The following is a 56,275-nucleotide window of genomic DNA, read 5'->3' as shown; positions in this document are numbered from 1 at the left end:
GCAACTGGACAACACGGCCGATACCACGCTGCTGCTGGTCGACCTGGGCCGCGGCAAGAACCGCATGGCGGGTTCCATCCTTGCGCAGACGCTGAACCAGACCGGTGACACGGTGCCGGACCTGGACGATCCACAGGACCTGATCAACCTGGTCAAGGCCGTGAACGCCCTGCGTACCCAGGGCAGGATCCTGGCCTACCACGACCGCAGCGACGGTGGTCTGCTGGCCGCAGCGGCCGAGATGGCCTTTGCCGGCCACGTGGGCGTGGCGCTCAATGTGGACCTGCTGGTGACGGAGGGCGACGGCATCTCCGACAGCCGCATGGACACCGGCGACAGCAAGAACTGGGCCTCCCAGGTCGGTGCACGCCGCGAGGAGCTCACGCTCAAGGCCCTGTTCAACGAGGAACTCGGTGTGCTGCTGCAGGTCAGGAGCGAAGACCGCGATGCGGTGATGCAGGTGCTGCGCGAACATGGTCTGTCCAAACACAGCCACGTGGTCGGCAAGACGCGGCCGGCTGGTGCAACGGTTGGCGCCGGTGTGGGCGAACTGCAGGTCTGGCGCGATGCCAAGGCGGTGTTCTCTGCCAAACTTTTCGATCTGCACCAGGTCTGGGACAGCGTGAGCTGGAAGATCAACCGGCAGCGCGACAACACCGCTTGTGCCGACCAGGAGCACGCAGCTGCCGGCGCGCCCAGCGACCCCGGCCTGCACGTGCACCTCACCTTCGATCCGGCGCAAGGTCTCGCACCCGCGCTGCTCAAGAGCCGGCCGAAGGTGGCCGTGCTGCGCGAGCAGGGCGTGAACTCGCACGTGGAGATGGCCTATGCCTTCACCGAGGCCGGCTTCGAGGCCTATGACGTGCACATGACCGACCTGCAGAACGGCCGCGCGAACCTGAAAGATTTCAAGGGGGTGGTGGCCTGCGGTGGTTTCAGCTACGGCGACACGCTGGGTGCCGGTATCGGCTGGGCGCGTTCCATCACCTTCAACAAGGGGTTGTCCGAGCAGTTCCAGGCCTTCTTCGCCCGCCTCGACACCTTTGGCCTGGGCGTGTGCAATGGCTGCCAGATGTTCGCCGAGCTGGCCGACATCATCCCCGGGGCGCAGGACTGGCCGCGTTTCACGACCAACCGCAGCGAACGTTTCGAGGCACGCCTGTCTTTGGTGGAAGTGCTCGAATCGCCCAGCCTGTTCCTGCAGGGCATGGCCGGCAGCCGCCTGCCGATTGCCGTGGCGCATGGCGAGGGTTACGCCAACTTTGCCTACCGCGGCAACGCGGCCAAGGCGATCGCGGCGATGCGCTTCGTGGACAACACGGGCGCGGCCACCGAGGCCTATCCCTGCAACCCCAATGGCAGTGCCGGCGGCCTGACCGCGGTCACCACGGCCGATGGGCGGTTCACGGCCATGATGCCGCACCCCGAGCGCGTGTTCCGCAACATCCAGACGAGCTGGACTTCGCTCGACCCGAGCGCGCACAGTCCCTGGATGCAGATCTGGCGCAACGCGCGCCGCTGGATCGGCTGAAGCCACGGCGCCAGTCATGCTCATGAAACCCCGCGTCCAGATCCGCATGCTTGTGCTGGGTTTCGCGGGCCTGGTGCTGATGCTCGCCTGGCAGCAGAAGATCAGCTATGACATGACGCTGGCGCGGGCCTCGGACCATGCGGAAAACCTGGCGCAGACCATCGATGGCCAGCTGGCCTCCGCCTTGCGGCGCATGGATGCCACGCTGCACCAGATCGCCAACCGGCTGTCGGCCAGCACCATGCGCGCCGCGACCGCGGCGCAGCACGAGCGCGAGGTGGCGGACATCCTCCTGCCCTACAAGGTGCAGTTCCCCGAGCTGCGCGACATCTTCATCTACGATGCCGTGGGCAATATTTTGTACGACACCAGGCGTCCTGCGACGCTTCCGCGCTCGGGGAACATCTCGCAAAGACCGGCCTTCCAGTACCTCCAAAGTCATCCGCAGGCCCAGATCGCCTTTTCCGAACTGGTGCGCGGCAATGTGTCCGGTCAACTGACGGTGGCGACCTACGTCCCGGTGCGTGACAAATCCGGACGGATGCTCGGGGCGGTTGCCGCATCCCTGAACCTGAGCCATTTCGACCAGATCTTTGGTTCCTTGCGATTGAGCCCGAGCAGTGTGGTGTTTGTGCGCAGCAGCACGGAGCACAAGCTGGTGATCCGTTATCCCTGGCTAGAGAGCGAGTTCAACAAGCCGGTGCGCAACCCCATCCAGGCCCGTATGGATGCCGGGGAGATCGCCGGACGGGCGGCGTTCAAGGCCGTGACCGATGGCGAGGAGCGCCGCTACAGCTTTCGCAAGATTGATCAGTACCCCTTTTACGTCGTGATTGGCATTTCTGTCCGAGATGCCTTGCAGAACTGGTACCGAGGTGCAGCCTATGTCGCGGGCATCATCCTGCTGCTGGGGCTGCTGCTCGGCCTGACCTTGCGGCGCATGGCCCGCATCGAGACCCTGCGCGAGTCGGCGCGCAGCGACGCCGACCAGGCCCTGCAACTGTTGAGCGAGGGCATCAACAGCCTGTCCGCCGGCATCACCATCTACGATCCCCAGGACCGTCTCGTGATGAGCAACGAGGCGCATCTGCAGATCTTCGGGCGCCTGCGCGATGTCCTGCGGCAGGGCCGGACCTTCGAGCAGATTGCGCGTGATGCCGTGGCCCAAGGGCTCTTTCCCGAGGCGATCGGGCAGGACGAGGCGTGGCTTACCCGGCGTCTGCGCCAGCACCAGGCTGCTGACGGTGTGCCCTATGAGGTGGAACTCGACGACGGGCGCTGGCTGCAGTTCAGCGAACACCGCACGCCCCAGGGGTATATCGTGGGCAGCCGCATCGACATCACCGAGCGCAAGAAGCTGGAGGTCGAGCTGCGTGAGCAGGCGAGCACCGATGCGCTGACCGGCCTGCCCAACCGCCGCCATTTCCTGCGCCGGCTGGAGGAAGAGCTGGAGCGCGTGCGCCGGCGCACCACAGGCGAGGCCTGTGTGCTGATGCTCGACCTGGACCATTTCAAGCGCATCAACGACCAGTACGGCCACGCCGCCGGCGACAGCCTGCTGCGGCATTTTTCCAACCTGCTGCGCCACGAACTGCGTACCACCGACACGGCCGGGCGCATGGGGGGCGAGGAGTTCGCCGTCATCCTTCCCGGCAGCGGCCTGCAGGCCGCCCTGGGCTTTGCCCAGCGCATCTGCGACAAGCTGGTCCAGCATCCCATGAGTTTCGGGCGCGACGAGGTCAGCGTGACGGCCAGCATCGGCATAGCGTCCATCCGCGATGACGACCTGTCGGCCGACGCCGTGCTGTCCCGCGCCGACGGGGCCCTTTACCAGGCCAAGGACCAGGGCCGCAACCGGGTCCAGCTGGCCGACAAGACGGCCTGATACGGCGGGCTGCCGGCCACGAGTGCCGGGCTTGCGAGCTTGACAGCCCCGGGGGGACACCCAATACTCCGGACGAGCATCGCCGAGCTACATGAGCGGGTCCGTCGGACCCGTGGAAAGGGTGTCCGATGGATTCATTCAATCCCTTGACGCAGAACAGTGCGGTCAACGGTCTCATCACCGCCATTTCGCGCAATACCGAGGACGGCGTGTTGTCCCGCCATCTCGGCGTGCAGTCCTGGTACATCGTGGCGGACTACCTGCGTCCGCACACCTACGAGCGGGGTCATCTGCTGATCTCGCAGGGCGCCCAGGACCGCAACCTCTATTTCCTGGAGACCGGCAACCTCAAGGTCGACGTCAAGACCGACAGCGGCCTGATGCAGCTGGCCATCCTCGGTCCGGGAACCGTCGTGGGCGAGGGCAGTTTCTTCTCGCACCTGCCGCGCAATGCCTCGGTGGTGGCCTACAGCAACTGCAAGGTCTGGACCATGAGCCCCGAGGATTTTGAGACCCTGGGCAGGAAGCACCCCACCGTGGCGCTCTCCCTGTCCATGGCCCTGAGCGCCATCATGGCCACGCGCATGCTCGATGTGAGCAAGCGTATCGCCAGCACCTGAGAACTTGCGAATAAATCTACTGCGCTTGCCCGTCGCGGCGTTGGGCGCTGCGCGCCATCCTCACGTACCGCAAGTACGTCCCGGTGGCTGTGCTCCGTCCGCCTGGCGCTCGAGTCGCTCGCTACGAATTCTTCACAAGTTCAGTGGCTTCAAGCTTCCCAGGCGGCCATGAGCTTCGCAGCTGCCTGCTCGGGGTCGGCTGCGGCCGTGATGGCCCGCACCACCGCCAGCGAACCCACGCCCGTGGCCTTGATCTCGGGCAGCTCGGTCGCAGAGATGCCGCCGATGCCCACTCCCGGATAGTTCCGCATCAGACGTGCATAGGCCGCCAGCCGGCCGGGACCCTGCGGCGCAGTGGCCATGCGCTTGAGCGTGGTCGGGTAGACCGCGCCCATGGCGAGGTAGCTCGGGCTCATGCGGTCGGCGCGCACCATCTCGGCGTAACCGTGGCTCGACAAGCCCAGGCGCAGGCCGGCGGCGCGGATGGCCGCGAAGTCGGCGATCTCCATGTCCTCCTGGCCCAGGTGCACGCCGTAGGCACCGGCCGCAATGGCTTCACGCCAGTGGTCGTTGATGAACAGCAATGCATTCGTGCCACGCACCGCCTCGACCGAGGCCTGGACCTCGCGTCGCACGGCTGCAGCATCGTCGGACTTGAAACGCAGTTGCACCGTGGGCACGCCAGCGCGCGCCACACGGCCCACCCACTGGGCATCGGGCAGCACGGCATAGAGGCCCAGCGCCTTGGGGCAGGCCGGGAAGGTATCGTCGCGCGGCCAGGGCCGCAGGCCGAAATCGGCCGGCTCGTCGGGCCAGGCCTGTGGGTCGAAATGGCCTGTGCGCTGTGTCCGGGCCAGCCAGGCCAGCGCCACGCATTCGGCGTCGATCTCGATGAAACCCAGGGCCAGGCAGGCCTGCTTGGCATGGCGGTAGACCGCGTCTTCGCGTCTGAAGTTCAGGGCCGGCTCGCCGATGACGGGCAGGGCCAGCTTCGGGTGCGCGGCTACGATGGCCTGCGCTTCGGGCGTCAGAGTTTGCATGTCGGTTGCTCAGTTGCGTGGGGCATGGCCCGTGACGCATGAATGAAAGGATCGAAACGGGGAAGGCCGTGGAACCGGCTCTGCCGGGCCACTGGCGTAGGTGCCTGGCATGCAGCGAACGTAGGGAGCGGAGCCTGGGGGTGTCTCACTTGGCATGCCAGAAAGGGGTGCCCAGCACGGGCGTGGAGGGTTGGGCGGCGTCCTGCTCGCTCATGGCGCCGGAGCGCCAGGCGTCGCGCCCGGCCTGGGTGGCGGCGGCGAAGGCGCCGGCCATGGCCACGGGGTCCTGGGCTAGGGCGACGGCGGTGTTGAGCAGCACGCCATCAAAACCCCACTCCATGACGGTGCAGGCGTGCGATGGACGGCCCAGGCCCGCGTCCACGATCATGGGCACGGCCAGGCGCTCGCGCAGCACGCGCATCGCGTAGGGGTTGATGGGGCCCTTGCCGGTGCCGATGGGCGCGGCCCAGGGCATGACGGCCTGGCAGCCCACGTCCACCAGGCGCTGGCACAGCACCAGGTCTTCGGTGGTGTAGGGCAGCACCTTGAAACCTTCCTTGATCAGGTGCTCGGCCGCCTGCACCAGATTGAGCGTGTCGGGCTGCAGGGTGTAGTCGTCACCGATCACCTCCAGCTTGATCCACGGCGTCTCGAACACCTCACGCGCCATCTGCGCGGTGGTGATGGCTTCCTGCACGCTGTGGCAGCCGGCGGTGTTGGGCAGCACCGGCACGTCCAGTTTCTTCAGCAGCTCCCAGAAGCCATTGCCGCTTTCATGGGGCACGGCACCCTGGCGGCGCAGCGAGGCGGTCAGCATGGCGGGCCTGGCGAGCTTCACGGCGGCTTCGAGCACGGCCGGTGACGGGTAGCGCGAGGTGCCCAGCAGCAGGCGGCTGTGGAAGGTTTCGCCGTAGAGAACGAGGGGATCAGAGGTGTTGGACATGGCTTATCCGCCGGTGACGGGAGAGATGATTTCGACACGGTCGCCTTCGTGCAGGCCTTGCTGGGCGTACTGCGTTTTCGGGACGAACTGGGTGTTGACGGCCGCCGCAAAGGGCGGCTTGGCCTCGATGGCCATGATGGCGTCGAGCAGCGTGGCGCCTGTGGCCAGTTCGTGTTCTTGCTTGTTGATGATGACGTTCATGGGCTTCAATCCACGGTTTCCATGCGCAGGTCCAGCGAAGCCGCGAGTGTCGTGGTCCGTTCCTGCACGAACTCCAGCACCACGTCCAGCAGGGCTGGCGAGATCATGAAACCGTGGCGGTACAGACCATTGATCTGCAGGCAACGCGGGCCGAGGTGGCGGACGGCCGGCAGGTTGTCGGGCAGGGTGGGGCGGCACTGGGTGGCGATCTCCAGGATGCGCGCCTCGGCAAAACCCGGGTGCACGGCGTAGGCCGCGCTCAGCAGTTCCAGCGTGGAGCGCACGCTGGGTGGTGAGAGGTCGTTGCTCTCGATCTCGGTGGCGCCGATCACGAAGAGACCGTCCTGCTTGGGCGCGATGTAGATCGGGTAACGCGGGTGGATCAAACGCGTCGGGCGGCTCAAGGCCACCTCGGGGGCATGGATGCGCGCCACTTCTCCGCGCACACCGCGCAGCTGACCCCATTGCGCGTTGGCACCCAGGCCACGGCAGTCGAACAGCCAGTCAGGCTGTCCGGGGGTGCCGGGCTGGAAGTCCTCCGGGGTGCGCGGGCTGTTCCAGTGCAAATCAAGCTTCAGGGCCTGCAATTCGTGCAGCAGCGCGGCCAGCAACTCGCGGTTATCGAGCTGGCCTTCGCCGGGCAGGTACAGGCCCTGGGCAAAACGGTTCTCCAGGCTGGGTTCGAGTTGTTGGACACCCGCGGCGTCCAGCGCCTGGACCTTGGGCAGGGCGGGATTCCTTTCGTTGGTGGCCTGCAGCTGGCCCGCAAAGCGACGCGCCTCAGCCGCGTCCTGGCGGTGCCAGAGGATCAGCGTGCCTTCCTGCTGGAAGTACACTGGTAAGGAGAGCTGCGCCAGCAATTGCGGCCAGCGCGTGAGCGCGTGGCGCCCCATCTCGACCACGCTGGCTTCGGTGATGGCCGATTCGGCCAGCGGCGCCAGCATGGCGGCGGCAATGCGCGCGGGCGAGCTCTGCGCGTCGGCGCCCCCGGCTTCGTAGACCGTGACACGGTGGCCGGCGCACGCCAGCTGCCAGGCCAGCAGCCGGCCCATGAGGCCGGCGCCGAGCACCACGGAGGATGGACCTTGGTTCGAGGTGGTCATGTCAATTGAACTGATAATGCGCGCCATGACCACGATCACGACGAACGAAAAACACTACCCGCGCGTGCTGTCCATCGCAGGTTCCGACAGCGGCGGCGGCGCCGGCATCCAGGCCGACCTCAAGACCTTCAGCGCCCTGGGCTGCTACGGCATGACGGCCATCACCGCCTTGACGGCGCAGAACACGCAGGGCGTGCGCGGCATCTTTGCTGTGCCGCCCGAGTTCCTGGCCGCACAGATCGACGCGGTGATCGAGGACATCGGCGCCGATGCCGTGAAGATCGGCATGCTGCATGCGCCGGGCATCGTGCGCGTGGTGGCGCAGGCCATCCGCAGGCACGGACTGAAGCATGTCGTGCTGGACCCGGTGATGGTGGCCACCAGCGGCGACCGCCTGATCGCCGAAGAGACCGTGGCCGTGCTGGTGCAGGAGCTGTTCCCCCTGGCCACCGTGATCACGCCCAACCTCGACGAGGCCGAGCTGCTGCTGGGCCACGAGATCGCCGGCATCGCGGGCCTCGAACCCGCCGCCAGGGAACTGCTGGCCCTGGGCGCGCCCAATGTGCTGCTCAAGGGTGGGCATCTGCAGGGCGACGAGGTGGTGGATCTGCTGCTGCAGCCCGGTCGCGTGCCGGTGCGCCTGGCGTCGGCGCGCATCGCGAGCAACAACGTGCACGGCACGGGGTGCACCCTGTCCTCGGCCATCGCCGCGCACCTGGCCCTGGGGCATGCACTGGAGCAAGCCGTGCGCCTGGCGCGCGTCTACATCCTGGGCGCCATTGCCGCCGGGGTGGACGTGCGCACCGGGCAGGGCCACGGCCCGCTCAACCACGGCCATGCGCCGCGGGCGATGCAGGTCCTGGCGGGGACACGCTGAGACTTTCACGCGTTTCATATCAAAGCAGCAGGGGGAGGGGCCGGTGCCGGTGAACCCGGTGGGGGCCTGCTTCCCTGCGTGAGCATTACCTCAATCAGGTTCAAAGGGACTTTCTCAGTCGACGCGGTTGGCACCGCGGCAACACCCCTAGCGGATGCGCTCAATGAGAGCACGGAACGTATTTTAGTCCCCGGGCGGGCAAAGAAAAAGCCCGCCGGGTGGCGGGCCTGATCTGATTCAGCAATTCTTGATCGCGGTCAGTCGAATACCGGCGATTCCACGCCCAGCACCTTGTGCAGCTTGGGGCTGGTGGTGGTGTACTGCAGGTGCACCTTCTTCTCGGGGAAGATGATGGGCATGGCGCCGAAGGCGGCCAGCGCGCACTCATGGAAGCCCGAGAGGATGAGCTTCTTCTTGCCGGGGTAGGTGTTGATGTCGCCCACGGCAAAGATGCCGGGCACGCTGGTGGAGAACTTCTCGGTGTCCACCACGAGCTGCTTGCGCTCGATCTGCAGGCCCCATTCCGCAATCGGTCCCAGTTTCGGGCTCAGACCGAAGAAGACCAGCAGCACGTCCAGCGGCACCACGCGGGTCACGCCGTCGCCGCCCGTGACCTTGATGGCGCTGAGCTTGCCGTCCTTCTCGTCGAAACCCGTGACCTGGCCGACGATGAACTGCATCTCGTAGGCGTCGCACAGCTCGCGCATCTTGGCCACGCTGGCCGGGGCGGCCTTGAAGCCGTCGCGGCGGTGCAGCAGGATCACGCTCTCGGCCTTGTTCGGGCCTTCATTGGTGAAGTTCAGCGTCCAGTCCAGGGCGGAGTCGCCGCCGCCCACGATGACCAGGTTCTTGCCGGCAAAGTCGGCCGGGTTCTTCACGCGGTAGTGCAGCTGCGTGCCTTCGAACTTCTCCAGGCCGTCGACCTTGAGCGTGCGCGGCTGGAAGGCGCCCACGCCGGCGGCGATGAAGATGGTCTTGGTCAGGAACTGCGTGCCCTTGCTGGTCTCGACGAAGAAACGGCCGTCGTCCTGCTTGCGCACCACGGTCACTTCCTGGCCCAGGTGGAAGGTCGCGCCAAAGGGCTCGATCTGCTTGAGCAGGGAATCCGTCAGTTCCTTGCCGGTGCACACCGGCACGGCCGGGATGTCGTAGATCGGCTTGTCGGGGTAGAGCTCCATGGGCTGGCCGCCGGGGTAGGCGAGCGAGTCGATCACATGGGCCTTGATTTCGAGCAGACCGAGCTCGAAGACCTGGAACAGGCCGACAGGGCCGGCGCCGACAATCACGGCATCGGTTTCGATCGGGCCTTCGTGGGCCTGGGCGGTCTGGATCACGGCGGGACTGAGTTTGGGTTCCATCGGTAAGGGGAGGGTTAGCGCACAAGCTCTTTGAGCTTGCCGGTCTTGTCTTTCCACTCGTCTGCGTCGGGCAGGGCGGGCTTGCGTTTGGTGATGCTCTTCCAGGTCGGCAGCTTGGCCAGATCGGCGTTGAGCTTGGTCATGTGCTGCTGGTCGGCCGGCACGTCCTCTTCGGCGTAGATGGCATTGACCGGGCACTCGGGGATGCAGACCGCACAGTCGATGCACTCGTCCGGATCGATGGTCAGGAAGTTCGGACCTTCGCGGAAGCAGTCGACGGGGCAGACATCAACACAGTCGGTGTATTTGCAGCGGATGCAGGATTCGGTGACGACGTGGGTCATGTTGTAGTTCTGGCTAAGACTAAAAGTCCTTGATTTTATTGGCTTTTGAAGATCCCGGGGATTCTCGCCCTTGTCAGGTACAGGGTTGTTGAGATGGATCAAGCCCGGGGGGTGTCAATTGACCAGCACCGCCCCCGAGGTCTTGTGGCTGGCGGTGTCCACCAGGATCAACGAACCCAGGCCGTGCGAGCGGGCAAAAGACAGGGCCGGAATCGCTTCCTGCAGGGCCAGTTCCACATGGCCGATGGCATTGGGCTCCAGCTGGGTGGCGTCTTCCTCGGCCAGGGTGTTGATGTCCAGGCGGTGCACGATGCGCTTGACCTTGGCCTTGACCCAGCGGTGCCCGTGCAGTGCCCAGTAGACCCGGCCGGCCACCAGGGGCTCGTCGTCCATCCAGGCCACGGTGACCAGCAGTTCGCGCGAGGTCTGGTCCTGGCCCACGGCCAGCAGCCAGTCGCCGCGCGAGACGTCGACCTCGCGGTCCAGCACGATGCCGGCACTGTGCCCGGCCTTCACCCTGCCGGGCTGGCGCACATGGTTGAGCACCTGGGCCACGGTGGCCGTCTGGCCGCTGGGGAAGATCTTCACGGTGTCGCCGGCCTGCACGGCGCCAGCGGCCACACGGCCCCAGAACACACGGCGGCCTTGCGAGGTGTCGCTGGACGAGGAGAACTTTTCCACCCACTGCACCGGGAAGGCCAGGGGCAGGGCCGTGTCGGCGGCCGTGACCGGCAGCTGTTCCAGGATGTCCAGCAGGGTCGGGCCCTGGTAACCGCACCAGCCGACTTGTTCCGGGGCATCGACCACGTTCCAGCCCTGCAGGGCCGAGACCGGCACGGTGGCGCGCACATCCAGGCCGGCGCTGCTGGCGAAGGCCTGCAGGGCGGCGCTGATGTGCTTGAAGGCCAGCCTGGCTTCGTCCACCGCGTCCAGTTTGTTGATGGCAAAGACGATGGAGGGCACGCGCAGCAGCTGCAGCAGCAGGCTGTGACGGCGGGTCTGCGGCAGCAGGGCCAGGGCCGGGTTGCGCCAGTCGAGCTTGGTGGCGTCCACCAGCACCACGGCGGCGTCGGCACTTGATGCCGCCGTGACCATGTTGCGGGTGTACTGCTCATGGCCCGGCGCGTCGCCGATGATGAACTTGCGCGTCTCGGTGCTGAAGTAACGGTAGGCCACGTCGATGGTGATGCCTTGCTCGCGCTCGGCCGAGAGGCCGTCGGTCAGCAGGGCCAGGTCGGTCTGGCCTTGGCGCTGCACGCCGGCCAGGTGGTCCTGCAGCACGGCACGGGTGTCGACCAGCAGGCGGCCGATCAGGGTGCTCTTGCCGTCGTCGACACTACCGCAGGTGATGAATTTGAGGGCGTCCATCAGAAATAACCATCCTTTTTACGTTTCTCCATGGACGCATCAGAGGTCTGGTCGTCCATGCGCGTGGCGCCGCGCTCGCTGACCTCGGCGGCCAGGGTTTCGATCACGATGTCGGCCGCGCTGGCGGCCGTGCTGGCCACCGGGCAGGTGCAGGTGATGTCGCCCACGGTGCGGAAGCGCACGTCGCGCACGATGACCTGTTCGCCCTCGCGCGGCGGGGTGAGTTCGGTGACCGGGGCCAGCATGCCGCGGCGGTCCACCACTTCACGCTTGTGGGTGTAGTAGATCGAGGGCAGGGCGATGTTTTCGCGGTCGATGTATTGCCAGACGTCCAGTTCGGTCCAGTTGGAGATGGGGAACACGCGGAAGTGTTCGCCCGGGGCCAGACGCGTGTTGAACAGAGTCCAGAGCTCGGGGCGCTGGGCCTTGGGCTGCCACTGGCCGAAGCTGTCGCGGTGGGAGAAGATGCGCTCCTTGGCACGGGCCTTCTCCTCGTCGCGGCGGGCGCCGCCGATCAGCGCGTCGAAGCGGAACTCCTCGATGGCTTCGAGCAGGGTCACCGACTGGTGCACGTTGCGGCTCTCGCCGGGGTGGGCCAGGCGCACGGTGCCGCGTTTCATGGAGTCTTCCACGCTGCGCACGATGAGTTCGGCACCGAGTTCGGCGGCACGCTGGTCGCGGAAATCGGTCACTTCGGGGAAGTTGTGGCCGGTGTCAATCATCAGCAGCGGGTAGGGCAGGCGGCCGGCGCCAAAGGCCTTTTCGGCGCACTTGAGCATGACCAGCGAATCCTTGCCGCCCGAGAACAGCAGGGTCGGGCGCTCGAATGTGGCGGCCACCTCGCGCAGGATGAAGATGGTTTCTTCCTCGAGCGCGTCGAGGTGGGCATTGCTCAGATGGTGCACGGTCTGGTTCACGAGTTCTAGTTCGGCGCGGGCGTTCATGTCGGCGCTCCTTGTTTCAAGGGTTCCTGGACATGCAGGCCGCACTCCTTGGCTGCTTCGTCTTCCCACCACCAGCGGCCGGCGCGGAAGTCCTCGCCCAGGGAAATGGCGCGGGTGCAGGGTTCGCAACCGATGCTGGGATAGAACTGGTCGTGCAGCTGGTTGTAGGCCACGTTGTTGGTCTTGATGTAGTGCCAGACGTCGCCCCAGGTCCACTCGGCCAGGGGGTTGAACTTCAGGCGGTGGGCGTTGCTGTCGTCGATGAAGGGCACCTCGGCGCGGGCGCCGGACTGCTCTCGGCGCAGGCCGGTGACCCAGGCACGCTTGTCGGCCAGGGCGCGCTCCAGCGGCTCCATCTTGCGGATGTGGCAGCAGGCCTTGCGCAGCTCGATGCTCCTGTACATCGCGTCCTTGCCTTCGCGCTGCACGAAAGTCACCACGGCATCGGTCTGCGGCTGGAAGATTTCCACCGGCGCGCGTGACGTGGCCTTGAGCTGGTGCATCAGTTCCAGGGTCTGGGTGTGCAGGCGGCCGGTATCGAGCACGAAGATGCCGATATTGAGTTGCCGGGCATTGATCAGGTGGGCCAGCACCATGTCTTCGGCGCCCAGGCTGCAGGCCAGGCTGACCAGGGAGGGGCCGCCGGGCAGCACGGGCGCGAAGTCGCGCGCAGCCTGCTGCAGCAGCTCCTGCGTGTGGGCCAGCTTGCTTGCGTAGTCGCCGCTGGCGCGGGCGTTGAGTTCGGTGGCTTTCATCCCGGGACTTTCTCAGGCGGCCTGCACGAAACGCGGGCGCGGCAACACGGCATCGCCCTGGTAGTGGCTCTTGAACCGGGCCAGCTGGCGCTCGGCCACGGCCAGGTCCTGGTCGGCGCGCAGCACGGCGGCGTCGAAGCCGTTGCGCGACAGCAGGGGCAGCTGGTCGACCAGTACGTCGCCGGTGGCGCGGATCTCACCCCGGTAGCCCAGGCGGCGGCGCAGCAGGAAGGCCTGGCTGTGTGCGCGCCCGTCGGTGAAGCTGGGGAAATGCAGGTCGATGCGGGCCACGCCGTCGAGCGTCATCGTGCGCGGGTCGGCGTCATTGGCCAGTACCAGCGTTTGCAGGTCTTGCGGCTGGGTGGTGGTGGTGTCAGCGTGCAGCAGTTTCATGGCGGGTCTTTCTTCAGGCCGTGGCGGTTTCGTGGCCGGTGTCATGGCGGGCCTGCTGGCCGGCCTGCTTGAACGGGTCGCTGCCGACACGGCGCAGCGTGTCGATGAAGTGCTCGCCGTCCTGGCGCTGGGCGCGGTAGGTGTCGAGCAGGGCTTCGATCACGTCGGGCACTTCATGGGCCGAGAAGGAGGGGCCGATGACCTTGCCCGGCACCGGGTCGCCCGACAGCAGCTTGCCGTCGGAGCCGCCCACGGTGACCTGGTACCACTCCTTGCCGTCCTTGTCCACGCCCAGGATGCCGATGTGGCCGCTGTGGTGGTGACCGCAGGAGTTGATGCAACCGCTGATATGCAGGTCGATCACGCCCAGGTCGTGCAGCTCGTCCAGGTCCTGGTAGCGCGCGGTGATGGCCTCGGCCAGGGGCAGGGAGCGGGCGTTGGCCAGGTCGCAGAAATCGCCGCCGGGGCAGGCGATCATGTCGGTCAGCAGGCCGATGTTCGGCTTGGCCAGGCCCAGGTGGCGGGCTTCGCGCCAGAGTTCGGCGAGCTGGTCGCAACGCACCCAGGGCAACACCAGGTTCTGCTGGTGCGTCACACGCACTTCGCCGCCGCTGTAGCGCTCGGCCAGCTCGGCCACGGCGTCCAGCTGGGCAGCGGTGGCGTCACCCGGGGCCTGCCCCAGGCGCTTGAAGGACAAGGTCACGGCGCGCAGGTCGGGGTTCTTGTGCGCGCTGACGTTGCGCTGCAGCCAGCGGCCGAATTCGACGTCGTCCTCGGCCGCGGCCTTGAGGATGTGGGCGATCTTGGCGTCGGCGCTCTTGCGGTCACAGGTGAGGGTGGGCGGCACGAAATGGGCGCTGACACGCTCGAACTCCGCGGCTGTGATGGTGTGCGGGGCACCGTCGCGCTCGATGATCTGGCGGTATTCCTCTTCCACCTCGTCGATGTAGCGCTGGCCCTCGGCCTTCACCAGGATCTTGATGCGGGCCTTGTACTTGTTGTCGCGGCGGCCCCAGCGGTTGTAGACGCGCACCACGGCTTCCGTGTAGTTGAGGATCTGGTCGCAGGGCAGGAAGTCGCGGAGGGTGGTGGCGATGACCGGGGTGCGGCCCATGCCGCCGCCCACCAGCACCTTGAAGCCCAGGGTGCCCTCGTCGTTGCGCAGCAGCTGCAGGCCCACGTCGTGCCAGGCGATGGCCGCGCGGTCTTCGCGCGCGCCGGTGATGGCGATCTTGAACTTGCGCGGCAGGAAGGCGAACTCGGGGTGCAGCGTGCTCCACTGGCGCAGGATCTCGGCGAAGGGACGCGGGTCGGCCACCTCGTCCACGGCGATGCCGGCCAGCGCGTCGCTGGTGATGTTGCGGATGCAGTTGCCGCTGGTCTGGATGCCGTGCATGCCCACCGTGGCCAGCAGGTCCATGACGTCGGCGCTCTTGTCCAGCGGGATCCAGTTGAACTGCACGTTCTGGCGCGTGGTGAAGTGGGCGTAGCCTGTCACCAGCCTGCTGCCGATGGCCTTGCCATCGCGCAGCTGGATGTCGCCCAGCTTGTTCTGCGCCGCGATGGCGCCCTGGAATATCTCGTTCGAGGGCTGGTCGTAGTCGCGGGCGATCTTTGCCAGCACACGCACCTGGGCGCTGGAGAGTTCGCCATAGGGCACGGCCACGCGCAGCATGGGGGCGTGGCGCTGCACGTACCAGCCGTTCTGCAGGCGCAGCGGGCGGAATTCCTCGTTGCCCAGCTGGCCGGTCAGATGGCGCTCCAGCTGGTCGCGGTACTGCTCGGCGCGCAGGCGCACGAACTGGCGGTCGAAGTCGGTGTATTGGTACATGTCAGATGGCGATCAATTTCAAGCCGGCCCAGGCCAGCAACACGGAAAGAAGGGAGCGCACCACGCGCTCGTTGATGCGATGGATCAGGTGCGAACCCAGCCAGATGCCGGGCAGGGAGCCGGCCAGCAGCAGGGCCAGCAGCGACCAGTCCACCGAGCCCAGCGAGGCGTGGCCCAGGCCGGCGACCAGGGTCAGCGGCACGGCATAGGCAATGTCGGCGGCCACGATGCGCGGCAGCGGCAGCAGGGGGTAGACGAAGAGCAGCACGCTGACACCGATGGCGCCGGCGCCCACCGAGGTCAGCGTCACCAGCGTGCCCACCAGGGCGCCCAGCAGCAGGGGCAGGCTCCAGTGGCGCGGGCGGGCGGCGGCGGCTTCCTGGCCGGCGGCTAGGGCGGCCGGCAGAGCCTTACCGCGCACGGCCTTGTAGAGGGTGGCGGCGGCCGTCAGCAGCAGGGCCGCGCCCAAGGTGTTGGTCATCAGGCCCTGGACCGCCGGGTTGGCCGGGCCCACGCGGTGCAGGAAATACAGGGTGACCAGGGCCGCGGGGATGCTGCCGGCCGAAAGGTGGAAGACGATGCGCCAGTTCACCACGCGCTGGCGGGCCAGGCGCACGGTGCCGCTGAGCTTGGTGAAGGCCGCGAACAGCAGGTCGGTACCGACGGCCAGGTGCGGCTTGACGCCGAAAAAGAAGATCAGGATGGGCGTCATGAGCGAGCCGCCGCCCACGCCGGTCAGGCCGACGACCAGACCGACAAAGAACCCCGCAAAAATGAACGCCACGTCATGCATGGACGCGACTGTAAAAGCGGGGTCTCAGATCCCAAACTACATTTTTCTTGGATTCCTATAAGTATTGGTAATAAGGAATCCGCGGGCCGGTGGGTCCCCCCTAGGAGGCCGGCAGCCAGTCGGCCAGCAAGGTGTGCTCCGCCAGGGCCAGGCAGGACGGGCTGTCCACTTGCAGGGCGGCCTGGATCCGGGGTACCTGCGCCTCCCAGCCCCCTTGAGGATAAGGAATGTGCTCGCGCCGGTCCATGATGCTCTGGCCTTCGGCCAGACCGTCCGGCACCACACGCACGCGGCCGGATTCGGTCTTGAACAGGTCCGCTTGCAGCAGCCAGGCCAGGCCCAGCAGGCCCGGGGCGGGGCAGGCTGGTGGGTCGCCGGGCTCCCGCCGGGCCCGGTGGTCCGCGTGCTGGCGGGTGGCATGCAGCAGGGCTGCGGTGGCGGGGTGGGGCCGCCGGGCGGCCAGTTTTTCGATCAGCGCCAATGGCAGGGGCGCGGCCTGGCTCACGTCCAGGCCCAGCATCGTCAGCCTGAAACCGGCCGTCAGCACGAGGTCGGCGGCGTGCGGGTCACACCAGAAGTTGGCTTCGGCCACGGGCGACACGTCACCCGGCGCCGCCACGCTGCCGCCGGCCACCACCACCTGGGCCAGCAGCTCGGGCAGGTGCGGCTCCAGCCGCAGGGCCTGGGCCAGATTGCCCAGCGGCCCGGCGCAGACCAGGCTCAGCTGACCCGGATGGGCCTGCGCCAGCGCCACGATGCAGCGCGCGGCCGAACGCTCGTCGGGACCATGCGCTTCGGTCGGGCGTTGCGGCAGATCGCCCAGGCCGTCGGCACCGTAGGCTTCGGGGTCGTGCCACCAGCTTGCCTTGCGCGTGGGCGTGGCCACGCCGCTGCAGACCGGCAGATCCGGGCGCCCGGCCAGGGCGCAGAGCAGCAGGGCGTTGCGTGTGGCCTGGGCCACGGTGAGGGCGCCGAAGGTGGTCGTGACGGCCAGCAGCTCGAGTTCGGGATGGGCGAACGCGAAGTACAGCGCCAGCGCATCGTCGGCGCCGGGGTCGCAGTCGAGGAGGATCTTGTGGCCCATGGTGGGCGAATTGTCGTGCAAAGCTCAGTCGGCACGCCGCGCATGCAGCGCACGCGCCAGGCTGGCTTCCACGGGCCAGGGCTCCGCGCCCAGGCGGGCAGCCAGCAGTTCGGCGCAGAGCATGGCGAAGCTCAGGCCGCGTGAACCCATGGCGGCGCTGATCCACAGCGTGGGCTGAAGGCCTTCTTCGAGCGGGCCGACCAGGGGCAGGCGGTCGGCGCTGACGCAGCGGGTGCCGCCCCAGCCGCGCGCGGTGCCCGGCGCGAAGGAGGGTGCCAGGGCTAGGGCCGCGGCGGGCAGCAGGGCGCGCAGCTTGTCGAGATTCTGTTGATGGTGTTCGCTGGCCGTGGCCGGTGGCTCGGTCGCGTCCTCGTACGTGGCGCCGGCATACCAGGCCAGCCCGTCTTCGGTGGGCACGGCCGGGATCAGGCTGCCCAGGCCGTTGACGGGCAAGGGGGGCAGGGCGCTTTCATCACCGGGCTGGCGCAGGCCGCTGCTCATCACGCCACGCATCTCCTGCAGTGGTGGTGGCTCAACATCAAGGCCCAGCGGGGCCATCAGGCGCGGCGCATCGGCTGCATTGGCCAGCACCACATGGCTGGCGCTGGCCAGCAGCTTGCCTTCGCGGTCCAGCAGCTGCCACAAGGTGCCGACGCGTTGCAGCCGCTCCACCTTGGTGTTGCCGCGGAAGGTCACGCCGCGCTGATTCAGCCAGGCCTGCACCAGGCGCGCGGGTTTGATCCAGGCGGCCTGCGCGTGCCACAGCGCGGGCACGTCCGCCATGCCAGTGCGCCAGGGCTCAGTGCCCGTAGGGGCCAGGTGCGTGATCTCCTGGCCTTCGACGGGCCAGGGCGCCGGCAGGCCGGGGTTGCCGTCCAGGCGCTGTTCCAGCACGCCGCTGGCTGCCCAGTCCTGTCCGGCCTGCAGCAGGCGCTGGGCTTCGGCGCGCATGAGGCGCAGGCCAAAACGTGTGAGGCGCGAACGCGGGCTGTCGTCGCTGGAGACATGGGGCACCAGCAGGCCGGCCGGCAGGCCCGAGGCGCCGGCGGCCGGTTCGGACGCGGCGTCCAGCACCTCCACCCCCCAGCCGCGCCGCGCCAGGGCGGCGGCCACGCTGGCACCGGCCAGGCCGGCGCCGATCACGATGCAAGTGCCGGGTGTGGCGGCCTTGGTGCGCAGGGCTTCGCGGCTGGTCTTGAGTTCCCAGGGCGGGTCGCAGCGTGCGTGGTTGGCTTCCAGCACGAAGCCGCTTTCGGGCAGCAGCTTGTGCAGCTCCGGCGTCAGCGTGTCGAAGGCCAGCTGCGTGCCCCGCCGGCAGCAGCGCGCCAGGGCCTTGAGGCTCCAGCGGTTCCAGGGCTGGGTGCTGTCCAGGAAAACGGCGTCGGCCTCGAACTGCTGTTCGCGCAGCAGCGTCTGCACTTCACCGATGCAAAGTGTCAGCTGCAGCCGGCCCTCGGCGAGGGACAGGCGGTGCATGCCGGGCAGCAGACCGGTCCACTGCGCCAGCAGTTCATCGGCCAGGGCGACTTGTTGGGGCTTGGCCGCAGCGCTTAGCGCCTCGGCCGAGGGCGGTGAGGCGGTCAGGGCGACGAGGTGCAGCACGCGGGGGCGCTGCGGTTCATCCCGCCAGGCTTGCCATAGCGCGAACAGGCGTGCGGGATCGAAGCGCGTGTCGAGCACGCGCCAGGCCGGCTGGCCGGCCGCTGGCGGCGGCAGCAAAGCGCGCGCCGCTTCGTTCACGGTGCGGGTGTGGATCGCTCAGGCACTCGGCGGGACGTATCCCGCCGCAGCGTCGGCGCCGCTGCCGAAGAAATGGTTCTCCATCTGGCGGGCCAGGTACTGGCGGGCGCGGGCATCGGCCAGGTTCAGGCGGTTCTCGTTGACCAGCATGGTCTGGTGCTTGAGCCAGGCGGCCCAGGCTTCCTTGCTGACGCTTTCCCAGATGCGCTTGCCCAGCTCACCCGGGTAGGGGGGGAAGTCCAGACCTTCGGCTTCCTTGCCGAGCTTGATGCAGTTGACCATGCGTGCCATGACGAGCTTCTTTCTGACTACAGATGTTTAGGTAATTAGCAACTGAAATCTTATTGGTTCCAGTTTCCGGCATGTCTCTCCAGAATTCTTTTCACCACAAGTGGATGGTTTTCAATAAGGAAGAAACATGACGCAACGCCGCGACTTTATCAAGCTTTCCCTGGCCCTCACCGTGGCAGGGGCAGCATTTGTCACTTTGGCCCAGCCGGCCCAGACCCTGCTCAACGTGTCCTACGACCCGACGCGCGAACTCTACGTCGAGGTCAACGCCGCCTTCGGCAAGCACTGGAAGGCCAAGACCGGCCAGGACGTGACCATCAAGCAATCGCATGGTGGCTCGGGCAAGCAGGCGCGCTCGGTCATCGACGGGCTGGACGCCGATGTGGTGACGCTGGCCCTGGCCGGTGACGTGGACGCCCTGTACAAGAACGGCGGCTGGATCCCCAAGGACTGGCAGAAGCGCCTGCCGCTGAACTCCTCGCCCTACACCTCCACCATCGTGCTGGTGGTGCGCCAGGGCAACCCGAAGGGCATCAGGGACTGGGACGACCTGGTCCAGCCCGGCGTCAGCGTGATCACGCCCAACCCCAAGACCTCGGGCGGCGCGCGCTGGAACTACCTGGCCGCCTATGAGTACGCCAAACGCAAGTACGGCGGCGAGACTCAGGCCAGGGCGTTCATCGCCAGGCTCTACAGCAACGTGCCCGTGCTCGACACCGGCGCGCGCGGTTCCTCGGTGACCTTCGCGCAGCGCAACCAGGGTGACGTCTTCATCTCCTGGGAGAACGAGGCCTATCTGCTGGAGAAGGAGTTCGGCAGCAAGGTGGACTTCGTCTACCCGAGCCTGAGCATCCTGGCCGAGCCGCCGGTGACCGTGGTCGACAGGAACGTGGACCGCAAGGGCACGCGCAAGCTGGCCGAGGCCTACCTGCAATACCTCTACACCGAGGAGGCGCAGGACATCATCGGCAAGCACTTCTACCGCCCGACCTCGGCCAAAGCCCAGGCCAAGTACGCCCGGCAGTTGCCCAAGCTGAACCTGTTCACCATCGACCAGGCCTTCGGCGGCTGGGACCAGGCCAGCAAGGAGCACTTTGCCGACGGCGGGGTGTTCGACCAGATCTACAGCAAGAAGTAGGTCCGACGATGCACACATCAGGTTCAGGGAGAAAAATATGTCGGTACTTCTGATGGCGGGCAGCTCGTACGGAGCGGTCCCGCCCGGCGGCCCTGCTGCAGCGGGTCGGGCAGCAGTCAAGGCCACCGAGGTCTCGCTGGCCAAGATCGGAGTTCGCCGCAAGAGCACGGTACACCGCGATGCCCCCGCGCCGGCGTGGCGGCCCTCGCGTCGGTATCATTCCCCACGCCAGCGCCCTATGCGCTGTGCGCGTGAAATGGAGTACCGCCCCGCATGACCACCGGCCCCACCGGATCCCCCTCGAGTCCGTCCCAGGACGCCGCAGCGTCCGAATTCCAGGGCCTGCGCATCGTGCCGGCCCGCCACCCGGGGCGTACCTTGAGCACGGTGTTCGCCGTGGTCGTCATCGCGCTGGTCCTGCATTCGGTCTTCACCAACCCGCGCTGGGGTTGGCCCGTGTTTGCCGAATGGTTCTTCGCCGGGCCGGTGCTCGAAGGCCTGGGTCTCACGCTGCTGCTGACCGGGGTGAGCGCCGTGCTGGGTTTCAGCCTGGGCACGCTGCTGGCGCTGGCGCGGGTGTCGTCTTCGCCGCTGCTCGCGCGCCTGTCCTTTGTCTACATCTGGCTGTTCCGTTCGATTCCCGTGATCGTGCTGCTGCTGCTGGTCAACAACCTGGGTTACCTCTACGAGACTGTGGCGCTGGGTGTGCCCGGCACGGACTGGACCTGGTTCTCCTACCCGACGGTTCAGCTCATCAGCCCCTTCGCAGCGGCCATCATCGGCCTCACGCTCAACCAGTCGGCCTATTCGGCCGAGATCATCCGCGGCGGCATCCTTTCGGTGGACCAGGGTCAGCACGAGTCGGCCTCGGCCCTGGGCCTGCCGCGCTGGCGCCAGGCGGTGCGCATCGTGCTGCCGCAGGCCATGCGTTCCATCCTGCCTGCGGGCTTCAACGACCTGATCGGCCTGGCCAAGGGCACGTCCATGGTCTACATCCTGGCGCTGCCCGAGCTGTTCTACACGATCCAGATCATCTACCGCCGTAACCTGGAGGTGATTCCGCTGCTGATGGTGGCCACCGTCTGGTACCTGGTCATCCTGACGGTGCTCACGCTGATCCAGCGGCAGATCGAACTGCATTACGCACGCGGCGCGCTGCGCAACCCCACGCCTTCGGTGTTCACGCGGGTGGCGCGGGCCTGGCGCGCGCGCAGCGCAGCGCCGGTCGATCTGGCGCCGGCCGTCGCCCAGGCCGCCGGGTCGGTCGAGCCCGGCACGGGCGCCGAGGTGCGCGTCAACGGCCTCGTGAAGAGCTACGGCAGCCAGCGTGTGCTGGACGACGTCTCGCTCACCGTGCCTGCCGGCAGCGTGACGGTGATCATCGGGCCCTCGGGTTCGGGCAAATCCACGCTGCTGCGTTGCATCAACCACCTGGAGCGTGCCGACGCCGGTTTCATCTCGCTGGACGGTCAACTCATCGGCTACCGCCGCCTGGGCGATACGCTGCACGAGCTGTCCGAGCGCGAGCTGCTGCTGCGCCGTGCCGACGTGGGCATGGTGTTCCAGAACTTCAACCTCTTCCCGCACCTCAGCGTGCTGGAAAACCTGACCGAAGCGCCGCGTTTTGTGCGCGGCCTGCCGCGCGAGCAGGCGAGGGCGCGCGCGCTGGCGCTGCTGGCACGCGTGGGCCTGAGCGACAAAGCCCAGGCCTATCCGCGGCAGCTGTCGGGCGGGCAGCAGCAGCGCGTGGCGATTGCGCGCGCGCTGGCGCTCAAGCCCAAGGTGCTGCTGTTTGATGAGCCGACCTCGGCGCTGGACCCGGAGCTCGTGGGCGAGGTGCTCGACGTCATCAAGGAACTGGCGCGCTCGGGCACCACGCTGCTGATCGTCACGCACGAGATCGGCTTCGCACGCGAAGTGGCCGATACCGTGGTGTTCATGGAGCAGGGGCGTATCCTGGAGTCGGGACCACCCGAACGCCTCTTCACCGCCCCGTCGCACCCGCGCACCGCAGAATTCCTGGCCAAGGTGCTCTGAACCCGCCTTCCGGCTTTTCACGTGACCTCAATGGAATCCCGACCATGAACATCGCACGCAAGAACTTTCTCTCCACACTGCTGCTGGTGTGGCTGGGGGCCCTGGCTCTGCCGGTCAGCGCCCAGGGCAAGCTCATCCCCGACCTGAGCCCCGAGCAGCGCGGTCGCCCGCGTTCGGAGCCGGTGGCCGAGGCGCTCAAGCTGGTGCCCAGGAACTACAAGTTCGCCAAGGAGGGGGTGCTCGTTGTCGGTACGACCACGGGGCGCCTGCCGATCGGCGCTTACGCGCTGGACAACCGCACGCCCGTGGGCAATGCGCCTGACATGGCGCAGCTCATGGCCGACAGCCTGGGCCGCAAGCTCGAACTGGTGTCGGTGGCCTGGTCGGACTGGCCGCTGGGCCTGCAGTCGGGCAAGTTTGATGTGGTGATCTCCAATGTCACGGTGACCGAGGAGCGCAAGGAGAAGTTCGACTTCTCCACCTACCGCAGCGATCTGCTGGGCTTTTACGTGGACAGCGCCTCGAAGATCCAGTCCATCAGGGAGCCCAAGGATGTTGCGGGCCTCAAGGTGGTGGTGGGCGCGAGCACGAGCCAGGAGCAGATCCTGCTGCGCTGGAACCAGCAGAACATCGCCGCCGGCCTCAAGCCGGTGGAGGTGCAGTACCACGAGGACGATGTGGTCCTCTATCTCGCACTGGCTTCGGGCCGGGCCGACGTGTACTTCGCGCCCAACGGCATTGCGGCCTACCACGCGCGCAATGGCAAATCGCGCCTGGTCGGCACACTGCCCGGTGGCTGGCCGCAGTCGGCTGAGATCGGTGCGGCCACACGCAAGGGCTCGGGCCTGGCCGACGCGATCACCGCGGCGATCAACGCGCAGATCCGCAACGGCAACTACCAGAAGACCCTGGAACGCTGGAACCTGCAGTCCGAGGCCGTGACGCAGGCGCGCACCAATCCGCCGGGGCTGACCAAGCGCTGAAACCACCGATGGCTCGCAAGGCAGGCCGTTTTTCTTGCCGCCCTTGCTGGCTCTGCACTTCGACGGGTTTGTAGTGCTCATGCCTTTTTTGGTATTAGCTAAGTACCATCTATTCGTTTGAGTTTTGAAGACGGCCTCTGACAATGAAGTTCATTGCATCAGCAGGAGGTTTTCATGAGCACATTGCGCCTGGGCGACACCGCCCCCGATTTCACGCAGGATTCCACCGCCGGCCCCATCCGCTTCCATGCGTGGGCGGGCCATGCCTGGGTGGTCCTGTTCTCCCACCCGGCCGACTTCACCCCGGTCTGCACCACTGAACTCGGCAAGACCGCAGCCCTGTCGGGTGAATTCGCCAAGCGGGGTGTCAAGCCCATCGCGGTGAGCGTCGACCCGCTCGACTCGCATGGCAAGTGGGTGCTGGACATCAACGAGACGCAGAACACCACGGTCAACTTCCCCATCCTGGCCGATGCGGACAGGAAGGTGGCCACGCTCTACGACATGATCCACCCCAGGGCCTCGACCACGGCCACGGTGCGCAGAGTCTTCATCATCGACCCGAAGAAGGTGATCCGCACCACCTTCACCTATCCGGCCAGCACCGGGCGCAACTTCGACGAGATCCTGCGCGTGATCGATTCTCTGCAGCTCACCGACAGCCACAAGGTCGCCACACCCGCCAACTGGAAGGACGGCGACGACGTGGTCATCGTCCCCAGCCTGCAGGACCCGGCCGAACTCGCCCAGCGTTTCCCCAAGGGTTTCCGCGCGGTGCGCCCCTACCTGCGCCTGACACCGCAGCCCAACAAGTAAGCCACCGAAGGCAGAGGGAGAACCGCGATGGCAGACGACGTGCGCATCCTCATCGTGCCGGGCTGGCGTGATTCCGGCCCCGGTCACTGGCAGACCCTGTGGGCCGAGCGTTATGCGAACACGGTGCGTGTGCAGCAGGACAACTGGCTCACGCCGGCGCGAGCGGCCTGGGTGAACGTCATCACCCGCACGATCCTGGAACAGCCCGGGCCGGTGGTCGTTGCGGCCCACAGCCTGGGTTGCATCGCCATCACGCACCTGCCGCCCGAGGCCGAGGCCCGCATCACCGGCGCGCTGCTGGTGGCGCCGGCCGATCCCGAGCGGCGCTCGGTGCTGGCCGATTTCGCGCCCGTGCCCAGCCGCAAGCTGCCTTACCGCAGCATCGTCGTGGCCAGCAGCAACGATCCCTTCTGTCCGATCCGCCTCTGCGGCGCGTACGCGCGCAACTGGGGCAGCGAGTTTGTGCGCGTGCCCGATGCCGGGCACATCAACGTGGACTCGGGTCACGGCCCCTGGCCGCTGGGTGTGGCCCTGCTGCAGTCGCTGGTGGGCGAGGGCGGCTTGACCGACAAGGCGCTCGCCGCCGGCCTCAGCACAGCGCAAGCCCAACCCCTGTCGACGGCCTGAGCGCGGCAGATGGCACTCCTTCAAACCAGCGGTTATGAATTAACTACAAAACTGTCGTTTGAGTTTGAAGCGAGCGTCTCCACAATTCATTTCACACCGATCAAAGCACTTTTTCCCAGCGAAATCACCATGAAGATCAAGCATTACGCCACCCTGACCCTGGTCGCCCTGGCCCTGAGCACCAGCACCCTGGCCAGCGCCCAGACCCTGCTCAACGCCTCCTATGACGTGGCGCGCGAGTTCTACAAGGACTACAACGTCGCCTTCGCGGCCCACTACAAGAAGACCACGGGCAAGGATGTCAAGATCGACCAGGCCCACGGCGGCTCCAGCGCCCAGGCGCGCGCCGTCAACGACGGCCTGGAGGCCGACGTGGTCACGATGAACACCACCACCGACATCGAGTTTCTGGCCTCCAAAGGCCTGGTCGCTGCCGACTGGACCAAGCGTTTCCCCAACAGCGCCTCTCCGACCACCTCCACCATGCTCTTCCTGGTGCGCAACGGCAACCCCAAGGGCATCAAGGACTGGGACGACCTGATCAAGCCCGGCGTGCAGGTCGTGGTGGTCAACCCTAAGACGGGCGGCAACGGCCGCATGGCCTACCTGGCCGCCTGGGGTTCGGTGCGCAAGAAGGGCGGTACCGATGCCCAGGCCGCCGAGTTCGTGGCCAAGCTCTACAAGAACGTGCCCATCCTGGCCAAGGGCGGGCGTGATGCCACCACCGTCTTCCTGCAGCGCAATATCGGCGACGTGCTGATCACCTTCGAATCCGAAGTGGTCTCGGTAGACCGCGAGTTCGGCGCCGGCAAGGTCGATGCCATCCACCCCTCCAGCAGCATCGTGGCCGAGAACCCGGTGGCCGTGGTGGAGCGCACCGTGGCCAGGAAGGGCACGGGCGAGCTGGCCAAGGCCTACCTGGACTACCTGTACTCGGAAGAGGCGCAGGAGATCGCCGCCAAACACGCCCTGCGTCCGCGCAACGCCAATGTGCTGAAGAAACACGCGGCCACCTTCAAGCCCGTCCAGTTCTTTACCGTGCAGGACTACTTCGTGAGCCTGGGTGAAGCGCAGAAGGTGCACTTCAACGACGGCGGCAAGTTCGACCAGCTCTACACGGTCAAGTAAATGACAGCCGCCACCCTGAGCACGCCGCTGCCCGCGGCCGCCGTGCCCCGGCGGACCCCGCGGCGCGTGCTGCCCGGCTTCAACCTCACGCTGGGCTACGCCATCCTGTACCTGAGCCTGATCGTGCTGATCCCGCTCTCGGCCCTGGTCTTCAAGACCTTCACGCTGAGCTGGGAGCAGTTCTGGGCCGCGGTCACCTCGCCGCGCGTGCTGGCCTCCTACCGGCTGACCTTCGGCGCTTCGCTGATCGCGGCCGGGGTCAATGTGGTCTTCGGCCTGCTCGTGGCCTGGGTGCTGGTGCGCTACCGCTTCCCGGGCAAGAAGATCGTCGATGCGCTGGTGGACCTGCCCTTTGCATTGCCCACGGCCGTGGCCGGCATCGCGCTCACGGCCCTGCTGGCGGGCAATGGCTGGGTCGGTCAGGTCTTCGAACCCTGGGGCATCCAGCTGGCGTTCAACCCGAACGGCGTGGTGATCGCGCTGATCTTCATCGGCCTGCCTTTCGTGGTGCGCACGGTACAACCGGTGCTCGAAGACGTGGAGAAGGAGCTGGAAGAGGCCGCCACCAGCCTGGGCGCCACGCGCTGGCAGACCTTCCGCTACGTGATCTTCCCGTCCATCGCACCGGCCCTGCTCACGGGTTTTGCCATGGCCTTCGCCCGCGCCATCGGCGAATACGGCTCGGTCATCTTCATCGCGGGCAACATGCCCATGGTGTCCGAGATCACGCCGCTCATCATCATCGGCAAGCTGGAGCAATACGACTACGCCGGTGCTACCGCCGTGGCCCTGGTGCTGCTGGTGATCTCCTTCCTGCTGCTGCTGGTGATCAACAGTCTGCAGAGCTGGCAACGCAAGCGTTCGGGAGCGTCGGCATGAGCAACCCTGTGAAACGCACGGCCCGCGCCGGTACCACCGAGCCGGCCTGGGTACGCTACACGCTCATCGGTGTGGCGCTGGCCTTCATGTTCCTGTTCCTGGTACTGCCGCTGGCCGCTGTCTTCACCGAGGCCCTGCGCAAGGGCTGGGCGGCTTATTGGGAAGCGCTCAAGGAACCCGACGCCTGGGCCGCCATCCGCCTCACGCTGATCACCGCGGCCATCGCCGTGCCGCTCAACCTGGTCTTCGGCGTGGCCGCGGCCTGGGCCATTGCCAAGTACGAGTTCCGCGGCAAGGCCTTCCTGACCACGCTGGTGGACCTCCCGTTTTCGGTCTCGCCCGTGGTGGCCGGCCTGATCTACGTGCTGGTCTTCGGCGCCCAGGGCTGGCTGGGCCCCTGGCTGCAGGCGCATGACATCCGGATCGTGTTTGCCGTGCCCGGCATCGTGCTGGCCACCGTCTTCGTGACCTTTCCCTTCATCGCGCGTGAACTCATTCCGCTGATGCAGGCGCAAGGCAACGAGGAAGAGCAGGCTGCCATCGTGCTGGGCGCGACCGGCTGGCAGACCTTCTGGTATGTGACCCTGCCCAACATCAAGTGGGGCCTCATCTACGGCGTCATTCTCTGCAATGCGCGCGCCATGGGCGAGTTCGGCGCCGTGTCCGTGGTCTCGGGCCACATCCGCGGCCAGACCAACACCATGCCGCTGCACGTGGAGGTGCTCTACAACGAGTACCAGTCCGTCGCCGCCTTCGCCGTGGCCTCGCTGCTGGCCCTGCTGGCGCTGGTCACCCTGGTCATCAAGTCCGTGGTCGAGTGGCGCCACGAGCGCGAGCTCAAGGCCGCGGCCGAATTGCCGCCCGAGCGGCCGTCCTCTCTCGCTGTGCCCGTGCCGGCCCGTTGAAAGTACATCATGAGCATTGAAATCCGCGACATCAGCAAGCAGTTCGGCGACTTCCACGCCCTGCGCAAGGTCAACCTCGACATCCAGTCCGGTGAACTGGTGGCCCTGCTCGGCCCCTCGGGCTGCGGCAAGACCACGCTGCTGCGCATCATCGCCGGCCTGGAAACACCGGACCAGGGCACCATCCTGTTCAGCGGCGAAGACACCACCGAGGTGCACGTGCGCGAGCGCAATGTGGGCTTCGTGTTCCAGCACTACGCGCTGTTCCGCCACATGACCGTGTTCGACAACGTGGCCTTCGGCCTGCGCATGAAGCCGCGCGCCCAGCGCCCCAGCGAAACCCAGATCAAGGCCAAGGTGCATGAGCTGCTGAGCCTGGTGCAGCTGGACTGGCTGGCCGACCGCTACCCCTCGCAGCTCTCGGGCGGGCAGCGCCAGCGCATCGCCCTGGCGCGCGCCCTGGCCGTGGAGCCCAAGGTGCTGCTGCTGGACGAACCTTTCGGCGCGCTGGACGCCAAGGTGCGCAAGGAACTGCGCCGCTGGCTGCGCCGCCTGCACGACGAGCTGCACGTGACCAGCATCTTCGTGACCCACGACCAGGAGGAAGCGCTGGAGGTGGCCGACCGTGTGGTGCTCATGAACCACGGCCATATCGAGCAGATCGGCACGCCCCAGCAGGTCTGGGACCAGCCGGCCAGCCCCTTTGTCTACGGCTTCCTGGGCGACGTGAACCTCTTCCACGGCCGGGTGGAGCAGGGCGAGGTGGTGATCGGCACGGGCCAGCAGGGCCTGCGCCTGGACACGCCTGAACACCGTGGTTCCGCCGATGCCAAGGCCTATGCCTATGTGCGTCCGCACGACTTCGAGGTACAGCGCCACGCCACCGGCGCCACCGGCATCGCGGCGCGCCTGAGCCGGGCCATCGTGGTCGGCCCGATTGCAAGACTGGAACTTATACGCGAGGACGCGACTCCATCCGGGGACAATGCGGTGATCGAGGTGCAGCTTCCTGCGTCACAATACCGCGAACTCGGTTTCACGGAGGGTGAATTGCTGGTGCTGACACCGCGCAAGGCCCGCGTTTTTGTGGAAGAAAGTCCTGATCTTGTCCCATCTGTCTGAACTCATCACCCGCCTGGGCCCACGTCGCGTTTATGCGCTGATCTGCCTGGCCTGCCTGTCCCTGCTGGGTTTCGGCCTGTACCTGCAGCACGTGGTGGGCCTCGAACCCTGCCCGATGTGCATCGTGCAGCGCTACACCATGGTGCTGGTGGCCGTGGTGGCCGCCATCGGCGCGGCCCTGGCGGGCCCGCGCAGCCACCGCTGGCTGGGCGGCCTGCTGCTGCTGCTGGCGGGTTTCGGCGCCTTCGTCGCGGCGCGCCAGAGCTGGCTGCAGTGGTACCCGCCCGAGATCGCCACCTGCGGGCGCGACTTCTACGGCATGATCGAAAACTTCCCCCTGCAGCGCGCCATTCCGATGATTTTCAAGGGCTCGGGGGACTGCACGGCGATCGACTGGACCTTCCTGGGCGGCTCCATCGCCAACTGGTCCTTCCTGTGGTTTGCCGCCTTTGCGCTCCTTGGTCTGGCGCTGCTTTGGCGCCGTCCGGTGCGCTGAATCCGGGTTTTCTCCGCTTTTCCGGCTTTTCCTGGTGTGCTTGCGCGCCATAATGGAGTGGCAATGGATGCCTGCGCCCGCTTGGGCCTGGTTCGTGCTGAGGACATACGCCAATGAACAAGCTGAAAATTTCCACCCGCCTGTTGGTGCTTTTGGTGGTGCTGTCGTCTTTGCTGATTCTCATTGGCGCCGGTGGCCTCTTGGGCAACAACCGATCAAATGCCTCACTCAAATCGGTCTATGAGAACAATACCGTTCCGCTGACGCAACTGGCCCTGATCGATCACAACCTGCAGAACAATCGTCTCTTGGTCGTTGCCACGCTCATGTCACCGGGTGCTGAAACCGTCAAGGTGAACACGGCTTCCATCCAGAAGAACTTTGCCGAGAGCGAGGAGGCTTGGCAGGCCTATATGCAGACATCGCTGACCAGCGAGGAAGCGAAGCTCGCCGAGGCCTTTGCCAGTGCCCGAGCGCGGTATCTGGATCAGGGTATCAAGCCGGCCATACAGGCCATGCAGAATGACGATATCCCGACCCTTGCGTCCTTGGTTGGCGATGCTATTCCTGCGCTTTACATGAGTGCCTTCGAGAAGCTCAAGGTCTTGCAAGACTATCAGGCCCATCTCGCTAAAGAGCAGTATGAAGCGGCGGTTGCGCGCTATAACTTCATCCTCCTGGCTTCCGTCATCGCCATCGTTGTCGGAATTGCGTTTGCCTGGGGGCTCGGCCTGACCTTGATTCGTGGCATCTCGCGTTCCCTGGGGGATGCCGTCAACCTGTCCGAGGCCGTGGCCCAGGGGGATCTGAGCCGGCATGTGAATGCCTCGGGCAAGGACGAGGTGGCCCGTGTGCTGCAGTCGCTGACGGCCATGCAGAGCAACCTGGCGCAGATCGTGAGCCGGGTGCGCTCGGGCTCGGAGTCTGTTTCGACCGCCAGCGCCGAGATTGCGCAAGGCAACCAGGATCTTTCAGCCCGCACCGAAAGCCAGGCCAGCGCGCTGGAAGAGACCGCGGCGTCCATGGAAGAACTGTCGTCCACCGTGAAGCAGAACGCCGAAAATGCCCGCCAGGCTAATCAGCTGGCGCAAAGCGCGAGCACGGTTGCGGTGCAGGGCGGCGAAGTGGTGGCCCAGGTGGTGGACACCATGAAGGGCATCAATGACAGTTCCAAGAAGATCGCCGATATCATCAGCGTGATCGACGGTATCGCTTTCCAGACCAACATCCTGGCGCTCAATGCGGCGGTGGAAGCCGCGCGTGCCGGCGAGCAGGGGCGCGGCTTTGCCGTGGTGGCCGCCGAAGTACGCAGCCTGGCCGGGCGCAGCGCGGAAGCCGCCAAGGAGATCAAGACCCTGATCAGCGACAGTGTGGGCCGGGTCGAGCAGGGCACAGCCCTGGTGGACCAGGCCGGCGCCACCATGAGCGAGGTGGTGGCCAGCATCCGGCGGGTGACCGACATCATGGGCGAGATCAGCGCGGCCAGCACCGAACAAAGCCAGGGCGTGGCCCAGGTGGGCGAGGCGGTCACGCAGATGGACCAGGCCACGCAGCAGAACGCCGCGCTGGTGGAGGAGATGGCGGCAGCGGCTTCCAGCCTCAGGAGCCAGGCGCAGGAGCTGGTGCAGACCGTCGCCGTCTTCAAGCTCGATGCAACATCGGGTGGCAGTCTGGCATCTGCAGGGTCGAGCCTGCAGGTGCGTTCGACCCCGGCCCCGGCTTATGGCGGCACGGACCGCCGCACGCTGGGCCAGGGCGCGAGCAGTGCCGGCATCGATCTTGACAGCGCCATCAAGGCCCATGCCGACTGGCGCAGCAAGCTGCGTGCGGCTGCCATGCACGGCGAGCGGGTCAACGCCGACACCATCTGCCGCGACGACCATTGCCCGCTGGGCAAGTGGCTGCATGGCAGCGGCCAGGGCAAGTTCGGCGGCAAGCCCAGCTTCGTCGAATTGCTCGGGGCGCATCGCGAATTCCACGACGAGGCCGGCAAGGTGGCCCGCAGCATCAACAGCGGCGCCGGGGTCCAAGCCGAGAAGATGCTGGAGAGCGACACGGCATTCTCCCGCGCCTCGCAGAAGGTCACGCGCCTGATCGTGCAGTTCAAGAACGAGATCCAGGGCGGGGGCGCCAAGCCGGCCCGGCCGGCGAAGGCACCGGGCAGCGAACTCCGCCGCCCCGCGGGGTCGACCCCGGCGACAGCCGCGGCGGACGGCGACTGGGAAACCTTCTGAGTCGGGCGAGCAGATGAACCGGACGGCACCTGTGGGTGCCGTTTTTCATGGTGTGGAGACGTCAGGCGCTATGCTCGCCAACTGGCTACCTACGAGGAAACCCACGTGAAATCCCAACTCGACCGCAACGCCCGGGGCGTCTACCTGATCGCCGTCACTCCTTTCACCGACAGTGGTGCGCTGGACCTGAGCAGCACCGATCGCATGGTGGACTTCTGCCTGGAACAAGGCGTCACCGGCCTGACCGTGCTGGGCATCATGGGTGAAGCGCCCAAGCTCACCATGGAAGAGTCGCGCACCTTCGTCAAACAGGTGCTGACCCGCGTGGCCGGCCGGGTGCCGGTGGTGGTGGGGGCTTCGTCGCCAGGCTTCGCGCCCATGAAGGAGCTGACCCAGAGCGTGATGGACCTGGGCGCGGCGGGTGTCATGGTGGCGCCGCCTTCCACGGTGCGCACCGACGACCAGATCACCGCCTATTTCGACATGGTCAACGAGACCCTGGGCGCCGACGTGCCCTGGGTGCTGCAGGACCACCCGGTCGCCACCGGCGTGCTGATGTCCACCGGCGTCATCCTCAAGATCCTCAAGAACTCGCCTCACTGCGTGATGCTCAAGCACGAAGACAGCCCGGGCCTGGCCAAGCTGTCGGCCCTCCGCGCGGCCAGCGACAAGGGTGAGTTCCAGCGCGTCTCCATCCTCACCGGCAACGGCGGCGGCCTCTTCCTGCCCGAAGAACTCACGCGCGGTGCCGACGGCGCCATGACCGGCTTTGCCTACCCCGAGATGATGGTGGACGTCTGCGCGGCGCATGCGGCCGGCAAGGTGGAGCGCGCACACGACCTGTTCGACGCCTACCTGCCGCTGGCACGCTACGAGCAGCAGGCCAACATCGGCCTGGCCGTGCGCAAGCACATCCTGATGAAACGCGGTGTCATCGCCAGTGAGGCCGTGCGCAAGCCGGGCCCCAGGCTGTCGGCGCAGGACACGGCCGACATCGCCCGCCTGACGGCGCGGCAGGACAAGCGCCTGTCCGAACTGGGCTGAGCGAGGGCCGCCCGTGGATCTTCCCATCCATCAGGGTTATCTGCCGGGCTGTATCGGCCGCATCACCGCGCTGCATGCGGACTACTACGCCTTGCAGTCGGGTTTCGGTCTGTACTTTGAAAGCCGGGTCGCGCGCGAGTTGGCGGCCTTCTGCGAACGGTATGAGGAGAACCGCGACGGTCTGTGGCTGGCGCTGGTGGAGGACCAGATCGAGGGCGCCATCGCCATTGACGGCCTGCACGCCCAGACCGAAGGGGCCCATCTGCGCTGGTTCATCACCTCGGACCGGCTGCGCGGCTCGGGCATAGGCTCGCGCCTGCTATCCAGCGCGCTGGCCTTTTGCGACGAGCGCCGTTACCCCAGGACCAGTCTCTGGACCTTCGAGGGACTGCAGGCCGCGCGTCATCTCTACGAGAAACAGGGTTTCCGCCTGGTGCATGAGCAGCCGGGCTGGCAGTGGGGCAATGAAGTGATGGAGCAGCGCTTCGAGCGCGCCCTGACTCCCTGGTCTAGAACCCCGGCGTCGTGACGTGCGTCGCACGCAGGCCAGCAACATGGGAAGTGGTGGGTTCTGCGCAGTCTCGGTTTTTTTGATATATTTGATAAAAATATTTATAGCAGTGATAACCCCACCCGCAGGGAGGCGGTTCTTTCCGGCCATGCGCAGGCGTGGCCCTGTCAAGGGTATCGATCATGCAGATCAGAGTCAGGCTTCCACTCACGATTGCGTTGCTCATCGGGCTGTTGCTGGCGGCGAGCTTTTTCGGCATCTACCGGCTGCAGCAGTCGCTGCTGGTCTTCGAGGTGCAGGTCGCAGCGGCCAACCAGCACGAACGGCTGTCAGCCACCATGCTCAGTACCTTCAAGACCCAGGTGCAGGAATGGAAGAACGTGCTGCTGCGCGGCGGCGACGAGAAGCAGCTCGAGCGTTACTGGACCAGTTTCAGCAAGACCGAGCAGGACGTGGCCAGGCTGGGGCGCGAGCTGCTGGACGATCTGCCGCCGGGCAAGGCGCGTGGCCTGGTCGAACAGTTCCTGCAGGAGCACCAGAAGATGGGCAGCGGGTATCGTCAGGGCCTGCAGGCCTACAAGAACGCGGGCTTTAACCATGCGGCGGGCGACCAGGCTGTCAGTGGCATGGACCGCGGGCCGGCACGCCTGATCGACGAGGCCAGCAAACAGATTGCCGAGGACGCCAAGGCCATGTCAGGCGAAGCACACGCCCAGGCCAACCAGGCGGTGGCCGTGAGCGTCGTGCTGCTGCTGATGGTCTGCGTCATCAGCGCCGGAATGTCAGTCTGGCTGACCCGCTCCCTGGTGCGCCCCATTGCGCAGGCTGTAGCCCACACCGAGGAGATCGCGCGCGGCAATCTGGCGGTCGAGATCCAGGCCCGCGGTCATGACGAGCTGGCCGACCTGCTGCGTTCGCTCGACACCATGCGCGTTGCCCTGGTTGATGTGGTGACCCGTGTGCGCCAGAGCTCCGAGTCGGTTTCCACAGCCAGCGCCGAGATCGCCCAGGGCAACCACGATCTGAGTGCGCGCACCGAGAGCCAGGCCAGTGCGCTGGAGCAGACGGCCGCCTCGATGGAAGAACTCTCATCCACCGTGCGCCTGAACGCCGACAACGCGCGCCAGGCCAACACGCTGGCCCAGAGCGCCTCCGCCGTGGCGGAGCAGGGCGGCAGCGTGGTGTCCGAGGTGGTCAGCACCATGCACGGTATCAGCGACAGCTCCCGCAGGATCGCCGACATCATCAGCGTGATCGACGGTATCGCCTTCCAGACCAACATCCTGGCGCTGAACGCGGCGGTGGAAGCGGCACGCGCGGGGGACCAGGGCCGCGGGTTTGCCGTGGTGGCCAGCGAGGTCCGTACCCTGGCCAGCCGCAGTGCGGCAGCGGCCAAGGAGATCAAGCAGCTGATCGACGACAGTGCCGGCCGGGTGGAGCGCGGCAATGCCCAGGTGGGCCGCGCCGGCGGCACCATGGGTGAGGTGGTGGTGAGCATCCGCCGCGTGACCGACATCATGGGCGAGATCAGTGTGGCCAGCAGCGAGCAGAGTCAGGGCGTGGCGCAGATCGGCGAGGCCGTGACGCAGATGGACCAGGTGACGCAGCAGAACGCGGCGCTCGTGGAGCAGATGGCCGCGGCGGCCAGCAGCCTGAAGATGCAGGCGCAGGAACTGGTGCAGTCGGTGGCGGTGTTCAGACTGGCCGCCGACCGGGGTCAGCAGACCCTGGAACTGACGCAGGGTTGATCCGCCCGGCTCAGAGTTTCTTGACCAGCACCTGAGACTTGCGGTCCCAGTTGTACTTGCGCTTGCGCGCTTCAGGCAGCCAGTCTGGGTCCACGTTCTGGAAACCGCGCTTGATGAACCAGTGCATGGTGCGTGTGGTCAGCACGAAGATGCTGTCCAGGCCCATGGCCTTGGCGCGCTGCTCGATGCGCTTGAGCACCTTCTCGCCGTCGCCCTGGCCCTGGGATTCGGGCGAAACGGTCAGCGCCGCCATTTCGGCGGTCTTGGCCTCGGGGTAGGGGTAGAGCGCGGCACAGGCGAAGATCACCCCGTCGTGTTCGACGATGGTGTAGTTGCCGATGTCGCGTTCGATCTCGGTGCGGTCGCGCTTGACCAGGGTGCCGTCCTTCTCGAAGGGTTCGATCAGCTGCAGGATGCCGCCCACGTCGTCGGCGGTGGCTTCGCGCAGCTCTTCCAGCTTCTCGTCCACCACCATGGTGCCGATGCCGTCGTGTACATAGACCTCCAGCAGCAGCGCGCCGTCCACCGCGAACGGGATGATGTGGCTGCGCTCCACGCCACCCTTGCAGGCTTTCACGCAGTGCTGCAGGTAGAAAGCGGTGTCGGTGGGCAGGGTGGCACCGGGCAGGGCGGTGAGCAGTTTCTCGGCGGCGGCCAGGGGCAGCTCGGTGTCGATGGGGTTGTCGTCGGATTCGGGCAGGCTCGGGTCCATGCGGATGCCCGGCACCTCGGCCACGAAGATCAGTTTGTCGGCATGCAGAGCCATGGCCACGCTGGTGGCCACCTCTTCCATGGTCAGGTTGAAGGCCTCACCCGTGGGGGAGAAACCAAAGGGCGAGATCAGCACCATCGCCCCCATATCGAGGGTGCGGTTGATGCCGGCCACGTCCACCTTGCGCACCAGGCCCGAATGCTGGAAGTCCACCCCGTCGACGATGCCCACCGGGCGCGCCGTGATGAAGTTGCCCGAGAGCACGCGCACCGTGGCACCGGCCATGGGCGTGTTGGGCAGGCCCTGGCTGAAGGCGGCCTCGATCTCGTAGCGCAGCTGGCCGGCGGCCTCCTGCGCGCAGTCCAGCGCCACCTCGTCGGTGATGCGCATGCCGTGGGAGTATTTGGCCGTGTGGCCCTTGGCTTTGAGCTGCTCGTTCACCTGCGGGCGGAAACCGTGCACCAGCACGATCCGCACCCCCATGCTCTGGATCAGCGCCAGGTCCTGCGCCAGGTGCTGCAGCTTGCCGGCGGCGATGGCCTCACCACAGACACCCACCACAAAGGTCTTGCCGCGGTGCATGTGGATGTAGGGCGCCACCGAGCGGAACCAGGGCACGAAGGTGAAATTGAAGACGGCAGACATGCGTGTGGGTGAAAAACGGCTCTGTGGCAGGGATAATCGCCCATTCTCCATGAAGTTGGTGCCTTGAGTTCCTCCCCCCTGAAAATCGAGTTCCCCGAGTCGCTGCCGGTGTCGGCCAAACGCGACGAAATCGCGGCCGCCCTGCAGGCCCACCAGGTCATCATCGTCTGCGGCGAGACCGGCTCGGGCAAGACCACCCAGCTGCCCAAGATCGCCCTGGCCATGGGGCGCGGCAAGCTCAATTACCCGGCTGGCCAGCGCGGGCGGCTCATCGGCCATACCCAGCCGCGCCGTATCGCCGCCAGTTCGGTGGCCAAGCGCATCGCCGAAGAACTCAAGACGCCGCTGGGCGAGGTGGTGGGCTACAAGGTGCGTTTCCAGGACCGCCTGTCCAAGGACGCGTCCGTCAAGCTCATGACCGACGGTATCCTGCTGGCCGAAACGCAGACCGACCCGTTGCTGCAGGCCTACGACACCATCATCATCGACGAGGCGCACGAACGCAGCCTCAACATCGACTTCCTGCTGGGCTATCTGCGCCAGATCCTGCCGCGCCGCCCGGACCTCAAGATCGTGGTCACCTCGGCCACCATCGACGCCGACCGTTTCGCCCAGCACTTCGCCAGTTCAAAGGGCCCGGCGCCGGTCATCATGGTCTCGGGCCGCACCTATCCGGTAGAGCAGCGTTATCGCCCCTACGAGGAAAGCCGCGAGTACGACCTCAACGACGCCATCGCCGACGGGGTGGACGAACTCTGGCAGGGCAACGCCGCGGGCGACATCCTGGTCTTCCTGCCCGGCGAGCGCGAGATCCGCGAGGCCGCCGACCACCTGCGCAAGCACCTCAGCCACAACCCCATCACGCGCAATGCCGAGGTGCTGCCGCTCTTCGCCCGCCTGAGCCAGGCCGAGCAGGACCGCGTCTTCGACAGCCACAGCGGGCGGCGCATCGTGCTGGCCACCAACGTGGCCGAAACCTCGCTCACCGTGCCCGGCATCCGCTACGTGATCGACGTTGGCACGGCCCGCGTCAAGCGCTACAGTTTCCGTAGCAAGGTCGAGCAGCTCATGGTCGAGCCGGTCAGCCAGGCCGCTGCCAACCAGCGCGCGGGCCGCTGCGGCCGCGTGGCCAACGGCATCTGCATCCGCCTCTACGACGAAAAAGACTTTGCCGGGCGCGAGCGTTTCACCACGCCCGAAATCCTGCGCTCCTCGCTCGCCGGCGTCATCCTGCGCATGAAGTCCCTGCACCTCGGTGTGGTGGAAGACTTCCCCTTCCTGGAAATGCCCTCGGGCCGGGCCATTGCCGATGGTTACCAATTGCTGGCCGAACTCGGCGCTGTGGACGAGGCCAACGAACTCACGCCCATGGGGCGCGAACTCGCCAAGCTGCCGCTGGACCCGCGCGTGGGCCGCATGATCCTGGAGGCCAAGGCGCGCGGTGCGCTGGAGGAGGTGCTGATCATCGCTTCGGCACTGTCCGTGCAGGACGTGCGCGACCGTCCCATGGAGATGCAGACCCAGGCCGACCAGGCCCACGCCAAGTTCGACGACGAGAAGAGCGAGTTCACGGGTTACCTCAAGCTCTGGAAGTGGATCAACTACGCGCGCGGCGGCCATGGGGAGCACAAGCTGAGCAACCGCCAGTACGAACAGCTGCTGCGCCAGAACTTTGTCAACATCCGCCGGGTGCGCGAGTGGCGCGACATCCACAGCCAGTTGTTGACCGTGGTGACCGAACACAAGTGGCAGATCAACAGCACGCCGGCCGGCTACGAACAGCTGCACCTGTCCATGCTGGCCGGCCTGCTGGGCAACGTGGGCTGCAAGCTCGAGGAAGAGGCTAGCGCCGGTGAATACCTGGGCGCGCGCGGCATCAAGTTCCACCGCCACCCGGGCGCGCACCTGAGCAAACGGCCGGGCCGCTGGATCGTGGTGGCCGAACTCGTGGAGACCACGCGTCTCTTCGGCCGCGGCATCGCCAACATCGAACCCGGCTGGATCGAGCAGGTGGCCGGCCATCTGCTCAAGAAGCAGCTGCTGGATCCGCACTGGGAAAAGAAGGCCGCGGAGGTGGTGGCGCTGGAGCGTGCCACGCTCTACGGCATCGTGGTCTACAGCGGGCGCCGCGTGAACTACGGCAAGGTGGACCCCGTGGCGGCGCGCGAGATCTTCATCCGCGAAGGCATCGTGGGTGGCGAGTGGGAGAGCAAGCTGCCTTTCCTTGCGGCCAACGAGAAGCTGATCCGCCAGGTGGAGGAGCTGGAGCACAAATCACGCCGGCAGGACGTGCTGGTGGACGACGAGCTCATCTACGCCTATTACGACCAGCAGCTGCCGGCCCACATCTGCAGCGGGTTTGAATGCGAGCGCTGGTACCGCGAAGAAAGCAAAAAGAACCCGGACTTGCTGCGCCTGACCCGCGAAGAGCTGATGCGCCACGAGGCCGCGGGCATCACCACCAACGCCTTCCCCAAGACCCTGCGCCTTGGCGGCGTAGATTGCGCGGTGACTTATCTGCACGAACCGGGTGACCCGCGCGACGGCCTCACCGTCACCGTGCCGCTGTTCGTGCTGAACCAGGTCAACGAAGACCGTTGCGAGTGGCTGGTGCCCGGCATGTTGAAAGACAAGATCCAGGCCCTGCTCAAGAGCCTGCCGCAGCGCCCGCGCAGCCGCTTCGTACCCCTGCCTGAATCGGCTGCAAAACTCACTGAGACCCTGGGCACTTCCGAGGCTTTTGGCCGCGGTGGCCTGACCGACGCGCTGCTCAAGCAGGTGCGCGACATCACCAGTCTGGATGTGAAGCGCGCCGACTTCAAGCTCGACATGCTCAGCCCCCATCTCTTCATGAACTTCCGGGTGGTGGACGAACACGGTCGCCAGCTGGGCACGGGCCGCAACCTCGGCGCGCTCAAGGCCGAACTCGGCGCGCAGGCCCGTGGCGCCTTCCAGACCCTGGCGGGGCTCAAGCTCGCCCCGCAGGCCGGGCCTGCTGACGTGACGGTGGCGTCCGGCATGTCCCGTGCGCCTGCGCCCGAGAAAAGCGGCAAGCCTGCCGCATCCACGCCCACCGTGCCCGCGGATCAACGCTACACGGCCTGGACCTTCGGCGAGCTGCCCGAGCTCATGGAGATCCGCAAGAGCGGGCAGACGCTGATCGGCTTTCCAGCGCTGGTCGATCTGGGCGAGGCTGTGGGCATCGAGGTCTTTGACGAGCCCGAAGTCGCCGCCGCCAGACACCGCAGCGGCCTGCGCCGACTGTTTGCCCTGCAGATCAAGGACGCGCTCAAGTACCTGGAAAAGAACATCCCCGAGTTGCAGAAGATGGCCGTGGCCTATATGCCGCTGGGCACCATGGAAGAGCTGCGCGCCCAGATCATCGACGTGGCGCTGGAGCGCGCGTTTCTGCTGGACCCGCTGCCGGCCGATGAGTTCGATTTCAAGAAGCGGCTGGAGGAGGGCCGGGGCCGCCTGACCCTGATCGCCAACGAGGTGGCGCGCCTGGTCGGTGTCATCCTCATCGAATACGCCGCCGCCGCGCGCAAGATCAAGGACACCAAGAATGCACCGGACGCCACGGCCGACTGCGCGCAGCAACTGCAGCGCCTGTGCCCCAAGCGTTTCATCGCCCAGACCCCCTGGCCGCAGCTGCAGCACTTTGCGCGTTACCTCAAGGCCATCACGGCGCGCCTGGACAAGTACCGCGCCGACCCGGCCCGTGACGCCGCCCGCCTGGCCGAGCTGCGCCCGCAGGAACAGCGTTACTGGCGTCTGGTCGCTGAACGCAAGGGTGTGATGGACGACCGCCTGCAGGAATTCCGCTGGTTGCTCGAAGAGCTGCGCGTGAGCTTCTTTGCGCAGGAACTGCGTACACCTCAGCCGGTGAGCATCAAACGCTTGGACAAAGCCTGGCAGCAGCTGAACAGCTGATGCCAGGCTTTGCAGTGCAGGCTGATATGGCCGCAGGCCATGTGATGCCGGAACTACAAAAGCTGGGTCGGTCGTCAGGCCGAGGCCGGGCGACAGCCTGGCAGCAGATCAACAGTTGAGCCTCGTCCCTTGCGCGACCGCAATTGCTAAGCATTCCTACTAAACTCAGGTGATGCACGTCAAGGGACAACACAAACTCAAACCACATCGCAGCCCCTGGCGGCGGCGCATGGACCTGACGCGGCATCGTGCCGGCCGGCTCGACCCGACGGTGCAGGGCCTGCTCTGGTCCGTGGCGGCCGGGCTGTGCTTCGTGTTGCTCAACACCATGACGCGTTACCTCACCACGCAGATCCCGCCGCTGCAGTCGCAGTTCCTGCGTTACCTCTGCGGGGTCATCGTGCTGCTGCCCCTGGTGCTGCGCAGCGGCATGGCGGCCTGGATGCCCCAGAACATCCGCGGGCAGTTCCTGCGCGGTCTGGTCCACGCCACCGGCCTGGGCATCTGGTTCTCGGCCATCCCGCACATCTCCCTGTCCGACACCACGGCCATGGGCTTCACCACGCCCATCTTCATCATGCTCGGTGCCTGGCTCTTCCTGCGCGAGCCCATGCACTGGGAGCGCTGGCTGGCGGCCGGCATCGGTTTTGCGGGGGTGCTCATCGTCGTGGGGCCCAACCTGAGCGGCCAGGGCGGCTGGTGGAACCTGGTCATGCTGTCGTCGGCGCCCATGTTCGCGGCCTCCTTCCTGATCAGCAAGGCGCTCACGCGCTACGAGTCGGCGGGCGTCATCGTGCTCTGGCAGTCCATCACCGTGACCCTGCTGAGCCTGCCCCTGGCCCTGCTCAACTGGCAGCCCGTCACGGCGGTGCAGTGGGCGGGCTACATGCTCTGCGGCCTGCTGGGCAGCGGCGCGCACTACCTGCTCATGCGCTCCTACGCCGTGGCCGACATCTCGGCCACCCAGTCCGTCAAGTTCCTCGACCTGCTCTGGGCTGCGCTGATGGGCTGGCTGGTGTTTGCCGACGTGCCCACCAGCCACTCGCTGATCGGCGGCGTCATCATCGCCGGCGCCACGCTGTGGATCGCGCGGCGCGAAGCCCGCCGGGGTACCTGAGCGCTTGACAGGGGAAGGCGGCCCCAGATAAATTGGGCCGCAGCCGGCCATACCGCCGGTCGCTGCCCGAGGAGAGCGCATGGACCGCCGCCAGTTCGTCGAGACCTGTTCCACCAGCGTAGCCTGCCTCACGGCGGCCGTGGCCCTGCCCAGTTTTGCGGCCGACGCCAAGCCCAAGGCCTACGCCCGCGTGCTGCTCACCGATGAGTACGGCGACCCGCTCAGGGCCAGCCAGCTCAGGCCCCAGACCAACTACGTCTTCCACTACCCCTTCGAGGCCACGCCGGTTTTCCTGCTCAAGCTGGACCAGCCCGCACAGCCGCAGCCGCTGAGTACCAAGACCAAGGAGAGTTATGTCTGGCCGGGCGGCGTGGGGCCGCAACGCAAGCTCGTGGCCTTCAGCGCCATCTGCGCCCACCAGCTGGTCTACCCCACGCAGCAGGTGAGTTTCATCAGCTTTCGCAAGAGCAAGGCCAAAAAGGGTGTGGCCGACAACCTGATCCACTGCTGCGCCGAACACAGCCAGTACGACCCGGCCCAGGGCGCGCGCGTGCTCAACGGCCCGGCCGAACAGCCGCTGTGCGCGGTGCTGCTGGAGCATGACGCGAAGGCCGATACGCTGACGGCCTACGCCACGCTGGGCGGTGAACTGTTCGACGAGTTTTTCCGCAAGTACGAATTCAAGCTGAGCCTGGACGTAGGGCCCAGGGCGAAGAACACGGTGGCCGGCAAGGCGGCGGTGCGGGAGCTGGAGAAGTTTTGCAGGAATCCGATTCAGTGTTGAGCGGGTTTTCTCAGAGCTGCCTGATCTTAGCCAACGCGTCAGCCAGTCGTTCGGCGCCGTCGATGGGGTTGTTTTATCAGGCCCCCGGCCACAGCCGGGCAAAGTCAAACGAAAGCTGGCGGTGGTGCCGGATGGAGAGCAAATATACAGCCGCACCGGCCTCTATCACCGCGTAGAGCATCAGGTAGTCGCCGTGCAGGTACACACGCAGCGCATCCGGTGCGCCCACTGGCAGTGCGGCCAGCAGGGTGAGGGCTTCGGCAGACTGGGGTGGTGTGTCCAGGTAGCGCTTGCCGATGCGCGGGAAGCGGCGCAGATTGGGGATGACCGTGGTGCGCAGTTCTTCCAGCAGAGCGTCAAAGGCAAAGGCGGCGTCGGCTTCGGCCAGAAAGGCCTCAATGCTGTCCAGGCGTTCCAGGAAGCTGGCGCTCAGCTCGACCCGGTAGAGAGGTTGTTGCTCAGCCACGCTTCTTGGCGGCGGTCTGGGTGGGTTTGGCCTTGGCGGCGCGGCGCTCTTGCCGCTGGGCGATGGCCGCGTCAGCTTCCACAGTGCGGCCAGCGGCGATGTCGGCCAGGCCGCGCCTGGCGTCTTCGAGCAGCAGCAGGTGGATGCGCTCGCGCTCCAGGCGGTGGTAATAGTCCAGCCGGTCGGCGTCGATCAGGGCGACGTAGCTTTCGCCGTTCTTGGTGATGATCTTCTCCGCCCCGGCCTTGGCCTGGTCGGCGAGGAGCGAGAGGTTGGAGCGCGCCTGGGTGAAAGGCACGACATCGTTGGCAGCAATTCCCATGGCGGCTCCAGAGGTGAGATTACAGAATTCTGTGCATTCTACGGCGAGCCAGGGGCGAGCGCCTAGGGAATGCAGGCGCAGAAATGTCCTGGAGAGTGGGCCGCCGAGTCAGGCGTGGGTTCGCGCTTGTCTTTTGGGGCTCCCCGACCTGGACTCGAATCAGGGGCCTGCGGGTGAACAGTCCGGCGCTCTTGCGGATCAATAAATCCAGGGAATAAACCGCTTGGTCTGCTCCCGGTAATGCGCATACCCCGGATGCTGCGCCAGCATCCAGCGCTCCTCCAGCGTGGACTTGAACCACAGCACCAGCGAAACTGCCCACCAGGCCAGCCAGGCTTCGTCGTTTGCGGCCGTGTACGCCAGGGCCCAGGCGCCCAGCAGGAAAGCGGTGTACATGGGGTGGCGGATCCAGCCGTAGGGGCCGCTGGTGACCAGCGTGCCGCCCACGCGTGGGCGCGGGTGGATGTTGAAGTTGCCCAGGCGGTTGGCGCGCAGGGTCCAGCCGAAGAGCAGCAGGGCGCCCGCGGCGGCGGCCCAGGCGGCCAGGGGGATGGCGCCGTGCTCCACGGCAGGCCAGGCCATCAGCGCCAGCACGGCGAGCAGGCCGAATTGCAGGAGCACCAGGCCCGAGCCGAGCCACACGCGTTGACGTTCGTTCATATCAGCCTCTCAGTCTTAAAGCCGGGCCAGCCGCTCCAGCGCGGTGTTCAGGGTCTCGTCCTTCTTCGCAAAGCAGAAGCGCACCACCTTCTGGTCGAAGCCGTTGCCGTAGAAGGCCGAGAGCGGGATGGCGGCCACGCCGATCTCGGTGGTGAGCCACTTGCAGAAGTCGGCTTCGTTCAGGTCGCTCACGGCCGAGATGTCCACGCACTGGAAATAGGTGCCCTGGCCGGGCAGCATCTTGAAGCGCGTTTTCTTCAGGCCCTCACGGAAGAGGTCGCGCTTGCGCTGGTAGAAGGCGGGCAGGTCCAGGTAGGGCTTGGGGTCGGCCATGTAGGCGGCCAGGCCGTGCTGTACCGGGGTGTTGACGGTGAAGACGTTGAACTGGTGCACCTTGCGGAACTCGGCCGTCAGCGGCGCGGGCGCGGCCACGTAGCCCACCTTCCAGCCGGTGACGTGGTAGGTCTTGCCGAAGCTGCTGACGATGAAGCTGCGCGCGGCCAGCGCGGGGAAACGCGCGGCGCTTTCGTGCTGCCGGCCGTCGAACACCATGTGTTCGTAGACCTCGTCGCTGATGACCAGGATGTCGGTCGGGTCCAGCAGCGCCTGCAGCTGCAGCATTTCCTCTTTCGTCCACACCATGCCGCTGGGGTTGTGCGGGCTGTTGATGAGGATGGCGCGGGTCTTGGGGGTGATGGCGGCCGCGATCTTGCCGAAGTCGGGGCGGAAGCTGCCGGGTGTGAGCGGCACGCGCACCACCACGCCGCCGGCCAGCTCGATATTGGGCACGTAGCTGTCGTAGCAGGGCTCCAGCACGATGACTTCGTCACCCGGGTGCACGATGGCCAGGATGATGGTGAGGATGGCCTGGGTGGCGCCGGCGGTGATGGTGATCTCGGTGTTGGCGTCGTAGCTGTGGCCGTAGATCGCCTGGTTCTTTTGGGCGATGGCTGCGCGCAGCGCGGGCACGCCGGTCATGGGCGGGTACTGGTTGAGGCCGCGTTTCATGGCGTCGGTCACGGCGTCCACCAGGCGCGGGTCCCCTTCGAAATCCGGGAAACCCTGGCCCAGGTTGACGGCGCCTTTTTCCGTGGCCAGCGCGGACATGACGGTGAAGATGGTGGTGCCCACGTTGGGCAGGCGGCTCTTGAGGGCGGGTGTTCGGATGGTCATGATGAAAGGATACTCAAAGCTCGTAGTCGGTGTGTTCGCCGCGCATCACGCGGGCCACCAGATCGCGCTGCAGGCGGTCGCTGAGCAGCTGGGCGAATTCGTAGACGAAGTTGCGCAGGTAGGCGCCTTTCTTGAAGGCCACGCGCGTGACGTTCTTGCCGAAGAGCGTGCCCAGCGGGCGCACCACCAGTTCGTCACCCGTGCCCTGGGCGGGCAGGTTGCGCACCGCCATCTCGGCCACCAGGCCCAGGCCCATGCCGAGCCTGACGTAGGTGGTGATGACGTCCGAGTCGATGGCTTCGAGCACGATGCGCGGCGCCAGTTTGCGCTGCGCAAAGGCCTGGTCGATGCGCGTGCGGCCGGTGAAGGTAGGGTGGTAGGTGATGAGCGGTTCGGTGGCCAGGTCTTCCAGGCTGAGGCGCTCCTTGCCGGCGAGCGGGTGGTTGGCCGGCAGCACCAGCACGTGTTCCCATTCGTAGCAGGGCAGGGTGACGAGCTCGTCGTAATTGGCCAGCGACTCGGTGGCGATGCCGATTTCGGCGGTCTCGTCGATCAGCATGCGCGCCACCTGGTCCGGGTTGCCCTGGTGCAGCGAGAGGTTGACCTTGGGCCAGGCCGCGCGCAGCCTAGCCACGGGTTCTGGCAGCACGTAGCGCGCCTGGGTGTGGGTGGTGGCAATCGAGAGGGTGCCGCTGTCCTGCGCGCTGTACTGTTCGCCGATGCGCTTGAGGTTGCCCACCTCGCGCATGATGAGTTCGATGCTCTTGAGCACCTGCTGCCCCGGCTCGGTGATGCGCTTGAGGCGCTTGCCGTGGCGGGCAAAGATGTCGATACCCAGCTCTTCTTCCAGCTCGATGATGGCCTTGGACACGCCCGGCTGCGAGGTGTGCAGGGCCTTGGCCGCCTCGGTCAGGTTCAGGTTGTGGCGCGCCGCCTCCTGGACGAAGCGGAATTGGTGCAGGTTCATGGTGAAATCCAGCTAAGACTGGCGTTTATTATGCCTCGGGCATCTATAGCGGTGAGGGGCTGTTTTTGCCGGCATGTCCTGTTCTGGCCAGGCTGCCCGATGATCGAGGAAAGGCCAAGGCAGCGTTTCCCGCCCTCTGGCGGGTGGCGGGAAACGCCGAGCCTGGCGCGCAGGGCCTACTCGTCGAAGTCCCAGATCCGGTGCAGGTCCAGCTCGATCAAGGCCAGGCCTTCCAGCACCTCCAGTTGCGCCAGCCGCGCGCTGGTGAGCTGCTCGGCCGCGAGGCGGCGGTTCTGGATGAGTTCGGTCATGGTGTGTTCACCCAGGGTGTAGGCCTTGCGTGATTTTTCCGCTGCCAGCTGCTGGGTCATGGCGGCCGTGTCGACGCTGATGGCTGCGCGTGCCAGATGCTGCAGGCTGTTGTAGCGCGCCTCGATGTCGGCCCCCAGGCTTTGTTCCAGCTGTCGCACCCGGTCTTCTGCATTCTGGGCGTCGGCCGCGGCGGCCAGGGCGTGGTTCTGGCGCACCTTGCCCGAGATGGGCACGCTGATGGATACGCCGATGATGCGTTCGGCCCCGGCGCGTTCGTTGGCGGTGTAGACGCCCAGGGTCGGGTCCGGCCACTGGTCGCGGTCGGCGCGCTGTGCCAGCAGGCGCAGGCGCGCCGCTTCGCTGCGCCACAGGTTGAGCTGGTGGTTGCGCTCCAGGTACTGTTGCCGCAGTTCCGGCAGGGCGGGCAGCGCGTCCAGCCGGGTCTGCAGCCAGGCCGGCTCGGGCAGCGGTGCCTGCGCCGGCGTGATGCCGGGGTAGGTGCGCGTGAGCCGCGCCACCGCGCCAGACTGGGCCCCGCGGGCCTGGTCGAGCGCCGCCTGGGCGCGCTGCAGTTCGGCCTGCGCCAGGCTGGCGTCGAGCTGCGAGATCTCGCCCAGGCGCAGGCGAGTCGCGGCCAGGCGGTCCAGCTCCTGGGCGAGGGTGAGGTTGGTCTGGGCGTTGTCCAGGCGCATGCCGGCGCGCAGGGCTTCGACCCACAGTTGCAGCAGTTCACGGCTGGTTTCGTGGATGGCGTCGGCATAGGCCAGCCGCGCCGAGCTGCGGCTGGCGCCGGCCTGGTCGGCATCCAGGCCGGCCTTGCCCCACCAGCGCACGGGGCGCTCCAGGCTCAGCAGGGTTTCCGAGTAACGTTCCGCCGGATCGGACACGTGGCGGTTTTGCTGGCTCAGGCGCGCGGTGAATTCGGCGGGGCCGCTTTCGGTGATGTCGGCGCGGCGCAGCTGGCCGTCGCGCTGGGCCAGGGCGGCGCGCGTGGCCGGGCTGCGCAGCACCACGTCCTGCACCTGGTGGGCAGGGGGCAGCAGCGCCTGCAGCGGATCGGCCGGCGGCTGGGACTGTGCCGTGGCGAGCAGGCACAGGCCCTGCAGCGCGAGGAAGAGAGAGAGCTTGTTCATCTGGGTTCCTCCTTCAGGCGCGACGCCCGGGCAGCTGGCGCCGCAGCCAGGCTGTGACGGTGGCGAGGCTGTCCGGTGCGCCCAGGTGTTCGTAGATCTTGGGCAGCAGCAGCAGGGTGAGCAGGGTGGCGCTGACCAGCCCGCCGGTGACCACGATGGCCAGCGGTTTCTGGATTTCCGAACCGGGGCCGGTGGCAAAGAGCAGCGGGATCATGCCCAGCGCGGTGATGATGGCGGTCATCAGCACGGGCCGCAGCCGCCGCTCCGCGCCCAGGCGCACGACGTCATGCATCGTTTCGCCACCGTGGAGTCGTTCGTTGAAGTGCGTGACCATGACCACGCCGTTGAGCACGGCGATGCCCAGCAGCGCGATGAACCCGACCGAGGCGGGCACCGAGAGGTATTCGCCGGCGACGGCCAGCGCCACCACGCCACCCACCAGCGCAAACGGGATGTTCAGGAAGATGATGGTCGCCTGCATCGCCGAGCCGAAGGTGAGGGTGAGGATCAGGAAGATGATGCCCATGGCGGCGGGGATGACCAGGCCCAGGCGTGCCGCGGCGCGCTGCTGGTTCTCGAACTGGCCGCCCCAGACGATCTGGATGTCGCGCGGCAGGTCCAGCTGGCCCACGGCCTGCTGTGCGTCCAGCACGAAGCCGGCCAGGTCGCGCCCCTCGACCGAGACCTGGATGGTGGCCAGGCGCCGGCCCAGCTCGTGGTCGACCCGGATGGGGCCGTCGACCTGCCGGATGTCGGCCAGTGCGCCCAGCCGCCAGCTGCGGCCGTCGGCGCCGAGCAGGGGCAGGTAACGCAGGGCTTCAGGGCTGTTGCGCACGGTGTCGCCGCCGCGCAGCACCAGCGGCACGCGCACGCCGTTTTCGTTGACCAGGCCGGTGGTCTCGCCCTCGACCTGTTGCTTGAGCGCCTGCTGCACGCTCTCCACGCTCAGGCCGGCCTGGCCGATGGCGTGCCGGTTGAGCGCCACGGTGAGGTACTGCATGCCTTCGCCGCGCGGCGCGATGACCTCGGCCGCACCCTGCACCTGGCGCACGGCGCGCGCGACTTTCTGCGCGTTCGCCACCAGTTCGTCCAGGTTGTTGCCGAAGAGCTTGATGGCCACGTCGCCGCGGGTGCCGGTGAGCATCTCGGAGACGCGCATCTCGATGGGCTGGGTGAAGCCGTAGACCAGGCCCGGAAAGCCCTCGAGCACCTCGCGCAGCGCATGGATGATGTCCTCCTTGCTGCCGCGCCATTCGCTCTTGGGCCGCAGCACGAGGAAGGTGTCGGTCTCGTTCAGGCCCATGGGGTCCAGGCCCAGTTCGTCCGAGCCGGTGCGGGCCACGATGGATTTCACCTCGGGCACCTGCGCCAGGATGGCCTGCTGCACGCGGATGTCCATTTCCAGCGAGGCTTCCAGCGAGATGGTCGGCGCCTTCTGCAGCTGGACCAGCACATCGCCTTCGTCCAGTGTGGGCATGAAGGTCTTGCCGACCAGGCCGTAGAGCACCGCGGCCAGCACCAGCGAGCCCAGCGCCACGCCGGCCAGCCAGCGCGGGTGCCGCCAGGCGGCATCGCGCAGGCGCACATAGCCTGCAGACAGGCGCCGCATCAGGGCGGACTCGTGGGCTGCTTCGGGGCGCAGCACCAGGGAGGCCAGCGCCGGGATGACGGTCAGGGCCATGAGCAGCGAGGCGGCCAGCGCCATCACGATGGTGAGGGCCACGGGGCTGAAGAGCTTGCCTTCCAGCCCTTCGAGCGTGAGCAGGGGCAGGAAGACCACGCCGATGATGAGCACGCCGGCCACCACCGGCTTGACGACCTGCTGCACGGCGTGCAAGACGCGCTCGCTGCTGGCCTCGCCGGGCGCGCCGGGTGAGCTCTCGATGTTCTCGACCACCACCACGGAGGCGTCGACCAGCATGCCCAGGGCGATGGCCAGGCCGCCCAGGCTCATGAGGTTGGCCGTGAGCCCGGCGAATTGCATGAGCTGGAAGGTGGTCAGCAGCGTCAGCGGCAGGGACAGGGCCACGACCAGCGCGGCACGCAAGCCGCCCAGGAAGAGGTAGAGCACCACACAGACCAGTACGGCCGCTTCGGCCAGGGCCTTGATCACGGTGTCGGCCGCCCGCGTGACCAGTTCACCGCGGTTGTAGAAGGTCCGGATGCTCATGCCTTCGGGCAGGCGCGTTTTCAGCTCCTCCAGTTTCAGGGCGATGGCGTCGACGAGTTTGCGGGCATCGGCACCGCGCAGGCCCAGCACTAGGCCTTCGACGGCTTCGCCGCGCCCGTCCTGCGTGACGGCGCCGTAGCGCGTGAGCGCGCCCAGGCGCACGGTGGCCACGTCTTCGAGCAGCACCGTTTGCTGACGTTGGGTCAGCGGCAGCCGGATGGCCCGCAGGTCGTCCAGCGAGCGGACCGCGCCCTCGACGCGCACCACCAGGGACTCTTCGCCTGTTTTCAGGCGGCCTGCACCGTCGTTGCTGTTGTTGCTGCCCAGGGCCGACCGGAGATCGGCCATCGAGAGGCCCAGCGCCGCCATGCGGGCTGTGTCGGGCACCACCTCATAGGTCTGGACTTCGCCGCCCAGCGAGTTGACTTCGGCCACGCCGGCGATGGTGCGCAGCTCGGGGCGCAGCACCCAGTCCAGCACCCGGCGGCGCTCGGCCAGGCTGTAGCCCTCGCCTTCCACGGTGAACATGTAGAGCTCGCTCAGCGGGGTGGTGATGGGCGCCAGGCCGCCGCTGACGCCGGCGGGCAGTTCGGCCATCACGCCGGTGAGCCGCTCGTTCACCTGCTGGCGGGCCCAGTAGATGTCGACACCCTCGTCGAAGTCGAGCGTGATGTCGGCAATGCCGTATTTCGAGATGGAGCGCACCATGCGCTTGCGCGGGATGCTCAGCAGTTCCTGCTCGACGGGCTTGACGACCCGCAGCTCCACTTCCTCGGGTGTCATGCCGGGGATCTTGAGGATGATCTTGGCCTGCGTGGGGGAGATGTCGGGAAAGGCGTCGATGGGCAGCTGCATCCAGGCGCGCAGTCCCACGGCCATGAGGACCACGGCCAGCAGCAGCACCAGCACGCGGTGCCGCAGGCTCAGGCGTATGAGGGCATTGAACATGTCACTCGCCTTTTTCCATCAGGGCGCGCAGCGAGGCGATGCCGGTGTGGGCGACCTGCCGGTCCGGACCGAGTTCGCCTTCCACGACGGCCAGCTCGTCGTTGCCCGACAGCAGCTGGACGCGGGTGGGCATGAACCCCTGGGGCGAGGCCAGCAGCACCCAGGACTGTCCGCGATACAGCACGATGGCGCGTGCGGGCAGCAGCCAGGCGGGAGCGGCGCCCTTGTCACGCGTGGGCTGGATCTGCACGGACAGGACTTCGCCGACCTGCAGGCGACCGGGGGTGCTCACGCGGGCGCGGGCGCGGGCCTGGTTCGAGGCGTCCAGGGCGCGGCTGACACCGATGAGGGTGGCACGGGCTTCACGCGCCGGCACGGTGACGCTGTCGCCCACGTGCAGCAGGCCCGCCTTGTCGCCGGAGAGCACGATGTCGAGCTGCAGCTGCCGCAGGTCGGCGACCCTGAACAGCACGGTACCGGCTTCCACGCGCTGGCCCACGCCGGGCAGCGCCTCGATCACGCTGCCCTGGCGTGGCGCGCGCACCGTACCGCTGGCGTAGTCGCCGTCACCGGCGTCGCCTGTCTGGCCGGTGGAGCGCAGCATGGCCTCCTGGGCCTGGCGCGCCGCATCGGCGGCGCGGTAGCGGTTCTGGCTGAGCTGCAGGCGCGCGGCGGGGATCAGGCCTTCGTCGTACATGGCCTGGTCGCGCTGCCAGGCGGCTTGTGCATTCAGGGCTTCGAGCTGGGCCTCGCGTGCCTGGCGCCGGGCGTCGGCGAGCATGGGGCTGCTGATGGTCAGCAACGGTGCGCCCTTGCGCACCGTATCCCCCAGGCCGACATCGATGCGCGTGATCACGCCGGCAAAGGGGGCGGTCACCGTGACGTCCTGGCCGGGTGGCACGGTGACGGTGGCCGAGGCCAGCAAGAGCCCGGTGGTGGCGGGCTTGACCGCGACGGTGCGGATGCCGAGCGCGGCCTGCTGGCGGGCGTCGACCTGCAGTTCCTTGAAAGCGGGCTGGACCTGGGCGGCCGCAAGGCCCGCGCCGGTCGTGAGAAGCAAAGCGATGAGCAGTCGGGACATGACCGCCTCCTGGATCGAAAAAATGGAAGAGCACCGCAGCACGGCGGTGGGCCGGGCAGGGCGCAGCCTGCCTGGGATCAGGCGGTCAGGAGGGGAGGCGCGAGGGCCGGAGGCGGCCAGCCGTCATGGTAGGCATGGACGGTGCGCGGTTCGGCGGCCGAAGGCCGCATGCGCAGGAGGATCAGGCGCGGCAGCAGGCCCAGTACGGCGGCCAGCAGCAAGGCGGTCTGCAGGAGCAGGTTGCCGTCGTCGTCGGGTTTGGGCAGGGAGGTCGCCACGCCCAGTGCGGGGGATTCATCGTCCACGGCACGCAAGCTCTGCGCGGTGCCCGCTTCACCGGTGTGGGCGACGGCGTGGATTCCATCCACGTGAAAGCCGGAGACATGGGATGCTCCGAGATGGCCGTGCAGGAACGGCGCCAGGGCCAGCAGTCCGATCAGGACCGCCATCACACCCCGGTTCAGCAGCTGGAATTTCATCAAGGCTCGCACCGCTTGATTATAGGTAGCGTGGCTGAAGCGGGCTTGATGTGGATCAGGCCCGCCAGGGCTTTTCCCGATACCAGGCCTTGCTGGCCAGCCGCAGCATGGGCCGGTCGCCCGCGGTGTCGCCATAGGCGTGCAGCACGGGCTGCGTGGCACCGAACTCGGTCGCCAGCCAGACTTGCAGCCGGTGTACCTTTTCCTCGCCATGGCAGTTGGCCGTGGCCATGCGGCCGGTGTAGCGGCCGTCCGCCACTTCCATTTCGGTACAGAGCACGGCGTCCACGCCCAGGCTCTGGCCCACGAGATGCATGTAGAGGCCGGTGGAGGCACTGACGACGATGCAGCGGTGGCCTTGTTGCTGGTGTTGCAGCAGTTGGCGCAGGGCCCAGGGTCGCCACTGCAGGGGTAGATACTCGCGCACGAAAGCTTGGGCGCAGCGCTGCACCTCGGCTTGCGTGCGGCCGGCCAGGGCCGCTTGCAGCAGCACCGCCTTGGCGCGGTGGTTGCTGGTGAGGCGCAGCGCGTAGGCGCCCAGCCAGGGACTGCAGATGAAGAGCACCCACAGCAGGGTGGGCGTGCCCAGCAGGCGGTGCAGGAAGGGCAGCAGGGTGTCGCGCCAGGTGAGCGTGCCGTCGAAGTCGAAGGCCGCGACGACGGTTTCTTGCCTTGCTTCGCTCACGGTTTCGGACATGACACCTGGCCGCAGTAGCGCACGCAGTAGGGGCAGCCGGTCATGGGCAGCCAGGCGGGAATGTTGTAGTAGCGCCGGAAGACCTCGGCCAGCACGCCCTGGCGGTAAGCCTCGAAATTGAAGTTGCGGCCTTCGACGTAGTGGAAGGTGATGCCGCTTTGCACCGCGGTGTAGGCCTGCACGCTGTCGAAATACGGGGTGAAGTCGCCCATCACCGGCGGGTCCGACAGCAGCACGCGGATGGTCTTGCCCTGGTAGACGGAATAGTCGACCAGCAGGTCGTCCTGGCGCGCGTGGAACTTGCCGGGGCCGAAGACGGGTACGTACTGGCCGCTCACGTAGCCGTAGACCGCGGCAGGCGAATAACCGTCGGCCATGAGCACGGCGTCGGGTGTACGCACCTGGGCCAGCAGCTCGGGGGTCTTGAAGGCGCGCACGATGGCGAAATAACGCGGCTTGCCTTCCCATTGCTCCACATGGGTGAGCGCAATGCCGCCCAGGGGCAGCACATGCAGGGCGGTGAAGGCGGCCAGGCCCAGGGCGCAGCGGCGTAGCGCGGCCTGCGGCAGCGCAAAGGCCAGCAGCACGAAGACGAAGGGGTAGAAGGACATCACCCAGTGCAGGCCCACCACTTTCTTTAGCGAGAGCAGCGCGAAGAACAGCAGCGGCACCACGATGAGTACGCCGACCAGGGGCAGCTGGCGTGCCGTGGCCGCGAGCAGGCCGCGGTACTTGAGACCCAGCCACAGCAGCGCGGGCGTGAGCAGGTAGGCCAGCATGCCCAGGTAGGTCAGCGGCTTGCGCAGCTCGAAGACGGCGTCTTCGTTGCGGTTGATGGCGTTGAACATGATGTTGGACCAGCCATGGCTCATGTTCCACAGGAGATTGATGAGCGGGCCCGGCAGCGCGCACAGCACCAGCAGCAGCAGGGCGGGCCAGCGTTCGCGGCGGAAGGCCGCGAAATAGACCAGGTAGGCCAGGCCCAGCACCACCGAGAAATACTTGGAGAGGAAGGCGCAGCCGATGAAGAGGCCCGAGAGGGCGTACAGGCCCCAGGCGCGGCCGTCCATCTGTGGGCGCCGTTCGGCGCGCAGCAGCGTGGCCACCGACAGTACCGACCAGAAGAGCAGCGGGGTGTCGGTGGTGATCAGCGCGTTGAGCCAGTTGATCGGCGCCAGCCAGAACAGCAGCACGCCCCAGGCGGCGCGCTCGCGGTTCAGCGGCTTGAAGGCCCACCAGAGCATGGCCCCCAGCGCCAGGGGCAGGAGCACCACCGGCAGGCGGATGGCCCAGGTGGCTTCGCCGAACAGGGTGCGCATGAGCCAGATCAGCCAGCCCACCATGGGCGGGTGGTCGTAGTAGCCCCAGGCGGGGTAGACGCCCCACCAGTAGAAGAAGGCTTCGTCGCCCGTGATGGGCATGGCGGCGGCAATCCACAGGCGCACGGCCAGCGCGGCCAGGGCGGTGACAAGCAGCCAGCGCGGCAGGTTGAAGGAGGCGTCGGTGGAAGAGGAGGACATCAGTGCAGGGAAATATCGCGGGAGACGGCCGCACTATATAGGAGGGCCAGCGCGCCGATGGCCACCGCCAGCCAGAGCGTGAGCAGGCGCACCAGCACGGTGATGGCGACGGCCGTAGCCAAGGCGCTGCCCTGCAGCACCAGCAGGCCGGTGAGCAGGGCTTCGGTGCCGCCCAGGCCGGCCGGCAGCAGCGAGAGCGCGCCGCCCACCATGGCCAGGGCATAGAAGCCGGTGGCCAGCAGCGGGTCGATGGCCAGCCCGAGTTCGCGGCAGACCAGCCAGGTGGCCAGGCCTTGCGCGCCCCAGGCCAGGAGCGTGAGGCCCAGCCAGGCCCAGGGGCGCGTGGCCAGGCAGGACCAGGCGGCGTGCAACCAGGGCAGCCGGTTGAACAGGACCTGCCTGAACGTGAAGAGCAGGATCAGCACGAGCAGGCCAGCCGTGGCCACGGCGGCCACGAGCTGCAGCTGCCAGGCCGCTGCGCCGGGCAGTTGCGAGAGCCACCACAGGCCCGGCAGCGTGAGCAGCAGCAGGGCCAGCAGGTCGGCCAGGCGCTCGGCGCCGAACACGGCCAGGCTGTCGGCCGCGCCCAGCGGCTGGCGCAGCAGCAGGCCGCGCGCGGCTTCGCCCACATTGCCGGGGGTGGGTGTGAAGGTGTAGCCGGCGAGATAAAGGCGCAGGCCCTGGAGTGGCGGCAGCGGGCGGCCGTAGTGCGCCATCCACAGGCGCCAGCGCTGGCCGCGCAGCAGGTAGTTGAGCATGCACAGGGCCGCCGCCAGCGCGCCGGCCGGCGACCACAGCGCGGAGAGCCGGGCGCTGCCGCTGGCGTCACCGCTGAGCAGCACGACCAGCGCGTAGACGGTGGCGGCGCCACCGATGATCAGCAGCAGGGACTTGAACGGCAGCTTCAATCGGATCGCCTGTCGGACCCTAACGCCAGAACCGCGTGGCGAGGAAGAGACCCAGCCAGGCGATGCCGGCAGCCAGGATCCAGGGGTCACGCAGCAGGTCGCGCGAGACGTCCTCGCCGCGGCCGCGGTGCACCTGGTAGGCGTAACGCAGCAGGCCGAAGACCACCACGGGCACGGTGTAGACCAGGCGCTCGCCGTGCTGCTGCATGGCCTCGATGCTGGTGGCGTAGAGGCCGTAGGTGATGACGGTGGCGGTCATCGTGGCGGCGATGTAGGTGTCGAGCAGCGCAGGCGGGTAGTGTTCCAGCACGGCGCGCTGCTGCTCGGGCTCGTGGAAGGTCTCGGCCTTGCGCTTGGAGAAACCCAGGAAGAGCGCGATGAACAGGCCGGTGAGCAGCAGCCAGCGTGAAGGCGGGATGCCCACGGCCACGGTGCCGGCCAGCAGGCGCAGCATGAAGCCGCTGGCGATGATGGACACATCCACCACCGGTACGTGCTTGAGGCGCCAGCTGTAGGCCAGGTTGAGCGCCACGTAGAGCGTCAGGATGAGCAGCAGCGCGCGGCTGCCCCAGGCCAGGCCCAGGCCGGTGAGCAGCAGCAAGACGGCGAGGATCAGCGCCTGGCGCGGGCTGACGACACCGCTGGCCAGCGGTCGCAGGCGCTTGGAGGGGTGCTGGGCATCGGCGGCGCGGTCGCGCCAGTCGTTGAGGATGTAGACCAGGCTGGAGAAGCAGCAGAAGGCCAGGAAGGCGTAGATCACGCGCGAGACCAGCGGGCCGTTGCTCCAGGCCTGGCTGAACATCAGGCCGGCGAAGACGAAGACGTTCTTGAGCCACTGATGCGGGCGCATCAGGCGGATCAGGGGAGGCAGGGCAGCCATGGCGTCACACCTTTCCGGGCGGCTGCCCGTATTTGTAGAAATAGCCCAGTACCACCCAGACCAGCCCGCTGGCCAGCAGCGTGATGGGCAGGGCCCAGAGCGCGTCACTGAGCCAGTGCGCCCCGACCGACATGCGCGCCACGCTCACCAGCGCGCCGGCGACCAGGCCGCCGGCGATCCAGCGCCAGCGGCGGCGCGGGTCGAGCAGCATGAGCGAGACGAAAAAGAAGCCGCAGGCCACATGGCCGCTGGTGAAGGCGCAGTTGTCGCTGCACTGCTGGGCCTGCACCAGGGCCGGGGTGAACTCGCGGTTGCCACCGAACTGGACCACATCGAAGGGACGTGCGCGCAGGGTGTGTTCCTTGACCGCCCAGGTGGAGAAGCCGGGGCCCAGCGTGAGGGCGATGCCCACGAAGGCCAGGGCGATGCTGGCGCGGCGCGAGCGCCGCAGCAGGCTGATGACGATCCAGCCGGCGAGGCTCAGCAGGGCCAAGCCACGGAAGATGTCCGGGACGTATTCGTTGACCAGCTCAACCCACAGCCACTGGGCCGGGTTGATCGGCGGCGCATCTTGCAGGAAATAGGCGGCGACGGCGATG

General features: G+C 67.0%; 51 protein-coding genes and 1 riboswitch (2 of these 52 only partly in view). Of the genes, 21 read left to right on the top strand and 30 right to left on the bottom strand.

From position 1 onward, the window contains the following. The 3 genes from purL to AC1RRP_RS15215 form a co-directional block, all read left to right on the top strand. Window positions 1–1,531, top strand: partial view of a phosphoribosylformylglycinamidine synthase gene (purL, locus tag AC1RRP_RS15225; RefSeq protein ID WP_493037618.1) — the 3' end only. It extends 2,540 nt beyond the left edge of the window; the window shows 1,531 of its 4,071 coding nt (coding positions 2,541–4,071); the start codon falls outside the window, past its left edge; its stop codon occupies window positions 1,529–1,531. Between the two features lie 22 nt (window positions 1,532–1,553). Beyond that, complete coding sequence (locus tag AC1RRP_RS15220; protein WP_493037616.1) at window positions 1,554–3,416, top strand: sensor domain-containing diguanylate cyclase; 1,863 nt, start codon at window positions 1,554–1,556, stop codon at window positions 3,414–3,416. A 128-nt stretch (window positions 3,417–3,544) separates the two neighbouring features. Then, window positions 3,545–4,036: a Crp/Fnr family transcriptional regulator gene (locus tag AC1RRP_RS15215; protein WP_493037614.1), complete on the top strand. Its 492-nt coding sequence runs from the start codon at window positions 3,545–3,547 to the stop codon at window positions 4,034–4,036. A 149-nt stretch (window positions 4,037–4,185) separates the two neighbouring features. Here AC1RRP_RS15215 and thiE read toward each other — a convergent pair whose 3' ends face one another. The 4 genes from thiE to AC1RRP_RS15195 all read right to left on the bottom strand — a co-directional run bounded on the left by thiE (window position 4,186) and on the right by AC1RRP_RS15195 (window position 7,323). After that, a complete protein-coding gene (thiE, locus tag AC1RRP_RS15210) occupies window positions 4,186–5,076 on the bottom strand; it encodes a thiamine phosphate synthase (protein ID WP_493037612.1) in 891 nt (296 codons plus the stop codon). A 145-nt stretch (window positions 5,077–5,221) separates the two neighbouring features. Then, window positions 5,222–6,019, bottom strand: a complete 798-nt coding sequence (locus AC1RRP_RS15205; RefSeq protein WP_493037610.1) for a thiazole synthase — start codon at window positions 6,017–6,019, stop codon at window positions 5,222–5,224. Window positions 6,020–6,022: 3 nt separating this feature from the next. Next, window positions 6,023–6,220 carry a sulfur carrier protein ThiS gene (gene thiS, locus AC1RRP_RS15200; RefSeq protein ID WP_493037608.1) on the bottom strand — a complete coding sequence of 66 codons (198 nt, stop codon included), beginning with the start codon at window positions 6,218–6,220 and terminating at the stop codon, window positions 6,023–6,025. A gap of 5 nt (window positions 6,221–6,225) precedes the next feature. Continuing rightward, window positions 6,226–7,323: an FAD-dependent oxidoreductase gene (locus AC1RRP_RS15195; RefSeq protein ID WP_493037606.1), complete on the bottom strand. Its 1,098-nt coding sequence runs from the start codon at window positions 7,321–7,323 to the stop codon at window positions 6,226–6,228. A gap of 25 nt (window positions 7,324–7,348) precedes the next feature. Between AC1RRP_RS15195 and thiD the strand changes: the two genes are divergently transcribed. Continuing rightward, window positions 7,349–8,200: a bifunctional hydroxymethylpyrimidine kinase/phosphomethylpyrimidine kinase gene (gene thiD, locus AC1RRP_RS15190; protein WP_493037604.1), complete on the top strand. Its 852-nt coding sequence runs from the start codon at window positions 7,349–7,351 to the stop codon at window positions 8,198–8,200. A gap of 54 nt (window positions 8,201–8,254) precedes the next feature. After that, a riboswitch (TPP riboswitch) is annotated at window positions 8,255–8,359 on the bottom strand. A gap of 98 nt (window positions 8,360–8,457) precedes the next feature. Here the strand turns inward: thiD and AC1RRP_RS15185 are convergent. From AC1RRP_RS15185 to AC1RRP_RS15135, 11 genes are all read right to left on the bottom strand, one after another. Continuing rightward, a complete protein-coding gene (locus AC1RRP_RS15185; protein WP_493037602.1) occupies window positions 8,458–9,558 on the bottom strand; it encodes an NAD(P)/FAD-dependent oxidoreductase in 1,101 nt (366 codons plus the stop codon). A 14-nt stretch (window positions 9,559–9,572) separates the two neighbouring features. Further along, a complete protein-coding gene (gene fdxA, locus AC1RRP_RS15180; RefSeq protein ID WP_493037600.1) occupies window positions 9,573–9,902 on the bottom strand; it encodes a ferredoxin FdxA in 330 nt (109 codons plus the stop codon). 114 nt (window positions 9,903–10,016) lie between these two features. Beyond that, window positions 10,017–11,270 carry a sulfate adenylyltransferase subunit 1 gene (locus tag AC1RRP_RS15175; RefSeq protein ID WP_493037598.1) on the bottom strand — a complete coding sequence of 418 codons (1,254 nt, stop codon included), beginning with the start codon at window positions 11,268–11,270 and terminating at the stop codon, window positions 10,017–10,019. Further along, complete coding sequence (cysD, locus tag AC1RRP_RS15170; RefSeq protein WP_493037596.1) at window positions 11,270–12,214, bottom strand: sulfate adenylyltransferase subunit CysD; 945 nt, start codon at window positions 12,212–12,214, stop codon at window positions 11,270–11,272. Before cysD ends, AC1RRP_RS15175 begins: the two co-directional genes overlap by 1 nt. Beyond that, window positions 12,211–12,969 carry a phosphoadenylyl-sulfate reductase gene (locus tag AC1RRP_RS15165; protein ID WP_493037594.1) on the bottom strand — a complete coding sequence of 253 codons (759 nt, stop codon included), beginning with the start codon at window positions 12,967–12,969 and terminating at the stop codon, window positions 12,211–12,213. The genes cysD and AC1RRP_RS15165 overlap by 4 nt, the downstream gene beginning before the upstream one ends. 12 nt (window positions 12,970–12,981) lie before the next feature. Further along, window positions 12,982–13,362, bottom strand: coding sequence for a DUF934 domain-containing protein (locus AC1RRP_RS15160; RefSeq protein ID WP_493037592.1), 381 nt, complete (start codon window positions 13,360–13,362; stop codon window positions 12,982–12,984). 13 nt (window positions 13,363–13,375) lie between these two features. Further along, a complete protein-coding gene (locus AC1RRP_RS15155; protein WP_493037590.1) occupies window positions 13,376–15,193 on the bottom strand; it encodes a nitrite/sulfite reductase in 1,818 nt (605 codons plus the stop codon). A 1-nt stretch (window position 15,194) separates the two neighbouring features. Next, complete coding sequence (locus AC1RRP_RS15150; protein ID WP_493037588.1) at window positions 15,195–15,986, bottom strand: sulfite exporter TauE/SafE family protein; 792 nt, start codon at window positions 15,984–15,986, stop codon at window positions 15,195–15,197. 100 nt (window positions 15,987–16,086) lie between these two features. Further along, entirely contained in the window at window positions 16,087–17,070 is a 984-nt protein-coding gene (locus AC1RRP_RS15145) for a nucleoside hydrolase (RefSeq protein WP_493037586.1), read from the bottom strand. Between the two features lie 24 nt (window positions 17,071–17,094). Next, a complete protein-coding gene (mnmC1, locus tag AC1RRP_RS15140) occupies window positions 17,095–18,810 on the bottom strand; it encodes an FAD-dependent 5-carboxymethylaminomethyl-2-thiouridine(34) oxidoreductase MnmC1 (protein ID WP_493037584.1) in 1,716 nt (571 codons plus the stop codon). 18 nt (window positions 18,811–18,828) lie between these two features. Continuing rightward, window positions 18,829–19,101 (bottom strand): oxidative damage protection protein, encoded by a 273-nt coding sequence (locus AC1RRP_RS15135; protein WP_057676056.1) that lies wholly within the window; start codon window positions 19,099–19,101, stop codon window positions 18,829–18,831. A gap of 127 nt (window positions 19,102–19,228) precedes the next feature. Here AC1RRP_RS15135 and AC1RRP_RS15130 point away from each other — a divergent pair, with 127 nt between their 5' ends. The 14 genes from AC1RRP_RS15130 to AC1RRP_RS15065 all read left to right on the top strand — a co-directional run bounded on the left by AC1RRP_RS15130 (window position 19,229) and on the right by AC1RRP_RS15065 (window position 34,769). Beyond that, window positions 19,229–20,239: a sulfate ABC transporter substrate-binding protein gene (locus AC1RRP_RS15130; RefSeq protein ID WP_493037581.1), complete on the top strand. Its 1,011-nt coding sequence runs from the start codon at window positions 19,229–19,231 to the stop codon at window positions 20,237–20,239. A gap of 273 nt (window positions 20,240–20,512) precedes the next feature. Continuing rightward, window positions 20,513–22,276 carry an amino acid ABC transporter permease/ATP-binding protein gene (locus AC1RRP_RS15125; RefSeq protein WP_493037579.1) on the top strand — a complete coding sequence of 588 codons (1,764 nt, stop codon included), beginning with the start codon at window positions 20,513–20,515 and terminating at the stop codon, window positions 22,274–22,276. Between the two features lie 44 nt (window positions 22,277–22,320). Further along, window positions 22,321–23,259, top strand: a complete 939-nt coding sequence (locus AC1RRP_RS15120; protein WP_493037577.1) for an ABC transporter substrate-binding protein — start codon at window positions 22,321–22,323, stop codon at window positions 23,257–23,259. 174 nt (window positions 23,260–23,433) lie between these two features. After that, window positions 23,434–24,075: a peroxiredoxin gene (locus tag AC1RRP_RS15115; RefSeq protein WP_493037575.1), complete on the top strand. Its 642-nt coding sequence runs from the start codon at window positions 23,434–23,436 to the stop codon at window positions 24,073–24,075. A gap of 27 nt (window positions 24,076–24,102) precedes the next feature. Beyond that, on the top strand, window positions 24,103–24,702 hold the full coding sequence (locus AC1RRP_RS15110) for an RBBP9/YdeN family alpha/beta hydrolase (protein WP_493037573.1): 600 nt from the start codon (window positions 24,103–24,105) through the stop codon (window positions 24,700–24,702). A 129-nt stretch (window positions 24,703–24,831) separates the two neighbouring features. Then, window positions 24,832–25,830 (top strand): sulfate ABC transporter substrate-binding protein, encoded by a 999-nt coding sequence (locus AC1RRP_RS15105; protein ID WP_493037571.1) that lies wholly within the window; start codon window positions 24,832–24,834, stop codon window positions 25,828–25,830. Beyond that, window positions 25,831–26,709, top strand: a complete 879-nt coding sequence (gene cysT / locus AC1RRP_RS15100; protein WP_493037569.1) for a sulfate ABC transporter permease subunit CysT — start codon at window positions 25,831–25,833, stop codon at window positions 26,707–26,709. Next, the gene (gene cysW / locus AC1RRP_RS15095; RefSeq protein WP_493037567.1) at window positions 26,706–27,614 is read left to right on the top strand and encodes a sulfate ABC transporter permease subunit CysW; all 909 of its coding nucleotides are present in this window, start codon (window positions 26,706–26,708) and stop codon (window positions 27,612–27,614) included. The genes cysT and cysW overlap by 4 nt, the downstream gene beginning before the upstream one ends. A 9-nt stretch (window positions 27,615–27,623) precedes the next feature. Continuing rightward, complete coding sequence (locus AC1RRP_RS15090) at window positions 27,624–28,736, top strand: sulfate/molybdate ABC transporter ATP-binding protein (RefSeq protein WP_493037565.1); 1,113 nt, start codon at window positions 27,624–27,626, stop codon at window positions 28,734–28,736. Beyond that, the gene (locus AC1RRP_RS15085; RefSeq protein WP_493037701.1) at window positions 28,729–29,232 is read left to right on the top strand and encodes a disulfide bond formation protein B; all 504 of its coding nucleotides are present in this window, start codon (window positions 28,729–28,731) and stop codon (window positions 29,230–29,232) included. Before AC1RRP_RS15090 ends, AC1RRP_RS15085 begins: the two co-directional genes overlap by 8 nt. A gap of 113 nt (window positions 29,233–29,345) precedes the next feature. Beyond that, window positions 29,346–31,466 (top strand): methyl-accepting chemotaxis protein, encoded by a 2,121-nt coding sequence (locus AC1RRP_RS15080; protein ID WP_493037563.1) that lies wholly within the window; start codon window positions 29,346–29,348, stop codon window positions 31,464–31,466. 105 nt (window positions 31,467–31,571) lie between these two features. Next, window positions 31,572–32,510: a dihydrodipicolinate synthase family protein gene (locus AC1RRP_RS15075; protein WP_493037561.1), complete on the top strand. Its 939-nt coding sequence runs from the start codon at window positions 31,572–31,574 to the stop codon at window positions 32,508–32,510. Between the two features lie 13 nt (window positions 32,511–32,523). Continuing rightward, window positions 32,524–33,039, top strand: coding sequence for a GNAT family N-acetyltransferase (locus AC1RRP_RS15070; RefSeq protein WP_493037559.1), 516 nt, complete (start codon window positions 32,524–32,526; stop codon window positions 33,037–33,039). Between the two features lie 164 nt (window positions 33,040–33,203). Further along, the gene (locus AC1RRP_RS15065; protein WP_493037557.1) at window positions 33,204–34,769 is read left to right on the top strand and encodes a methyl-accepting chemotaxis protein; all 1,566 of its coding nucleotides are present in this window, start codon (window positions 33,204–33,206) and stop codon (window positions 34,767–34,769) included. 10 nt (window positions 34,770–34,779) lie between these two features. Here AC1RRP_RS15065 and argA read toward each other — a convergent pair whose 3' ends face one another. Then, window positions 34,780–36,126, bottom strand: a complete 1,347-nt coding sequence (argA, locus tag AC1RRP_RS15060; protein ID WP_493037555.1) for an amino-acid N-acetyltransferase — start codon at window positions 36,124–36,126, stop codon at window positions 34,780–34,782. A gap of 63 nt (window positions 36,127–36,189) precedes the next feature. Here argA and hrpA point away from each other — a divergent pair, with 63 nt between their 5' ends. The 3 genes from hrpA (at window position 36,190) to AC1RRP_RS15045 (ending at window position 41,960) form a co-directional block, all read left to right on the top strand. After that, window positions 36,190–40,059, top strand: coding sequence for an ATP-dependent RNA helicase HrpA (gene hrpA, locus AC1RRP_RS15055; protein WP_493037553.1), 3,870 nt, complete (start codon window positions 36,190–36,192; stop codon window positions 40,057–40,059). A gap of 172 nt (window positions 40,060–40,231) precedes the next feature. Beyond that, window positions 40,232–41,176: a DMT family transporter gene (locus tag AC1RRP_RS15050; protein ID WP_493037551.1), complete on the top strand. Its 945-nt coding sequence runs from the start codon at window positions 40,232–40,234 to the stop codon at window positions 41,174–41,176. A gap of 79 nt (window positions 41,177–41,255) precedes the next feature. Further along, entirely contained in the window at window positions 41,256–41,960 is a 705-nt protein-coding gene (locus AC1RRP_RS15045; RefSeq protein WP_493037549.1) for a Rieske (2Fe-2S) protein, read from the top strand. 76 nt (window positions 41,961–42,036) lie between these two features. Here the strand turns inward: AC1RRP_RS15045 and AC1RRP_RS15040 are convergent, their stop codons facing one another. The 14 genes from AC1RRP_RS15040 to AC1RRP_RS14975 form a co-directional block, all read right to left on the bottom strand. Further along, on the bottom strand, window positions 42,037–42,426 hold the full coding sequence (locus AC1RRP_RS15040; protein ID WP_493037547.1) for a type II toxin-antitoxin system RelE/ParE family toxin: 390 nt from the start codon (window positions 42,424–42,426) through the stop codon (window positions 42,037–42,039). After that, window positions 42,419–42,748 carry a type II toxin-antitoxin system Phd/YefM family antitoxin gene (locus AC1RRP_RS15035; RefSeq protein ID WP_493037545.1) on the bottom strand — a complete coding sequence of 110 codons (330 nt, stop codon included), beginning with the start codon at window positions 42,746–42,748 and terminating at the stop codon, window positions 42,419–42,421. The genes AC1RRP_RS15040 and AC1RRP_RS15035 overlap by 8 nt, the downstream gene beginning before the upstream one ends. 198 nt (window positions 42,749–42,946) lie before the next feature. Next, a complete protein-coding gene (locus AC1RRP_RS15030; RefSeq protein WP_493037543.1) occupies window positions 42,947–43,408 on the bottom strand; it encodes a methyltransferase family protein in 462 nt (153 codons plus the stop codon). Window positions 43,409–43,423: 15 nt separating this feature from the next. Beyond that, complete coding sequence (locus tag AC1RRP_RS15025; RefSeq protein WP_493037541.1) at window positions 43,424–44,581, bottom strand: pyridoxal phosphate-dependent aminotransferase; 1,158 nt, start codon at window positions 44,579–44,581, stop codon at window positions 43,424–43,426. A 13-nt stretch (window positions 44,582–44,594) separates the two neighbouring features. Beyond that, window positions 44,595–45,548, bottom strand: a complete 954-nt coding sequence (locus AC1RRP_RS15020; RefSeq protein ID WP_493037539.1) for a CysB family HTH-type transcriptional regulator — start codon at window positions 45,546–45,548, stop codon at window positions 44,595–44,597. A gap of 176 nt (window positions 45,549–45,724) precedes the next feature. Next, the gene (locus AC1RRP_RS15015) at window positions 45,725–46,993 is read right to left on the bottom strand and encodes a TolC family protein (protein WP_493037537.1); all 1,269 of its coding nucleotides are present in this window, start codon (window positions 46,991–46,993) and stop codon (window positions 45,725–45,727) included. Between the two features lie 13 nt (window positions 46,994–47,006). Then, a complete protein-coding gene (locus tag AC1RRP_RS15010; RefSeq protein ID WP_493037535.1) occupies window positions 47,007–50,111 on the bottom strand; it encodes an efflux RND transporter permease subunit in 3,105 nt (1,034 codons plus the stop codon). Between the two features lies 1 nt (window position 50,112). After that, entirely contained in the window at window positions 50,113–51,192 is a 1,080-nt protein-coding gene (locus tag AC1RRP_RS15005; protein ID WP_493037533.1) for an efflux RND transporter periplasmic adaptor subunit, read from the bottom strand. Window positions 51,193–51,269: 77 nt separating this feature from the next. Next, entirely contained in the window at window positions 51,270–51,671 is a 402-nt protein-coding gene (locus AC1RRP_RS15000; protein ID WP_493037531.1) for a hypothetical protein, read from the bottom strand. A gap of 55 nt (window positions 51,672–51,726) precedes the next feature. Beyond that, on the bottom strand, window positions 51,727–52,368 hold the full coding sequence (locus AC1RRP_RS14995) for an HAD family hydrolase (RefSeq protein WP_493037529.1): 642 nt from the start codon (window positions 52,366–52,368) through the stop codon (window positions 51,727–51,729). Next, complete coding sequence (locus AC1RRP_RS14990; RefSeq protein ID WP_493037527.1) at window positions 52,353–53,888, bottom strand: ArnT family glycosyltransferase; 1,536 nt, start codon at window positions 53,886–53,888, stop codon at window positions 52,353–52,355. Before AC1RRP_RS14990 ends, AC1RRP_RS14995 begins: the two co-directional genes overlap by 16 nt. Next, window positions 53,888–54,796, bottom strand: a complete 909-nt coding sequence (locus AC1RRP_RS14985) for a lysylphosphatidylglycerol synthase transmembrane domain-containing protein (protein ID WP_493037525.1) — start codon at window positions 54,794–54,796, stop codon at window positions 53,888–53,890. Before AC1RRP_RS14985 ends, AC1RRP_RS14990 begins: the two co-directional genes overlap by 1 nt. A 19-nt stretch (window positions 54,797–54,815) precedes the next feature. After that, complete coding sequence (locus AC1RRP_RS14980; RefSeq protein ID WP_493037523.1) at window positions 54,816–55,676, bottom strand: decaprenyl-phosphate phosphoribosyltransferase; 861 nt, start codon at window positions 55,674–55,676, stop codon at window positions 54,816–54,818. A gap of 4 nt (window positions 55,677–55,680) precedes the next feature. After that, window positions 55,681–56,275: the 3' portion of a phosphatase PAP2 family protein gene (locus AC1RRP_RS14975; RefSeq protein WP_493037521.1), read on the bottom strand. Its footprint extends 98 nt past the window's final position; only the last 595 of its 693 coding nucleotides appear in the window; its start codon lies off the right edge, out of view; it ends in the stop codon at window positions 55,681–55,683.

This window comes from Hylemonella sp. GW821-FHT12C09, assembly GCF_058807395.1.
Note: the sequence above shows the minus strand (reverse complement) of the source record. Positions and strands in the feature narration are given on the sequence as shown.

What these genes read in the sequence shown, in the direction of transcription:
- AC1RRP_RS15220 (WP_493037616.1), top strand. Translation starts at nt 1,554, where the DNA reads ATGAAACCCCGCGTCCAGATCCGCATGCTTGTGCTGGGTTTCGCGGGC.
- AC1RRP_RS15215 (WP_493037614.1), top strand. Translation starts at nt 3,545, where the DNA reads ATGGATTCATTCAATCCCTTGACGCAGAACAGTGCGGTCAACGGTCTC.
- thiE (WP_493037612.1), bottom strand. Translation starts at nt 5,076, where the DNA reads ATGCAAACTCTGACGCCCGAAGCGCAGGCCATCGTAGCCGCGCACCCG.
- AC1RRP_RS15205 (WP_493037610.1), bottom strand. Translation starts at nt 6,019, where the DNA reads ATGTCCAACACCTCTGATCCCCTCGTTCTCTACGGCGAAACCTTCCAC.
- thiS (WP_493037608.1), bottom strand. Translation starts at nt 6,220, where the DNA reads ATGAACGTCATCATCAACAAGCAAGAACACGAACTGGCCACAGGCGCC.
- AC1RRP_RS15195 (WP_493037606.1), bottom strand. Translation starts at nt 7,323, where the DNA reads ATGACCACCTCGAACCAAGGTCCATCCTCCGTGGTGCTCGGCGCCGGC.
- thiD (WP_493037604.1), top strand. Translation starts at nt 7,349, where the DNA reads ATGACCACGATCACGACGAACGAAAAACACTACCCGCGCGTGCTGTCC.
- AC1RRP_RS15185 (WP_493037602.1), bottom strand. Translation starts at nt 9,558, where the DNA reads ATGGAACCCAAACTCAGTCCCGCCGTGATCCAGACCGCCCAGGCCCAC.
- fdxA (WP_493037600.1), bottom strand. Translation starts at nt 9,902, where the DNA reads ATGACCCACGTCGTCACCGAATCCTGCATCCGCTGCAAATACACCGAC.
- AC1RRP_RS15175 (WP_493037598.1), bottom strand. Translation starts at nt 11,270, where the DNA reads ATGGACGCCCTCAAATTCATCACCTGCGGTAGTGTCGACGACGGCAAG.
- cysD (WP_493037596.1), bottom strand. Translation starts at nt 12,214, where the DNA reads ATGAACGCCCGCGCCGAACTAGAACTCGTGAACCAGACCGTGCACCAT.
- AC1RRP_RS15165 (WP_493037594.1), bottom strand. Translation starts at nt 12,969, where the DNA reads ATGAAAGCCACCGAACTCAACGCCCGCGCCAGCGGCGACTACGCAAGC.
- AC1RRP_RS15160 (WP_493037592.1), bottom strand. Translation starts at nt 13,362, where the DNA reads ATGAAACTGCTGCACGCTGACACCACCACCACCCAGCCGCAAGACCTG.
- AC1RRP_RS15155 (WP_493037590.1), bottom strand. Translation starts at nt 15,193, where the DNA reads ATGTACCAATACACCGACTTCGACCGCCAGTTCGTGCGCCTGCGCGCC.
- AC1RRP_RS15150 (WP_493037588.1), bottom strand. Translation starts at nt 15,986, where the DNA reads ATGCATGACGTGGCGTTCATTTTTGCGGGGTTCTTTGTCGGTCTGGTC.
- AC1RRP_RS15145 (WP_493037586.1), bottom strand. Translation starts at nt 17,070, where the DNA reads ATGGGCCACAAGATCCTCCTCGACTGCGACCCCGGCGCCGACGATGCG.
- AC1RRP_RS15135 (WP_057676056.1), bottom strand. Translation starts at nt 19,101, where the DNA reads ATGGCACGCATGGTCAACTGCATCAAGCTCGGCAAGGAAGCCGAAGGT.
- AC1RRP_RS15130 (WP_493037581.1), top strand. Translation starts at nt 19,229, where the DNA reads ATGACGCAACGCCGCGACTTTATCAAGCTTTCCCTGGCCCTCACCGTG.
- AC1RRP_RS15125 (WP_493037579.1), top strand. Translation starts at nt 20,513, where the DNA reads ATGACCACCGGCCCCACCGGATCCCCCTCGAGTCCGTCCCAGGACGCC.
- AC1RRP_RS15120 (WP_493037577.1), top strand. Translation starts at nt 22,321, where the DNA reads ATGAACATCGCACGCAAGAACTTTCTCTCCACACTGCTGCTGGTGTGG.
- AC1RRP_RS15115 (WP_493037575.1), top strand. Translation starts at nt 23,434, where the DNA reads ATGAGCACATTGCGCCTGGGCGACACCGCCCCCGATTTCACGCAGGAT.
- AC1RRP_RS15110 (WP_493037573.1), top strand. Translation starts at nt 24,103, where the DNA reads ATGGCAGACGACGTGCGCATCCTCATCGTGCCGGGCTGGCGTGATTCC.
- AC1RRP_RS15105 (WP_493037571.1), top strand. Translation starts at nt 24,832, where the DNA reads ATGAAGATCAAGCATTACGCCACCCTGACCCTGGTCGCCCTGGCCCTG.
- cysT (WP_493037569.1), top strand. Translation starts at nt 25,831, where the DNA reads ATGACAGCCGCCACCCTGAGCACGCCGCTGCCCGCGGCCGCCGTGCCC.
- cysW (WP_493037567.1), top strand. Translation starts at nt 26,706, where the DNA reads ATGAGCAACCCTGTGAAACGCACGGCCCGCGCCGGTACCACCGAGCCG.
- AC1RRP_RS15090 (WP_493037565.1), top strand. Translation starts at nt 27,624, where the DNA reads ATGAGCATTGAAATCCGCGACATCAGCAAGCAGTTCGGCGACTTCCAC.
- AC1RRP_RS15080 (WP_493037563.1), top strand. Translation starts at nt 29,346, where the DNA reads ATGAACAAGCTGAAAATTTCCACCCGCCTGTTGGTGCTTTTGGTGGTG.
- AC1RRP_RS15065 (WP_493037557.1), top strand. Translation starts at nt 33,204, where the DNA reads ATGCAGATCAGAGTCAGGCTTCCACTCACGATTGCGTTGCTCATCGGG.
- argA (WP_493037555.1), bottom strand. Translation starts at nt 36,126, where the DNA reads ATGTCTGCCGTCTTCAATTTCACCTTCGTGCCCTGGTTCCGCTCGGTG.
- AC1RRP_RS15050 (WP_493037551.1), top strand. Translation starts at nt 40,232, where the DNA reads ATGCACGTCAAGGGACAACACAAACTCAAACCACATCGCAGCCCCTGG.
- AC1RRP_RS15045 (WP_493037549.1), top strand. Translation starts at nt 41,256, where the DNA reads ATGGACCGCCGCCAGTTCGTCGAGACCTGTTCCACCAGCGTAGCCTGC.
- AC1RRP_RS15035 (WP_493037545.1), bottom strand. Translation starts at nt 42,748, where the DNA reads ATGGGAATTGCTGCCAACGATGTCGTGCCTTTCACCCAGGCGCGCTCC.
- AC1RRP_RS15030 (WP_493037543.1), bottom strand. Translation starts at nt 43,408, where the DNA reads ATGAACGAACGTCAACGCGTGTGGCTCGGCTCGGGCCTGGTGCTCCTG.
- AC1RRP_RS15025 (WP_493037541.1), bottom strand. Translation starts at nt 44,581, where the DNA reads ATGACCATCCGAACACCCGCCCTCAAGAGCCGCCTGCCCAACGTGGGC.
- AC1RRP_RS15020 (WP_493037539.1), bottom strand. Translation starts at nt 45,548, where the DNA reads ATGAACCTGCACCAATTCCGCTTCGTCCAGGAGGCGGCGCGCCACAAC.
- AC1RRP_RS15015 (WP_493037537.1), bottom strand. Translation starts at nt 46,993, where the DNA reads ATGAACAAGCTCTCTCTCTTCCTCGCGCTGCAGGGCCTGTGCCTGCTC.
- AC1RRP_RS15010 (WP_493037535.1), bottom strand. Translation starts at nt 50,111, where the DNA reads ATGTTCAATGCCCTCATACGCCTGAGCCTGCGGCACCGCGTGCTGGTG.
- AC1RRP_RS15005 (WP_493037533.1), bottom strand. Translation starts at nt 51,192, where the DNA reads ATGTCCCGACTGCTCATCGCTTTGCTTCTCACGACCGGCGCGGGCCTT.
- AC1RRP_RS15000 (WP_493037531.1), bottom strand. Translation starts at nt 51,671, where the DNA reads ATGAAATTCCAGCTGCTGAACCGGGGTGTGATGGCGGTCCTGATCGGA.
- AC1RRP_RS14995 (WP_493037529.1), bottom strand. Translation starts at nt 52,368, where the DNA reads ATGTCCGAAACCGTGAGCGAAGCAAGGCAAGAAACCGTCGTCGCGGCC.
- AC1RRP_RS14990 (WP_493037527.1), bottom strand. Translation starts at nt 53,888, where the DNA reads ATGTCCTCCTCTTCCACCGACGCCTCCTTCAACCTGCCGCGCTGGCTG.
- AC1RRP_RS14980 (WP_493037523.1), bottom strand. Translation starts at nt 55,676, where the DNA reads ATGGCTGCCCTGCCTCCCCTGATCCGCCTGATGCGCCCGCATCAGTGG.